Below are 57,230 nucleotides of genomic sequence, written 5' to 3' on the forward strand. Positions count from 1 at the left end.
ACCGACAACCGCTCCGCCACCCGCCGACCCGTCTTACCCGTGCCACCCACCACGAGCACCACACCATCATCGACCGGAAGATCCACAACACCCTTGGCAACCACAGCAGCCACCCCATTCGGAGAAGAAGAAGTCGAAGAAACCAGCGGACTCGGGCGATCCTGCGAACCCGGTCGGTCCGTCCTCATGTCCACCAGTCAAATCCACTCCGAGCCGGCGAACCATAGCCTCCACACTCACATCCATGCGCGAGCGTCTATGTCCCCCGGCGGGCCCCGAACCGCGAGGCCACACCTCCTCCGCCATCCACCAGAACACACCCGGCCCGCCGCCAACCACCGCCCTCGACCCCGTCTCCAGCGGCCCTGTAGCGCGCACACACCGCACCCACACACCACCCGCGGCCGCCGGGTGCGGGAAGTGCCGGAGAACGGCGGAAAACACCGTGCCGCGGCCGTGCGATTCGGTGGCGAACCATACGGGGGGCGGGAATTCACGGGTAACGCGGAGCCCAAGCGGCACCGGCGGAAACCCCGCGGGGCCGGCGGCGCCGGGCCGGCCAGATGAACCACCCGCTCTGCCGCGCCGAGGGCATCCCGCTCCTCGGTAGCGGCGGGACGGACCTGCGGGCGGGCTTCGCGGCCGCGCTGCGGGCCCGACCCCGGCCCCCGCCCCGGCCCCGGCCAGGCGTGGTGGTGGTGCTGACGGAGGGCCAGATCCGGTGGCCGTCGGCGCCGCCGCCGTGCCGCACGGTGGTGGGCCGGTTCCCCCGGCCCAGCCCGCCCCGGGCCGTCCGCGAGGTGAACCCGGAGCACAGCCGGACGCGCCGCCCGGGTGGGCGCGGGTGGTCACCATCAGGTGAGTCCCCCGCGCTCGGGGCGGCGCGTCGGGGCCGGCTCGGCAGGTCAGCCGACCATGGCCGCCAGGACGCTGCGCCAGCCCTCGCCGGGCTCCAGGGTCAGCGGGCCGGCCAGGGCCTCGGCCCGGTAGTGCCAGGGGCGGCGGAGTTCCGGGTCCGCGTCGGGGCGCAGGTCGAGCGGGCTGGCGGAGTCGAGCAGGCGCAGGAGCTCGCCGGTGAAGTCCGCCCAGGAGACGTGCCCGCTGACGGCGTTGACGATCCGGCCGGCGGCGGGGCTCTTGTCCGCGACGCAGGCGGCGAGCGCCCGGGCCAGCGCGGCGGAGTGCACCCAGGACGCGCCGTACCAGCTGGGGCGGTCGCCGGGGGCGGGGGCGGGGAGGGCGATCGGCTGCCCGGCCAGCGCGGCCTGGTAGAGGGCGCCGGTGGAGCCCCAGCGGAGCTGGTCGCGCAGGCGCTGCTGCGGGCCCCAGACGATCGGGGCGCGGACCGCCGTGGCGGGGCCCCGGCCGGTGGCGGCGGCGTCGAACAGGATGCGCTCGCAGTCCAGCTTGGCCTGCCCGTACGGGGTGACCGGTTCGCCGGTCGGGCCGCCTTCGGCGACGTCGGTGCCGGCCGGGCGGCCGTAGGCGTCGATGCTGCTGACGAAGACGAACGGGCCGCCGCGCCAGCCGTCGACCAGGGCGCGCATCGCGGCGAGGTCGACGGCGTGCTCGGTGAAGGTGCAGGCGGCGTGGATGACGGCGTCGACGCCTTCGACCGCGCGGCGCAGGCCGTCGAGGTCGCCGAGGTCGCCCTCGACCACCTCGGCGCCGTGCAGGGCGGGCAGGTGGGCGGACTCGGGCCGGACCAGGGCCCGGACGGGGCGGCCCTGCGCCATCAGCTCCTGCAGCACGGCCGCACCGACACCACCGGTGGCGCCGGTGAGCAGCACGGTGCCCGCGCGGGAGCGGGCGCCCGGGCGGGCACCGGTGCGGGCAGGCGCGGCACGACGCTCGTCCTCACGGGTGGCGAGCAGCGCGGCGAGGGCGCGCGGGGTGCGCTGCTCCAGCACGTCCAGGCCGGTGAGCGGCAGGCCGGTGCGGGTGCGCAGACGCTCGGCGAGCTGGACGGCGACGAGGGAGTGGCCGCCGAGGGCGAAGAAGTCGCCGTCGGCGGACGGGGTGGCGCCGAGCAGTTCGCCGAAGGCCGTCCGGACGGCGTCGAGCGGGCCGGTCCGCGCCGGGGTGGTCGGGGCGGCGCCGGGCAGCCGGTCGCCGTCGGGGGTGCCGTCGGGCCGGCGCGGCAGCCGGTCCACCAGGGTGACGGCGAGCGGGAGTCGGCCGGGCGCGAGGTGGCGGCGCAGCGCGGCGCGCAGTTCGGCGCCGGTCGGGGCGACGGGGCCGCGCACCACGGCGTAGGCGAGCGGCGGTCCGTCGGCGCTCTCGACGACGGCCGCCTCGACCACCCGGGGATCGGCCGTCAGCCCGGCGACGACCGGGTGCCGGTCGGCGGCCAGGCGGGTGCCGGGGAGTACGGAGAGGGGGCGGTCGGGGTCGGCGGCGACGGCGGCGAGCAGGTCCGCGAAGGCGGCGAGCAGCTGTTCGGCGGTGCCCTCGTCCAGGGCGTCCCGGTCGTGCTGGACCAGGCAACGCGGCTGCGGGCCGTCCTCGACCAGCAGGGTGAGGCCGAACTTGGCCAGGCCCAGGTCGAGTTCGACGTCCTCGGCGGTGAGGCCGGGAAGCGTGAACGGCTCGGCGGGGCGGACGAGGTCGCAGCTGACGGACAGCAGCGGGGTGCCGTCGGCGCCGCGGGCCGCCGCGCCGAGCCGCTCGACGACCAGGTCGAAGGGGATCTCGTGGTGCTGCTGGGCGTCGAGCAGGGCGGCCCGGGCCCGGGTGAGGACGTCGGTGAAGGTCGGGTCGCCGGCCAGGTCGGCGCGGACGGCGAGGGTGTTGACGCCGAGGCCGACGGTGCGGCGCAGTTCGGGCCGCAGGCGCTGGCCGCTGGCACAGCCGAGGGTGAGGTCGGCCTGGTCGGCGGCGGTGCGCAGGGTCGCGAAGGCGGCGGCCAGGACGACGGCGAACAGGGTGGCGCCGTGCCGGGCGCCGAGTCGGCGCAGGCCGTCCACGGTGGCGGGGGCGAGCGGGGCGGTGTGCAGGGCGGCCCGGCGCTCGCGCGCGCCGGAGGGGACGGGCCGCAGCAGCGCCAGCGGGCGGGCTCCGGCCAGGTGTGCGGCGCGGGCGTCGGCGGCGGCGGTGAGTTCGGCGTCGCGGGCGCGCTCCTGCCGGGCGTACTCGGCGTACGACGGCCCGGCCGGCGGGAGTTGCGGCGGCAGGCCGTCGCGGGCGGCGGCGTAGAGGGCGGCGAGGTCGGCCGCGAGGACGGGCAGCGAGCCGCCGTCGATGGCGATGTGATGGATCGTCAGCAGCAGGGTGTGGTCCTGCGGACCGTGCCGCAGCAGCAGGGCGCGCAGGACCGGCCCGGTGGCGAGGTCGAAGGGGCGGGCGGCCTCCGCGGCGAGCAGGGCGGGGGCGTTGTTCCCGGCGCCGTTCTCCCAGGTGGCGTCCACCGTGCGCAGCGGCACCGGGCCGACCGGGTCGGCCTGCTGGTACGGCTGGTCGCCCTGGCGGCCGAAGCGGGTGCGCAGGGCGGCGTGCCGCTCGGTGAGGCCGGTGAGGGCGGTGGCGAGGGCGGCGGGGTCGAGCGGTCCGCGCAGGCGGGTGGCGAGCGGGACGTTGTAGAGGGCGCCGCCCTGGCCGAGGTGGTCCATCAGCCACATCCGCTGCTGGGCGTGCGAGAGCGGGGCGGGGCCGGCCGGTCCGGCTTCCTGGTCCGCCGGGCGCCCGCCGGTGGCGGGGCGGTTGCGGCGGGCGCGGCGCAGCAGGTCGGCCTGGTCGGCGGCCTGGTGCTCGGGGGCGGTCATCGGGTGGCTCCTTGCGGGGTTTCGTCGTGTGCGGCGCGCAGGGCGCGTTCGAGCAGATCGGACTGGCCGGCGACGGTGGGGTGGCCGAGGAAGTCGGCGAGCGAGAGTTCGACACCGAGGTCTTCGCGGAGGTCGTCGACGACCCACATGGCGAGCAGCGAGTGGCCGCCCTCGGCGAGGAAGTCGGCGGCCGGGTCGGTGATCGGGCGTTCCAGGGCGCGGGTCCAGGCGTCGGCGACGGCCTGCTGGATCGGGCTGAGGGCGGCGGCGGTGCCGGGCCCGTCCGCGGCCGGGTCGCCGACGGCGGCGAGGGCGCGGCGGTCGATCTTGCCGGTGCCGGTCAGCGGCAGGGCGGCGAGCACGGTCCAGGCGGTGGGCACCAGGTGGGCGGGCAGCCGTTCGGCGAGCCGGGTGCGGAGCGTCTCGACGGCCGGGCGGCTGCCGTCGGCGAGGACGAGGCAGGCGGCCAGCGCGGCATCGGTGTGCCCGGCCCGGCGGACCACGACGGCCGCCTCGGCCACCTCGGGGAACTGCAGCAGCGCGTGCTCGACCTCGCCGGGTTCGATCCGGAAGCCGCGGACCTTCACCTGGTCGTCGGTGCGGCCGTGGAACTCCAGTGCGCCGTCGGGGCGTTGGCGGACGAGGTCGCCGCTGCGGTAGGCGCGCCCGGTGCCCGGGAGGTCGCGGAAGCGCTCGGCGGTCAGCTCCGGCCGGTTCAGGTAACCCTGGGCGAGCCGGCCGCCGGCGATCCACAGTTCGCCGACGGTGCCCGGCGGCACCGGTGCGAACTGCTCGTCGAGGACGAGGGTGCGGGCGCCGCCGAAGGCTCGGCCGATCGGGACCGGACCGGTGGTGCAGTCGGCCGAGGTGATCCGGTGCAGGGTGGTGAAGGTGGTGGCCTCGGTCGGCCCGTAGACGTTGAAGAGTTCGAGCCAGGGGAAGGCGCGCAGCACCGCCCCGGCGTACTCGGGCGACAGGGCCTCGCCGCCGACGGCCAGGGTGCGCAGCACGCCGAAGATCCGGGACTGCCGGGCGGCCAGGTGGTGGAAGAGGGCGGTGGTGATGAACACGGTGGTGACGCCGAACCGCTCGACGTCGCGAACGAGTTCCTCGGCGGTGGGCCGGTCGCTCGGGGAGATGGCGACGGCGGCGCCGCGGGCCAGCGGGGCCCAGAGTTCGAAGGTGGAGGCGTCGAAGCTGACCGTGGAGTGGAAGAGCACCCGGTCGCGGGGGCCGAGCGTGAACGCGTCGGAGGCGGTGACCAGGTCGGCGACGGCGCTGTGCGGGACGATGACGCCCTTGGGGCGGCCGGTGGAGCCCGAGGTGTAGAAGAGCAGGGCGGGCGCGGCCGGGTCGGCGGCGTCGAGTGCACCGCCTCCGCCGGCGGCGGCAGCGGAGTCGGCGTCGAAGTCGGCGTCGTGTTCGGCCAGGACCAGGGTCGAGGTCAGGGCGAGGGTCTGCTCCTCGGCCAGTCCGGCGCCGGCGAGCAGCGCCTTGTCGCCGAGGACGAGCCGGACGCCGGCGTCCCCGGTCATCTCGGCGATCCGCGGGCGCGGGTAGCCGGGGTCGAGCGGGACGACGTGGCCGCCGGCCCGCCAGATCGCCAGCTGGGCGACGACCAGGCGGGTCGAACGGGCGCAGAGCAGGCCGACGGCGCTGCCGGGGCCGACCCCGCGGGCGGTCAGTGCGGCGGCCAGTCGGGCCGAACCGTCGAGGAGTTGACGGTACGTCAGAGCAGTGTCGCCGTCGGTCACGGCGAGCGCGTCGGGGCGCTCCTGGGCGTGCCGGGCGATCAGGTCCGGGAGGGTCGCGGTGGGCATGGTGATTCCCTTCCGGGCGCCCCGGCGGCCAACGGCCGGGGCGCCCTGCGCAGGTCGTACGGGCGGGCGGTCTCAGGGCCGGTCAGGGCCGGTCAGGGCCCCTGGACCTGAGGTCCAGGTCCAGGGGCCCTTCGGGCCTAGACGGTGGCAGCGGCGGCCGGCTGCCGCTCCGCCACCAGCCGGGCGACGGCCCGCAGGTCGGGCTGGCGCAGCACCAGGGGCGCCCGCAGCCGCACCCCGTACTCCTCCTCCAGCGCCTCCAGCAGCCGTGCGGCGGCGAGCGAATTGCCGCCCGCGGCGAGGAAGTTGTCGGAGGGCCCGAGGTCGGCGCGGCCGAGCAGCTCGCGGCAGAGCCGCAGCACGGTGCGCTCGGTGGGCGTGGCGCCCTCCTCCCCCGCCGCCGGCTCGTCCGGGGCCGGTGCGAGGAGCAGCGCGGCCCGGTCGACCTTGCCGTTGGCGTCCAGCGGGAAGGTGTCGACCAGGCGGACGGCCGCCGGGACGGCCTGCTCGGGCAGCCACGGCCGGACGCCCACCAGCAGGTCCTCGGCGCCACCCGCCGCGGCCCCGGCGACGGTCTGGACGAAGGCGAGCAGCCGGACGCCGCCCGCCGGTGCCGGTGCGGCCGCGACCACGGCCCGCCGCACCCGCACGTCGCGCTCGAACGCGGCCTCGACCTCGGCGGGTTCGATCCGCACCCCGCTGACCTTGACCTGGTCGTCGAGCCGCCCCTGGAACTCCAGCACGCCGTCGGCCCGCATCACCACCCGGTCGCCGCTGCGGTAGACCCGGTCGATGCCGTCCACGCCGGCCGGCACGCCGACGAAGCGGCGGGCGGTCAGCTCGGGGTCGAGGTAGCCGGCGGCGAGCCCGCGGCCGCCGATGCGCAGCTCGCCGGCCTGACCTCGCGGCACCGGTCGGCCGTCCTCGTCGGTGACCAGGACGACCGCGCCCGCAATCGGCAGCCCGATCGGCGGTGCGCCGGCGCCGTGGTCGAGGCCGGGCGCCATGGTGTGCACCGTGGTGGTGACGGTGGCCTCGGCGGGCCCGTAGGCGTTGTGGACGGTCGCGGTGACGTCCGGGCCGGGGGCCCGGCGCAGCCGGTCTCCGCCGATGGTGAGGTGGCGCAGCGTCAGCCCCTGCGGCCAGGGCCGCGCCAGGATCGGCTCGGCGAGCGGGGTGGGCAGGATGCTGACGGTGACGCCGGCCTCGCGCCACCAGTCGGTGAGCGCGCCGGAGTCCCAGCGGACGGCCTCGGGCGCGATGGCGAGCGCGGCGCCGGAGGTGAGGGTGGCCCACAGCTCCAGGACGTGCGGGTCGAAGGACACCCCGATCAGCAGGCTGTGCCGCTGGCCGGGGCCGAGGCCGGTCAGCTCGCGGTACCACTGCAGCACCGCGCCGAGGGCGGGCTCGCCGACCGCGACGGCCTTGGGGGTGCCGGTCGAGCCGGAGGTGAGCACCGCGTAGTGGGTGCCGACGGGCACGTCCACCTGCTCGCCGGGGACGAGGGCGGCCACCGCGCCGGTGGGCAGGCCCAGCGCCAGCCGCTCGTCGGAGTGCGGCAGTCCGGCCGGGTCGCCGACCAGGCAGGCGGGCCTCAGCTGCTCGGCGACGGCCTGCAACCGGCGTTCGCCGGGGCGCGCCCCGAGCGGCAGGTGGACGGCGCCGAGCTTGGCGGTGGCGAGGGTGACGGCGACCAGGTCGACCGAGTGGCCGAGGCAGACGCCGACCAGGTCGCCGGGGCGGACCCGCTCGCGCAGCGCCTCGGCCACCGTGTCGGCGAGGCGGTCGAGTTCGGCATAGCTGTAGGTGTGCGCGCCGTCGACCAGGGCGGGCGCGTCGGGGGTGCGGTGCACCCAGGTGGCGAACAGGTCGAGGACCGCGCCGTCCTGATGCGGACGGCCGTACCCGATGCTCAGGGATTCCATCATCGTCTCCAGGTGATTGACGGTTGACTGACAGCTTGTTGACGATCCGTCAGTTCAGGCCCATGGCCCGGGCGACGATCACCTTCTGGACCTCGGAGGTCCCCTCGATGATCGTGGTCATCCGCACGTAGCGGTACAGGAACTCCAGCGGGTGGCCGCGCACCCAGCCGGTGGCGCCGTGCACCTGGAGCGAGCGGTCCACCGCGCGCACGGCGGTTTCGGAGGCCGTGAGCTTGGCGAGCGCCGCGTTCTCGGGTGCCTCGGTGCCGTCGTCGACCAGCCGGGCGCAGGCGAGGGTGAGCAGCTTGGAGCACTCCACCTCGGCCCGGGTGCTCACCAGGTGCTCCTGGACGTGCTGGTACTCGCCGATCACCCGGCCGAAGGCGCGCCGCTCGCGGGCGTACTCGGTACCGATGCGCAGCGCGTACTCGGCGATGCCGTTGCACATCGCGGCGACGACCAGGCGGCCCCGGGAGAGGCTGTCCATGGCGAGGGCGGTGGCCGCGCCGACGCCCTCCTCGCCGCCGATCACGGCGTCGGTGGAGACGGTGACCTGGTCGAGCAGCAGCTCGAACAGCGGCTCGCCGGACATGCCCTCGTAGCGCTGGCCGATCCGCAGGCCGGGCTGGTCCATCGGGAGGACGAAGGCGGTGGCGCCGGCGGTCGGCCCGGCGCCCTCGCCGAGGTCGGTGGCGGTGACGACGAGGGCCAGGCCGGCCCGCTCGGCGTTGCTGACGAAGGTCTTGCGGCCGTTCAGCACCCAGCCGTCACCGGTGCGCACGGCGGTGGTGGTGAGGCGGAACGCGTCCGAGCCGGCGTGCGGCTCGGTGAGGGCGAGGCAGCGGGTCTGCTCGCCGCGCACCAGCGGGACGAGGTGGCGCTCGATCTGCTCGGGGGTGCCGTGCCGCAGCAGCGGGCTGGGGCCGTCGGAACCGGCCAGGGCGTACGGCGCGAGCGGGCAGCCGCTGCGCCCGGCGGCGTGGTGCAGCAGCACGACGGCGGTGAACGGCATGCCGGCGCCGCCGAGTTCCTCGGGGTAGTCGCCGGCGTAGAAGCCGAGCGCGGCGGAGCGCTTGCGGACGTAGGCCCGCAGTTCGGCCGGTATCTCGTCGGCCGTTTCAGGCAGTTCGGCGGCCAGCGGGACGAGTTCGCGGCGGACGAAGCTCTCGAAGGCCTCGACGATCTCTCGGTGGCCGTCCTCCAGGACGGCGGAGGGGGCGCTCATGCGGCGTCTCCGGTGAGGGCGCGAGCCTGGTCGGCCAGGACTGCGTGGCGGAACAGGGTGCGCAGCGGCGGGCGGCTGCCCAGGTGCGGCTCCAGCCAGGCGGCGAGCTGGGCGGCGAGCAGCGAGTGGCCGCCGACCTCGAAGAAGTGGGATTCGGCGGTGAAGCGGTCGTGGCCGAGCACCTCGCGCCAGGCGGCGGCGATCAGTTCCTGGCCGGGGTCGGCGAAGGCGCTTGCGGCGGCCGGGCCCGTCTCCTGCGCGGGGGCCTCGCCGGCGAGCCGGGCGAGGGCGGCGCGGTCGGGCTTGCCGCCGAGCAGGGTGGGCATCGCCTCGACGGTCGTCCAGGTGGCGGGGACGAGCCCGCCGGGCAGGCGCTGGGCGAGGGCGGCGTGCAGGGCGGCCTGGTCGGGGCGGTCGGTGCCCTCCAGGAAACCGACCAGGCGGGGGCCGGTCTGCGGGTCGTCGTGCAGCACCACCGCGCAGAAGCGGCCGCCGAGTTCGGCCGAGGCGGCGGCCTCGATCTCCTCCAGTTCGATCCGGTGGCCGCGCAGCTTGACCTGGTTGTCGGAGCGGCCGAGGAAGCGAAGCCGGCCGCGCAGGTCGCGGTGGCCGCGGTCGCCGGTGCGGTAGACCCGGGCACCGTCGAGGGCGGGCACGGTGACGAAGCGGGCGGCGGTCGGCTCCGGCAGGCCGAGGTAGCCGTCGGCCACCATGGCTCCGCCGATGGCGAGTTCGCCGACGCAGCCGGCCGGGAGCGGTCGCAGCGTCTCGTCCAGGACGTACACGCGCGCGCCGTCCAGTTCGGCGCCGAGCGGGATCTCGGCGTCCTCGGCCACGTCAGCGGCGGTGACCTCGTACACCGTGGAGGTGACGGTGGCCTCGGTGACTCCGTAGGCGTTCACCACGGTGGTGGCCTCGGTCAGGCCGGCCAGCGCGCGGGCGGGCAGGCGCTCGCCGCCGAGGACGAGCAGCCGGGGCGACCAGCGGCCGTCGCGCAGCGCCTCGGACAGGTCCTCGCGGACGGCCAGCAGGTAGCTGGTCGGCAGGTTCGCGACGGTGACGCCGCGGGCGGCCAGCACGGCGACGAGTTCGGGCCCGGTGGGCACCTCGCGCTGCGGCACGACCAGGGCGGCGCCGGCCGCGAGCGCGGGCAGCACCTCCTCCAGCGCCACGTCGAAGGACGGGCGGGCGAACATCAGCACCCGGTCGGCGGGGGCCAGTTCGTAGCGGGCGGCGATCGCGGCGACGTACCCGGCGAGCGCGTCGCGGCCGACCAGGACGGGCTTGGGCACGCCGGTGGAGCCGGAGGTGTGGATCAGGTACGCGGCGCCGTCCAGCACGGCGGCGGGCTCGGCCTTGGGGAAGGCCGGGCCGTCCAGCAGCGCGGGGGTGACGCCCTCGGCGGGCAGCGCGAGCGCGCTCTGCCGGGTGGCCAGGACCAGGGCCGGGGCGAGCCGGTCCAGCAGCAGGCCGAGCCGGGCGGCCGGGTCCTCGGCGGACAGCGGCGCGTAGACGGCGCCGTACCGCAGGCAGGCGAGCAGGGCGACCACGTTGTCCACGCCGCGCGGCAGGACGGCGGCCACCGGCTGGCCGGGGACGACGCCGGCGGAGCGCATCCGCTCGACCAACTCGGCGACTCGGCGGTCGAGTTCGCCGTAGCTGAGTCGCTCGGCGCCGGCGATCAGGGCGAGCGCGGTGGGGTCGTGGGCGGCGGCCGGGTCGAGGCCGGCCGGGGTGACGGCGGCGGCGGGCTCAGCGGCCGGGGCGGGGTCGAGCGCGGCGATCGGGGCCTCGGGCCGGTCCAGGTAGCAGCGCAGCAGCTCCAGCAGGCGCTCGGACAGCAGGGTGGCCTCGGCCTCGCCGAAGAGGTCCGCGTCGTAGTCCCAGACCAGGGTCATCCCGGCGGCGCCGTGCTTCTCGCCGACCACCCGGCGGTCGTCGGGCAGCAGCACCAGGTCGAGGTCGAAGCGGGTGGTGCCGGTGTTGAAGCCCTCGTACAGCGAGACCTCCAGCCCGGGCGCCTGGACGTCCGGCAGCGCCGCGTCGTGCGCGCTGAACATCACGTTGAACAGCGGATTGTCGGCGCCGCCGGTGTGCAGCCCGAGCCGGCGGGTCAGTTCCTGGACCGGCAGGTCCTGGTACGGGAGCGCGCGCAGCAGGACGTCGGTCACCTCGTCGACGGCCTCGGTGCCGGGAACGGCCGGGTCCAGCCGCAGGCGCAGCGGGACGGTGTTCACGAACATGCCGACGGTGCCCTCGAAGCCCGCCGGGCGGTTGCCGACGGCGGTGCCGACCACGAGTTCGCGGTGGCCTGCGTGGCGGCGCAGCAGTTCGGCGAAGAGCGCGAGCAGGGTGCTGAACGGGGTGTGCCCGTCCTCCTTGCTGCGGGCGCGCAGCCGCTCGGCCAGGTCGGCGCCGATCGCCTGGCGCAGCTGCCCGCCACGGTGGCGGCGCACGGCGCCGGGGGTGGCCAGCCCGGGCAGGGTGACCTCGCGCGGGGCGTCGGTCAGCTCCCGCAGCCAGAAGGCGAGCGCGCGCTCGCGGGCGTCCGGGTCGACGGCCGTCCGGGCGTGCTGCTCGTACGAGGGGGCCTCGGACAGCTGGTAGGGCTCGTCCAGGACGTGGGCGCGGTAGACGGTGAACAGATCGCGCAGCAGGATCGCGAAGGAGTGGCCGTCGTGGACGAGGTGGTGCTCGACGTGGACGAGCCGGTGGTGGTCCTCGCCGAGGCGCACCAGGTGCCAGCGCAGCAGCGGCGCCTTGGTGGTGTCCAGCGGTTCCTCGGCCTCGGCGGCGAGCAGGGCCCGGAAGGCGGCCTCCGGGTCGGCCTCGGCGGTGAAGTCGCTGCGGCGCAGCAGCGGTTCGCACCGCTCGGCGACCCGCTGGCCGGGCAGGCCCTCCGGGCGGGCGACCAACTCCAGGCGCAGGCCCGGGTGGTGGCCGAGGACGGCGGCCAGCGCGACGCGCAGCGCCGGCTCGTCGAGGGTGCCCCAGAGGTCGAGCACGGCGGTGAAGTTGTACGCACGACTGCCCGGCAGCATCTGCTCGTGCAGCCAGACGATCTCCTGCGAGGAGGAGAGCGCGAACATCGGTGACTCCCTTGTGTGGTGGGCGTGTTGGCACTGCGGTGGCGGGGCGGGCGTGGATGGCCCGGCCCTGGTGCCGGGCGCGCCGGGGTGATGGCGCGCTTCGGCGGCCCGACGGTTCGGCGGTCAGGTGATCAGGTGATCAGGTGGCCGGACGGTCGGGTGGTCAGGCGGTCAGGCGGTCAGGCGGTCAGGCGGTCAGTGGATTCGGCGGTTCGGTGGTCAGGCGGTTCGGTGTCGGGGGCTCGGGGCCCGGGGGCCGGTGCGGTCCGGGGCCGGTGACGTCCGGAGCCGGTCAGGCAGGCTGCAGGTGGCGGCGCAGCGTGGCGAGCAGGTCGTCGAAGGCGGCCCGGGCGGTGGCCTCCGGGAACCGTTCGCGGTCCCAGGCGAGGCGGACCAGCAGGTCGTCGCCGTGCGCGGCGGCGACCGCGAGCGGCGCGGCGAGCGGCCGCCCCGCCAGGTGGGTCTCCCGGCCGGGCACCCCGCCGAACACCAGCGGCGGGCGCCGGTGCAGGTCCTCCAGGGTGAGCATGCCGTCCAGGGCGCCGGACCACGGGGACCCGGCCGTCCGGGCGGCCCGGACCACCTCGTCGAACGGCGTGTCGGCGTGGTCGAGGTCCTCCCACCAGGCGTCGGCGAGGTCGTCCAGAGCGGTGGCCGCGCCGGGTGCGGCGGGGTGCACCAGGGTGTTGAGGAAGCAGCCGAGCGCGGCGGGCGCTCCGGGCGGTCGGCCGCCCCACGGGTACCCGAGCGCGAGCTGCCCGTCGGTCTGGTGCAGCCGGTGCGCGGCGGCCGCGGTGGCGTCCAGCAGGGCGGGGAAGAAGGCGGTGCGGGCGGCCCCCTCGGCGGCGGGCAGCCGGTGGCTGAGCATGCCGGTGGCTTCCGTCGCTCCCCCGCCAGTCCCGGTGATGCCGCCGAGCCGGCGGCCCCAGTGGGCGTGTGCGGCGGGGCCGGCGGCGGCGCTCTCGGCGGCCAGTTGCAGGTCGATGGCCTCCCGGTAGGCCGCCAGGGCGGCCTGGTCGGGAGCGGACGCGGCGGCGGAACCGGACGCGGCGCCGTCGGCCCCGGACACGGCACCACGGGAACCGGGCGCGGCGACCTCGTCCCGCGCGTAGGCGTCGGTGAGTTCGGCCGTCAGGATGCCGAGCGACTGCTCGTCGCAGGCCGCGTGGTCCACCGCGAGGGCGAGCAGTTCCTCCTCGCCGTCCGGTTCCCGGGCCACCAGCAGGCGCAGCGTCGGCCCGTCCGCGGGCCAGTCCAGCAGCGCCTCGCGCAGGGCCGAGCGGGCGGTGCCACCGGGGGCGACGGCGACCTGCGCGGCCTCGGCCGAGGGGGCGCCGACCCGCAGGACGGGCGTACCGCGGACGGTCGTGAAGCCGCCGCACAGTGCCGGGTGCCGGACGGCCGTCGCGGTGGCGGCGCGGCCCAGCCGGGGCAGGTCGATGGTGCCGCGCGGGTAGGCGAGGAACAGCGGGACGACATCGGGGCGCCCCTGTGCCGCGAGCCTGCGGGTGATCAGGAACCGGCGTTGGGCGCCGGTCAGCGGGAGCAGTTCCACCGGGGAGTCGGCGGCGGCGGAGCGGTACCGGGCGAGGTAGGCGGCGGTGATGCTGGCGTGCACGGAACGATCTCCGGTTTCCGGTCTCGGTTCGGTTCAGGCATCAGGCGTCAGACGTCAGGCGTCAGGCGTCAGGCGTCAGGCGTCAGGCGTCGGACGTCATGCGGCGGGGCTCGCGGCGGGCTCCTCCTCGGCCGTGGCGGCGGTGTCGGTCGGGAGGTCCCGCAGCCGGCGCAGCGGCGACAGCAGCAGCGGCACCGGGACGAGCAGGAAGCCCGCCGCGCACAGCCACAGCGCGGCGCGCGGCCCGGCCGCGTCGGCGACGGCGCCGCCGGCCAGCGCGCCGAGCGGCAGCGTGCCCCAGACCAGGAAGCGCATGGTGGCGTTCATCCGGCCGAGCAGCTCCGGCGGGCAGAGGCTCTGCCGGAAGCTCACCTGGGCGACGTTGTAGGCCACCGCGCCGAACAGCACCACCGCCGAGGCGATCCCGAACAGCACCACGCCCGCGCCGCGGCCCGACAGCGGCCACAGCACCGCGAACGGCGCCGTCACCACGGTGGCGAGCCAGATCAACCGGGCCTGGCCGAACCGGGCCGCGAGCCGCCCCGCACACAGCGCCCCGGCCAGGCCGCCGACGGCGGAGGCCGAGAGCAGCAGGCCGATCGCGCCCGGTGCCAGGTGGAGCACCCGCACCCAGAACACCGTCTGCACGGCCGCCAGCACGGCGGCGAACAGGTTGGACACCGCGGTGGCGGTGGCGATCGCCCGCAGCAGCGGGTGCCCGAGCACGAAGCGGACGCCCTCGGCGACCTCGGCGCGCAGCGAGCGCCCCGGCTCCGGCTCCGGCCTGGGCTCCTCGACCCGGATCCGGACGAGCAGCAGTGCGGAGGCGAGGTAGCCGCAGGCGTCGGCCACGATGGCGAGCGGCGCGCCGAGCAGCTGGACCAGGCCGCCGCCGAGCCCCGGCCCGACGATCTGTGCCGAGGAGCGGACCGTCTCGATCGCCCCGTTGCCGCCGACCAGTTGCTCGCGCGGCAGGACGGACGGCAGGAAGGACTGGTGGGCCACGTCGAAGAAGACCGTCGCCACCCCGGTGACCAGCGCCACCAGGTAGAGCTGGGCCATGGTCAGCACGCCGAACGCGGCGGCCGGCGGGATCGAGCCGACGGCGAGGCAGCGCACCACGTCGGCGCGGATCAGGACCGGGAGCTTGCGCATCCGGTCCAGCCACGCGCCGGCCGGCAGGCCGACCAGCAGGAACGCGGCGGTCTCGGCGGCGGTCAGCAGGCCGACCTCGAAGGGCGTGGCGTCGAGCACCACCACCGCCACCAACGGCAGGGCGACCAGGGTGACCTGACTGCCGGTCTGGGCCGTCGCGGCCCCGGAGAGCAGGAGTCGGAAGTCGCGGTGGCCGAGCAGGCGGTTTCGGCTGGGACTAGGCGTCTCGTTCATCAGTGCGACTCTCGGTCACCTCTCCACTACCGGGCAACCATCGCGTCCGTTTCCGGACGAACCACGGGTCGGCCGGATCACGCCACTCCCCCGGGCAGTCCTGACGATTCCCTGACGACCGCCCGCGGACCTGCCGGGACGCCCGCACAGCCCGCTCACCAGCACCGCACCAGCGCCGCACCGGCAGCACGGCCGCGCGGGCCGCCGCGGGCGCCGCTCGTCCAATTCGCCGTCCGCTATTCGGACATCAGCATTCCGGCCACCGGACGCCATAACTCAACTTGGCTTGATCATGCAACACATTGACCATCCGTCACCTGATCGTGATATCAGGCACATCGACGACTCCCGTCGAACAATGCCCTCCGCAGCGCCGACGGCAAAACCCGGGCACCACAGCGCGGGGCGAGCCGCAGTCCGGCCCGCCGCACCGCCGCACGCCACCGCCCTGAACGGCTCGGCCGAGACGCGCCGGCCCGGTCGTCCCCGCTCAGGCCGCCTCCCGGCAGGTCACCGCCAGCACCGCCATGTCGTCGTCCCGTGGCCCGCCCGCCCACCGCTCCACGTCCGTCACCAGCGCGTCGACGACCGCCTCCGGACCGTCGAACGGGCCGAGCGGGCCGAGACCGAGCAGCGGATCGTAGAACTCCCCGGCCGCATCCCGGGCCTCGGTCACCCCGTCGGTCACCAGCAGCAGCGTGCACCCCGGTGGGAACGGCCGGCTCTCCGGCTCCGACCGCGCCCCGCCCAGCGCACCCAGCCCGAGCGGCAGCCCCGGATCGACGGCGTCCAGCCGCCGGACCGCGTCCGGGCCTCCCAGCAGGTACGGCCCCGGGTGCCCGCAGTCGAGCGTGCGCACGACGTCCTCGCCCGGCGGGAACTCGACCAGCAGCGCGGTGATGAACCCCTCCAGCCGGGCCTCCCCGGTCATCTGCGCGCGCTCCCGGACGACCGCCCGCTCCAGCCCGTCGGCCAGCGCCACGAGGTCCGGCGCGCGGTGCGCGTCCTCCCGGAAGGCGCCGAGCAGCACCGACACCACGCCCACCGCCTGCAACCCCTTGCCCCGCACGTCCGCGATCAGCACCCGCACGCCGTACGGGGTCGCCTGCAGGGCGTACGCGTCGCCGCCGATCAGGGCCTCGGTCTGCGCCGCCCGGTAGCAGGCCGCGATCGACAGCCGCCCCACCCGTGGCGGCGGCTGGGGCAGCACCGCCCGCTGGGCGGCCTCGGCCACCGACCGCACCTGCGCCAGCCGCCGCCCGTGGCGGTCGACGACCCGGTTGACCCAGACCCCGAGCAGTGCGGCGAAGACCGTGTTCACCAGCTCCAGGTAGCCGTCCTGGGTGCCGATGCTGCCGTCCCGCACGGCCAGCACCAGGATGCCGGCCATACTGGCCACGCCCACCATGAGGGTGTACCGCAGCGTCAGCAGCGCGCCGGACAGCACGGCGGCCGCCGCGAGCAGCGGATCACCCCAGTAGTTGTCCGGCTCGAACGAGTTCCACACGAGTCCGCCGACGATCAGCAACCAGGGCATGAGCCGCACGTACAGCGGCCACTGCGCGGACCTCGGGGCCATCGGAGACCTTGCTTCCCGTCTCTGCCTCCCGTCTCGCCACCTATCCGGAAGGAGTTATTCCGATCCTAGCCACCCCCGCCCGGCCCCGCGCGCGCCCGGCGGAGTCCGCCGTACGGACTGCGGACACCGCCCCGGGCGGACCGCCCGGCCGCTACGCGTCCAGGGTGAACCGCCCCGCGCCCGGGCCGGTCAGCAGGCCGGACGGCAGGTGGCGGCCGTAGGTGAGCAGCAGGAGGTGTTCGGCGCGGCCCTCGACCAGCGCCGGGCCCCCGCCGTGGGACCAGCCGGTGTCGGTGGCCCGCAGCCGGACACCGTCGAGCCGGGCGCCGAAGAAGCGCAGGCTCCGGCGGGAGACCGTGGCGAGCAGGGCGGTGACCCGGGGCTGCGGCAGGCGCGACGGCAGGCCGAGCGCGACGGTGATGTCGAGGCCGTGGACGACATCGTGGCCGAGCGCGGCGATCCGGCCGCCGACCGGCGGGCGCCAGGGGTGTTCGGCGTGGTCGGCGAGGGCGGCCGCGAGTTGGCCGTCGGTCAAGGCGGCGGCGTCGCGGCGGGCCACCCGGTCGGTCATCCGGTGGAGGGAGCCGCCGGCCCGTAGGAGGTCCGCGAGGGTACGGGCGGTGGAGTACCGGAAGCCGGTGCTCATGTGGGCGGCGACCTCCCGGACCCGCCAGCCGACGCACAGCGACGGCGCGTTCCACTGATCCGGGGTGAGCGCGGTGAACACCTCGGCGAGTTCCCGGCGTTCGGCCGCGATCTGCTCCCGGATCCAGTCGACGGCCTGGTCATGCTGCACGGTTTCCATGCCTCCAGCCTGCGGCCGGGGCCGTCCGCCCGTCCAAGACCAGGAAGTTCTGCCACCTATGATCAGGAGTTATGGAACTCCGGCAGCTCCAGTACCTCGTCACTGTGGCCCAGCACGGCAGCTTCACCCGGGCCGCCGAGCTGCTGCACCTCACCCAGCCCGGGGTCAGCGCACAGATCCGGCAGCTGGAGAAGGAGTTGGGCCACCGGCTGCTGGACCGCTCCGGGCGCGGCGTCCGGCTCACCCGGGTCGGCGAGGCGGTCCTCCCGCACGCGCAGGCGGCGCTCGCCTCCGCAGCGGCGGCGCGGCAGACGGCGCAGGACTTCGACGGGCTGCGGCGCGGGCACGTCCGGCTCGGGCTGGTCGCCGGGGCGGCACTGGCCCCGCCGACCGGGGTGGACGACCTCCCCGGGCTCGCCACCACGCTCGCCGCGTTCCGCAGCGCCCACCCGGGCATCAGCCTCTCGCTGGCCGAGAGCACCACCGGGCGGATGCTCGGCGACCTGCGCGAGGGGCGGTTGGACCTCGCCGTGCTCGGCCTGCCCACCGCCGCGAGCGGCCGCGCCGGCGACGACGGCTGGCAGACGCTGGCCGGGCTCGCCGTCCACACCGTGTTGGAGGCGCCGCTGTTCGCCGCCTTCGCCGAGCACCACCCGCTGGCCGACGGCCCGGACGGCGCCCTGCCGGTCGCCGCGCTGGCCGGGCACGCCCTGGTGAGCACCCCGCGCGGCACCGGCCTGCGGACGGCGCTGGAGCGTGCCCTGGCCGAAGCCGGGGCACGCTCCACGGTCGCGGTCGAGGCGGCCGCACCACCGCAGCTGGCCGATCTGGCCGCGCACGGACTGGGCGTGGCCGTGCTGCCGGATCCGGCACCCGTTCCCGGGCTGCGGACCCGGCCGCTCATCGACCCCGTGCCGCTGGTGCGGATCGCGCTGGCCTGGCCGGCCGGTCGCCCCACGGCGCCACCCACCGCCGCGCTGCTGGGCCACCTGCGCACGACCTACCCGGGCCCGCGGGCCGGCGCCTGACGCGGCCGGACCGGCGGCCGGACCGGGGGCCCGCCCCGGCCCCCAGTCAGGGCGTGGCGGCTTCCGGTCAGGACGTGGCGGCCGCGGCGCCGTCGCCGATGTGCAGGATCGCGTCGGCCCCGTCGAGGACCGCCCGGTCGAGCGGGAAGTAGCCCTGCTCCGGCGTGGTGTCGGTGCGCGTCCGGCCACCGGCGACCGCGCCGGGCTCGACCAGGCCCCAGGTGGCGGCCCGGCGCTGGAGCGCGCCCTCGTAGGTGTCCGGCTCGGGCGCCTGGAGCCCGATGGCCTCGCTGCGGCCCAGGCTGCCGGGGACGAAGGTGTACGGCTCGTCCAGGGAGTGCAGGATGGCGCCGGCGCCGTTCCAGGTCAGGTCCATGTCCGCCACCCGTATGGCGCTCGGGTTCCGTTGCAGGTGAACGTTGTGGGCGAAGACCACGGTTGCGCCCCGGCGGGCCTCGTCGCGCCGGATGTCGAGGAGGTTCTGGGCCATCAACACGTCCCGGGTGCCGAGCAGGCCGGACATCCGGGCGGCGCCCGGCTCCAGCCGCCGCGCCGACTGCCGGTGGTAGCGCAGCAGGCCGCGGCCGGCGGTGAGATGGGTCCTGGCCCTGAGCCACTCGGCGCGCGAGGTCGCCGCGACCAGTTCCGGGGCCCGCGCGTACAACAGGGTGAGCAGGTCGTCGGCGATCACCCGCAGCTGCTCGGCCTCGGCGGTGGCGCCGGGCGACGTCTCCGGGTCGAGGACCGCCTCGGGGCGGCTCCAGCGCTGGTCCTCGCCCGCGAGGCCGGCGAGGTCGAGGTCCACTCCGAGGTAGTCGCGGGCGTGTTCGAGGTAGCGCCGGGGGCTGGGTGCGCTGGTGTTCTCCGTCTGGGTGTCGAAGCCGTGGAAGGCCAGGCGCTCCTGCGGCGGCCGGTTCCGGTTGTACTCGCGCATCCAGGCGACCAGGCGCCGGTTGGCGTCCAGCTCTCCGAAGCCGTGGGAGAAGCCCTCGCTCATCGCCGTGTCGAGGGTCCCCACCCCCTCCTGGACGAAGTCGTTCACGGTGAGGGCCGCCACCCGGTCGGTCTCGACGGCGATCGACCGGAAGCCCCGGTCGACGAGGTGGGCGAACAGTTCATTGCGGATCAGCGCGAACGCCGGTTCCTGGTGGGTGGGTTCGCCGAGTGCCAGCAGGGCGCACGACGCGGGGACGAGGTCTCGAATGTCCTGGCTCATGACCCTCAAGCGTATCCTTGAGAGAACGGTTGAGACTTTTCCGGCTCCAGCCGCTCAACCACCCGCCGAAGCCTCAAACCGGTGAGAGTCACATGCGACCGTCCGACCTCGCCCGCGGGCACGGCATCTCCACCCAGGCCGTCCGCAACTACGAGCGGGACGGGTTCCTCCCGCCCGCCGAGCGCACGGCCAGCGGCTACCGGATCTACACCGAGGTGCACGCGGCCGCCCTCGACGCCTACCTCTCCCTCGTCGCGGCGTACGGCCACGCGACCGGCGGCCGGATCATGACCGCGCTCCACCGGGGCGGGCTGGACGACGCCCTGACGGTCATCGACCGCGGCCACGGCCGGCTGCTCCGCGACCGGGAGACCCTCGACGCGGTGCGCACGGCCGTGGACCACCTGACGACGCGATCCGACGCGGCCCGCCCTGACTCGGCCGGGCCCGACACGGCGCGGGGCCCGGCGGCGGACCCAGGCGTCCGGAGCATCGGCGAACTCGCCCACCGGCTCCTGGTCACCCCGGCGACCCTGCGCAACTGGGAGGCCGCCGGCATCCTCACCCCCGCCCGGGACCCGGCCACCGGACACCGCGTCTTCGGCGCCGACGACATCCGTGACGCCGAACTCGCCCACCTGCTACGACGTGGCGGCTACCCGCTGGAGCACATCGCCACGGTGGTCCGACAGGTCCGGACGGCCGGCGGCGCCGACTCCCTGGCCGGCGCCCTGGCCGGCTGGCAGCGCAGGCTCACCGCGCAGGGCCTGGCCATGCTCGACGCGTCCGCCCGGCTCGGGCACTACCTGAGCCTGCTCGGCCATCCCGTTCATCGTTCAACACACCTGCCATGAAGGCGAGTTGACACCTACGGCCGCCCCCCGCCCCGGTGCGCTCAGCCGACGCGGGTGAGCCGGGTGGTCCGGGGCGGGGTCGGGTCGGCGGGACCGGCGGCGCGGTCGGACTCGGGGCGGTCGGGGTTGGCGAGCAGGATGGAGCGCTGCAGCCGGCGCAGCCCGGCCGAGGGTTCCATGCCCAGCTCCCGTACCAGGGTGTTGCGCAGGCGCTGGTAGGCCTCCAGGGCCTCGCCTCGTCGGCCGGAGCGGTGCAGGGCGATCATGTACTGGCCGTGCAGGCTCTCGTGGGTGCGGTAGCGGTCGACCAGGACGGTGAGTTCGGCGAGCAGCACACGGTGGCGGCCGAGCCGTAGGTCCGCCTCGATCCGCTGGTCCAGGGCGCAGAGCCGGGTCTCCTCCAACCGCTTGGCCTCGATGGTGAGTTGGCCGCCGATCGGGACGTCGGCGAAGGCCGGTCCGCGCCACAGGCCGAGCGCCTCGCCCAACTGGCGAGCGGCGAGCGGAAAGTCACCGCCGTCCATGGCCCGGTAGCCCAGGCCGGCGAGGCGGTCGAACTCCTGGAGGTCGACCAGTCCGCCGCCGCTGTTGAGCAGGTAGCCGCCGGCCGAGGTCACCAACACGTCCTTGGCGCCGCAGGCTTCCCCGGTGTCCTGGCGGCGGCCGAGCGCCCGGTCGATCATGTCGCGCAGCTGGAGCACGTACGTCTGCACGGTGGTACGCGCGCTGCGCGGCGGGTGGCCGGACCACAGCTCATCGGCGAGGACGCCCGCCGGGACGACCTGGTCGGCCCGCAGGGCCAGCAGCGCGAGCACCTGCCGCGGCTTCGGCGCCGACGGCACCACCGACGCCCCGCACACCTGGACCCCCAAGGCCCCCAACACCCGGATCTCCATGACGTCCACCCCAATCCAGACGGATCGGCGACCCCGACGGCCACCGGCCGGCCAGTGCTACAGCTGCCGCACGGCCTAGCACCCGGTGCACATCCAAAAACAGGACGGACGGTTTGTCAATACAAAACCGAACGCACTGTTTGTTTTTGAACGGAGGATCGGCCGTCGGAGCGCGGCGACCAGCCGACGTGCGCGCCATCGCGAACGCCGGCCGTCCACGCCCGCGCCCCACCGTCCACGCCCCACCGTCGCTGTCGCCGTCGCCGTCGCGAACGGCTCAGCCGCCGTCGGCGCCGGCCGCCGCCAGCTCGGCCACCACCCGCCCACCGCGGTCCGGGCCCAGGTCGAGCGTGGCCAGCACCCCGGGCACCGCGATGCTCGGCATCAGATGCTGGTACAGCACGGCCACCCGGCGCTCCAGGTCCGCCCGGCCGGACATCTTCTGGGACTGGATCTGCACGCCCGTCCAGGCGCCCGTCACCAGCCACGCCGTCTCGGCCGGCACCACGTGCGGCAGCAGCTCGCCCCGCTCACCGGCCGCCGCCAACAAGGTCTCCGCCCGGCGGATCCACCCGGGCGCGGCGCCGCCGCCGAGGTCGCCGAACACGTCCTGGCCGAGCGAGAGGCGCGCGCCCGCACTCAGCAGCGGGTCACGCGGCATGAGATGGGCGACGACCATCCCCAGGTCGACGAACTCCTGGAGCTTGCACTGCCGTTCGGGGAGTTCGTCCTGGCCGAACTGCTCCTCCACGACGCCCTGCGCGAGCTCCCGCTTCGACGCGAAGTGGAAGTACACCGCTCCCCGGGTCACGCCCGCACGGGCGACCACCTCACCGATCGTCGCCCCCTCGTACCCGTACTCGTCGAAGACCGACGCCGCCGCCTCCAGGATCAGCCGACGCGTTCGGATCGCCCGCCCCTGTCGCACCACCGCAACCACCCCACCCGAAACGCTCGGCAAACAAAACCAAACACCCTGTATCTTACCCGGCGGTCAACCGGCGATCCCTCCTCCCCAGGTCGCATGCACCCGCCTTCGAGTCCGGGAAAACCACGTGGACGGTAGGGGCCGGGAAGGCGACCTGCACCCCTACCGAAACGGACAGAGGCGGAATCCGGCTCACCACTTCCCGCCGCATCCCCATGGAATCGCCATGCCGTGATAATGCACCTGTCACCCCACCCGCGAGGGAGTCATCGCAGGCCAGAGCACATCCACCCGCATCCAGGCCGCCCGACCGCCCACCGTTCGACACCCGGAGCGACCATGCGAACACACTCGGCCGCCAACGAACCTTCACTCAGGCTCCTTGAAAAGCAAACCGGAAGGTACGTATCTTACGAGCCCTGAGCAGCCCACCCCGCCCGTCACGGCCTCCCGGAGCGCTCCCATGACCCTGCTTGCCTACCGTGCCCCCGCCATCTCCCGTGCCACCGGCGCGAGCCACGGCGACACCCCCGGCCTCGCCGCCGGACCGGACCTGCCGACCGGCCCGATACCGCGCCTGACCAGCACCGTTGCCAAGGAGTACGTCCACCGGGCCTGCCACGCCGAGGTCTTCCTCACCGGCAGCGAGCAGCTGAACGAGACCACCTTCTCCGTCAGCGCGCAGTGGCCGCGGGCCCACACCTTCTTCAGCACCCCGGACGGCACCCGGCACGACCCGATCCAGGCCGCTGAAACGATCCGCCAAGCCGGGCTCTACCTCGCCCACACCCGGTTCGGCGTCCCGCTCGACCACAAGTTCATGATGTGGAACCTCGACTACACCACCCACCCCCGCCACCTGCTCATCGGCGCGACGCCCACCGACCTCACCATCGAGGCCAGACTCGTCCCACAGCCACGCCGCACCGGCACCACGATCGACTTCACCCTCAGCACCGTCGTACGACGCGGCCCTCACCTCGCGGCCACCGGCCACGCCCGGTTCACCACCGTGCCGGACTCGACCTACCGGCGGCTGCGCGGTGCGCGCCGCGAAGCCGACCCGACGCCGGCGCCCGCCGTTTCCAGCGAGCCGCTGCCCCCGGCCCGCGTCGGCCGGATCCGCCCCTGCGACGTCGTCCTGACTCCGGCCGAGGCGCCCGGGACCTGGCACCTCACACCCGACCTCTGGCACCCGATCCTCTTCGACCACGCCAACGACCACATCCCCGGCATGGTCCTGCTGGAGGCCGCCCGCCAGGCCACCAACGCGCTCACCTCACCGGTCACCGTCAGCCCGGCCTGCGCCGCGACCACCTACCACCGGTACGCCGAGCACCACGTCCCCACCACGATCACCGCACGCCACACCCCCGGCGAGGACCCGGACGCCCTCATCACCACCGTCACCGGGCACCAGAACGGCGAGCCGATCTTCACCACCGTCCTGACCGGCCACGCCGACCAGCGCTGACCAGCACCGGCCGGCCCTGCCCGCCGAAGCACCGACCTCCCCGACGGCCCGTCCGACCGCCCCGGTCGGACGGGCCGTCGGCACGTCGCGGACGAACACTTCCCACGGACTGGCACCGGACGAACACCTGCGCGAGGATGTCAGCCCTTGGATTCGCTGTAACGGGGAGTACACAGTGCGTGAAGTCGCTTCGCACCAGAACGAGTTGATCAGACTGACGGACCGTCCCGGCACCGACGACGCCCCCGGCCACGAGGGGCGCACCGGCGGCCGGAGCGTACGGGTGCGGGTGCTGGGCCGACACGCACCGGGCTCCCTGCTCGGCCACGACTGGCTGGACTGCGAGATCACCGTCACCGCCGACGGGGTCCGTGGGCACTTCGTCGCACTGGTGACGGGTCGTCAACTACGGCGTTGGGAAGTGGCCTTGGACCGGCTGGACCGACACGAGGCGGTGCGCTGGCTGGACGAGGAGCACGGCCCGGAGCTGCGGATCGAGCCCGGGCGGCCCGGCGGGGTCTGGGTGACCGTCTCCGACGCCGAGGAGTCCGGTGTCACCCTCCGGGTCGTCCTGTCCCCCGCGCCCGGCTGGCCGGACGAGCAGCGCGCCCTGCTCAAGCGCGTCCGGGACGCCTATCCGTCCGAGGTGGTCGAGGTGGCCCCCGGCGTCCACGCCTGGCGCGGACAGCAGGACAGCAGGACACCGACGACCGACGGCTGACGGCTGACGGCTGACGGCTGACGGCTGACGGCTGATCACGACCTTTCCGGTACAGGGTCCGGCACCCGGCCCAGCGAGCGGTCGGCAGCGGCGAGGAGGAGAAGCAGGGCGGCACCGCCGAGCATGAACCAGGCGAGGTGGTGCAGCCCGCCGATGGTCGCGCCATGGGCGAAGAAGGCGGCGTTCGCGGCCGAGGCCGCCATCGCGCCGAGGTACATGAAGGTGCGCAGCAACCCGGCCGCCGCGGCGATCGCGGCCGGATCGGCCTGGTGGTAGAGCGCGGTCTGGTTGGCGAGTCCGATCAGCCCCTGCGGGACGCCCGCCGCACGCCGACGGCGATCAGCAGCCCGGCTCCGCTACGCGCTTCCGATGCCAACAAGGCGACACAGGCGATGAGTTGCACGGCGGCCGGCCAGCAGCTTGCCCCGGACGGCCGGACGCCGGCCAGTGACGGCGGAGACGGTGAGCGCGGTCAGCGAGAGCGGCAGCATGACCAGTCCGGCGGTGGCGGTCAGGCCCCGTCCCTCCTCCAGCCACTGGGTGAAGCCGTAGCGGAAGGCGTAGGTGGCGGTGCAGCCGAGGAGTTGGCGCAGATAGGTGGCGATCAGCGGGCGGTTCCCGGCGAGCGCCCGCAGGTCGATGAACGGGTTTCGGGCCCGCGACTCCCGCACGGCGAAGGCGACGGCCGCCGCGACGGCGAGGACGGGCAGATGCCACTCAGCCGGCCGGGGCTTCATCAGGAACAGCATCAGCGCCAGCAGCATGGCCGCGAACAGGGCGATCCCGCCGTAGTCGAGCCGGTCCGGCTTGTCCGATATCTCCGGTCGGCCCGATGTCCCCGGTCGGCCCGTCAGATCCGGCTGGTCCCGTAGATCTCGTAGATCTCGTAAATCCCGCTCATCCCTCCGGCCCCGGCGGACGGCGGCCGGCAGGCGGATCGCCCCCAGGACCAGGCAGGCCAGCGAGAGCGGGACGTTGACGGCGAAGACGGCCCGCCAGCCGCCCACGCCGATCAGGACGCCGCCGAGGGTGGGGCCGATCACGGCGACCGTCTGGCTGGCGACGGCGAGGACGGTCAGTACTCCGGTGGGGCTCTCCCGCCCGGTCCGCTCGGCCTTGCTGCGCGTCAGGTGCATCGCGGCGGGATAGGCGGCCGAGGTGCCCAGCCCCAGCAGTACCCGGGCGGCCACCAGCAGCCCGAGCGACGGGGCCAGCGCGCCGAGCAGCCCGGCGAGGCCCACCACCGCCGTCCCGATGAGGTAGAGCCGGCGCGGACCGTAGCGGTCCACCAGCCGCCCGATCACCGGCTGGCCGACGGCGGTGGCCAGGTAGAGCGCGCAGACCAGCCAGGCGGTCTCGGCGGGCGGAGCGCCGAAGGCGGCGCCGACCGGCACCAGCGCCACCGCGATCATCGACGAGTTGACCGGGTTGAGGACCGAGCCGAGCACCATCGGGGCGAGCAGCCGACGGTCGAACTCCCCCGCCGGGGGCCCCTGACGGCGCCGCGAGCGGATCCGGGCGAGCGGGGCGGCCGGGCCGGTCATCGCCGGTTCAGCCGGTCGATCAGGGCCAGCGCCGCCAGGACGGTGGCGCGCTCGACCTCGGTGACGTGCTCCTGCAGGGCCCGGGCCAGCTGTATATTCCGGGCTTCCAGCGCGGCCCGGCCGCCCCCGATAATGGCGACATGATCGACAAGCGACTCCGTGTCGTCCTCGCCGAGGACTCGGTGATCCTCCGGGACGGCATGGTCGAACTCCTCACGGCACGCGGTTGCACGGTGGTCGCCACCGCCGGGACGGCACCCGAACTGGTCGCCGCCGTCGCCGAGCACCGGCCCGACGTGGCGATCGTCGACATCCGGATGCCGCCCAGCCACACCGACGAGGGCATCCGCGCCGCCGTCGAGATCCGCGCCGTCGCACCCGAGGTCGGCATCCTGGTCTTCTCCCAGCACGTCGAAACCGCCTGGGCGGCCCGGCTGCTCGCCAGCGGCGCCGCCGGGATCGGCTACCTGCTCAAGGAGCGCGTCGCCCGCACCTCGGAGTTCGTGGACGCCCTGCACCGGGTAGCCGACGGCGGCACGGCGCTCGACCCGGAGATCGTCAACGGCCTGCTGCACGGCGGCCGGCGCAGCCGGGTGGACGTGCTCACGCCGCGCGAGCGGACGGTGCTGGAGCTGATGGCGCAGGGCCACTCCAACCGCTCGATCGCCGGGCTTCTCGTGGTCTCGGAGCGGGCGGTGGAGAAGCACGTGGCCGCCGTCTTCACCAAGTTCGACCTGCCGGCCACCGAGGCCGACAACCGACGGGTCAAGGCCGTCCTCGCCTACCTCGCCGAGAACGGCGCCTGAACCGCCCTTACCGGCGGCGGTGGCGACAGTGGCGGCGGCGACAGCACTGTCAGCGCTGACGGCGGTGCCGGCGGCAGCGACCGGTTGCGGTCGGCCGTGCCGGGCGCCGCCGTTCCGTGGCCGCCCGTCACAGGCGACTCGGAAGTTCGGCGGTGACCGTCGTCGGCCCTCCTGCCGGGCTGTCCACCCACAGCACCCCGTCCACCGCCGCGAGCCGATCAGCCAGGCCAGACAGGCCGGTGCCGGTGCCGGTGCCGACGCGGGTGCCACTGCCGACGCCGGTGCCGGTGCCGGTGCCACTGCCGACGCGGGTGCCGGAACCCGCGGCCACCGCTGCGCCGCCGCGGCCGTCGTCGCTCACCGTCAGCCGTATCCGTCCGTCGGCCGCGCTCGCCGTCAGCTCCGCCGACGAAGCGCCGCTGTGCTTGGCGACGTTGGTCAGCAACTCGGCGGCGCAGAAGTAGACGGCCTGCTCGATCGCCTCGTCCGCCCGCTCCCGCAGGTCCAACCGCACCGTGACCGGTACCGGCGAGGTGGCGGTGAGCCCGGGCAGCGCCTGGGCAAGGCCGCCGTCCAACGCCACCGGGTGGATGCCCCGGGCGAGCCGCCGCACGCCCGCGATGGTGTCGTCGGTCTGCCGGCGGGCCCGCTCCACCAGGGTGCGCAGCCGCCCCACGTCCGCGGCGTCGCCCGGCCCGAGCGGCCCTGTCGGAGGCTCACCGAGGGCGTCGTCGGCCAGCGAGAGGGTGATGGCGAGCGCGACCAGTTGTGCCTGGGTGCCGTCGTGCAGATCGCGTTCGAGGCGGCGCAACCGGTCGGTGTTCCCGACCAGCAGGGTGGCTCGGGCACTCTCCAGCTCACGCACCCGCTGCTGCGAACGCACGGGGCCGAGCAGCAGCCGGGCGAGGCCCCGGTTGGCCGCGCTCACCACCCGCAGGGCCGCCGGCACGGCGGCCAGTACCGCGAGCCCGGCCGGCACCGAGAACACGTCCAGCCAGCCCACCGGCCTCGGGCCGGGTTCCAACAGCCGCACCCACAGGGCGAAGCCCGCCAGCCAGGCGCAGCTGAGCGGCAGTCCGACCGCCGCCAGGAAGCCGAACACCCCGAGCGGCAGCCGCAGGAGCAGGTAGAGCAGCGCCCGCCAGGCCACCGGATCGGTGAGCACCGCCCGGCCCCGGGCGATCACCCCGGACGGCCGGGGCAGCACCCCAGGAGCCGGCACCAGCTCGCCGAGCAGCCGCCGGACCAGCCGCCGGTGCAGCCCGCCCAGCCCGCGCGCCCCGGCCAGGGCGGCCACCACGAACGGCAGCCCGAGCACGGTGAGCGACAGCAGCGCCCCCGCGTAGAGGACGGCCACGGCGTAGACCCCGTCGAGCACGCCGAGCGGCAGCCCGAGCAACGCGAAGGCCAACTCGCCACCGCGCACGGACCGGTACCGCCGCCACTCAGCCATCGTCCACCTCCTGCGTCCGCTCGTCCTCACCCGCTGTCCCGACCGCGCGACCACACGACCACCTCGCGGACGTCGTCGCTCGGGGCCCGCCGAACCCGGCGAAGGCCTGTGCTGATCCCCGCCCCTCCCCGTCCCTCCCCGCCCCTCCCCGTCCCTCCCTGTCCTCACCTGTCCTCACCTGTCATCCCCGCTCACCGCCCACCGCCTCGACCGCGGGCCCGCGGATCGCCCGTAGCCCGGTGCCCAGGATCCCCGGTACCGTCAACGCCGCCGCACCCGCCAGCACCCAGGCGCACGCCCCACCCGGCACCACCGGCACCACCGACCCGGTCACCGCCCGGGCGAACGCCCCCGAGGCGACCGCCGCGACCGCCGCGCCCAGCAGCACGCCGACCGCCGTGGTGAGGGCCGCCTCGACCGACAGCATCCGTAGCAGCTGCCGCCCGGTAGCGCCGACCAGCCGCAGCAACGCGAACTCGCGGCGCCGGTCGGCCGTCAGGGCGACCAGGGTGTTGACGGTGGAGACGGCGGCGAAGCAGACCAGCATCCCCAGCTCCGCCTCGCGCAGCCAGACGTCCGTCGCCTTCGTGACGCTGGTCGCGGCACCGGTCGCACGGACCACGTGCTCGGCGGTGCTCGTCATGATCAACATGGTGCCCGACAATCCGACCAGCAGCGCGATCGGCACCACGGCCGAGGAGAGCCGGGCCGCGTAGCCGCGCAGGTTGGCGTCGGCGAGCCAGCCCACGCCGGGGGCCAGCGCCCGCACCGGCGCGCCGAGCACGGCGGCCACGACCCGCGCGGCGAACGGCCCGAGCAGGGCGAGCGCGATCAGCAGGACCAGCGAGCCGAGCATCGTCGCCTGCCCCGCCTTGTCCAGTTCGTCGGCCGTCCGGGTGGCGGCGAGCCGCAGCAGCAGCACCCCGCCCGTCAGCACGGCCACCCCGGCCAGCAGCCGCAGCACGCCCGTCCGCCGCCGGCCGGAGGTGTCGGCGGTCAGTGCGGCCGCCGGGCTGAGCCGGGTGATCCGCCGTGCGGCGAGAGCGGTGGCGACCAGACCGACCAGCAGCGCCACCACCAGCGCGACCAGCATCGGCACCGGTGTTCCGGGGATCCGCAGCCCGGGTGCGGCCAACCCGCGCCGTTGGAGCGCGGTGAGGAAGCCCCCGGCGGCGAGGGCGCCGGCCGCCCAGCCGGGCACGGCTGCCAGCAGGACGGTCACCACGACCTGGGCGCGCACCAGCCGCCGCACCTGACGGGGTGTCGCCGCGACCGTCCGCAACAGGGCGAGGTCGCGGTGCTGCTGGCGCAGCGTGAACCCCAGCGCGTTGACCACGACGAACAGCGCGACCAGGACGGCGATCTCGCCGAACGCCCCCGCGATCAGCAACAGGCCCGGCCCGGCCACCGCCCGGCGGGCCACCGCGGCGGGGGCCGTGACCTGGGCGGCGACCAGCGAGCCGAACAGCGTCACGGTCGCCACCGCGAGGAAGAGTGCCACCGCCAGCCCGGCGAAGGCGGCCGGTCGGCGCCGGATCTGCCCGGCGGCCAGGGAGAGGACGGGGCTCATCGCGCGCCCCCGCCCAGCCGGCTCAGCCGCTCGCCGACCTGCGCGGCGGTCGGTCGGACGAGTTCGTCCACCAGCAGCCCGTCGGCCAGCAGCAGCACGCGGTCCGCGTAGCCGGCGGCCACCGGGTCGTGGGTGACCATCACGCACGTCCGCCCGTCCAGGTCCACGCCCGCGCGCAGCAGATCGAGGATGTCGTGCCCGGTCGCCCGGTCGAGCGCGCCGGTCGGTTCGTCCGCGAACAGCACGTCCGGCCGCGCGACCAACGCCCGGGCGATCGCCACCCGCTGCTGCTGACCGCCGGACAACTGCCCGGGCCGGTGCCGCTCACGCCCGGACAGTCCGACCCGGGCGAGCGCCGCCAGCACCTGAGCCCGCTCCGGTCGCGCGCCCGCGAGCCGTCCGGGCAGTTCGACGTTCTGCGCGACGGTCATCGCGGGCATCAGGTTGAACGCCTGGAACACGAACCCCACCCGGGTGCGGCGCAGCTCCGCGAGCCGCCGCTCGGGCAACCGGGACACCTCCGTCCCACCCCACCGCACGGTGCCCCGGATGGGACGGTCCATCCCGGCGAGGCAGTGCAGCAGCGTCGTCTTGCCGGAGCCGGAGGGGCCCATCACCGCCGTGAACGTCCCCGGCGCGAAGGCCACCGACACCCCACGCAACGCCCGGACGGCAGCCCCGCCCCGCCCGTACTCCCGGTGCAGCCCGTCCCCGGCCAGCGCCGCACCCGCCACCCCGTCGTCCGCCGCCGCCACGGCGGCTGTCGTCATCCCGTTCATGCCCTCCATCCTGGGCATGCGAAGCCGCACGATCGATTGTGCTGGCCCCCCGATTCGAGGTTCGGAAAACCGAACCCCCCAGCTCGCCCTGAGTCCCGTCCCAGAACCACCTGAGCGACGGCACGGAGCCGCATGCCCCGTGAACGGCGATGTAGTGCGCGACCGGGAATGGCGCAGCGAGAGCGATCCGGGCGGTACCAGAGCGCGTGGAGGCCGGATTCCCGGTCGGTGAGCGCGTCTTCGGCGGCCAGGTCGTCGACTCGGCGAGCAGCGCCCCGCCCGCTCCCCCTCCGTCGCCGCGAAGCGTCTCCTCGCCCTCACCTGCCGGGTATGCGCGAACCGTCCGGCCGACGGGGGATCATGACCGGGTGACCATCGACCTGCTGCCCGGCCGCGGCGTCCGCCTGCCGGCGCCGCTGCCCGAGCTGCGCTTCGGCCTCACCGAGGCATCCGCCCTCCGACTGCTGTCCCCGCACGGCGAGGCCCTCCCGGACGGCACACCGGTCCCGGCTGACGCAGCAGTCCTCAGCGGCACACCGAACCCGCACGGAACAACGATCCCCGGCGGCGTGCACCCCACCTTCGTCTGCGGCTCGGCCTGGGCACTGCACTTCGCCCTCCCCGGGGTGGGCATCACCCTCTGTTCGGGCGAGGGCGAACTCCTTCGGAGCGTCTTCGTCTCCCGCCGCCCGGTGGCGGGCGAGGCCGCCTGCCCGGTCGGCCTCCACGGCGTCGACGTCTTCGGCCGGCCCGCCCACGAGGTGGTCGAGGCGCTGCGCGCCGGGGGCCTGCCCGTGCCCGACCCCACCCACGGCCGTGTCCGGTACGGCACGCTGCACCTCAGCCGGGACGCCCCCGCCCCTCGGCCCCCGGCAGGCGGGCGAAAGCCGCGCCACGAACTCCCGTTCACCTTCGGCCTCGTCTCCCTCTCCGCCCCCGAATCCGCCACCCCGCGCCCACCCCACCCCCAGGAGTCGACATGACCACCACCCCGATCAGCACCACCCCCCTGGCCATCGCCGTCCTCGGACCGGGCGGCGTCGGCGGCCTGCTCGCCGGCCTGCTCGCGCGTGCCGGGCACCGGGTGATCTGCCTGGCCGGCGAGGACACCGCCGCCGTCCTCAACCGGCACGGACTGCATGTCCGCAGCGGGCAGTTCGGCGAGTTCACCGCCCGGGTCGAGGCCGCCACCGAACTGCGCGAGCCGGTCGACGCCGTGTTCGTGACCGTGAAGGAGACCGCGCTGGCCGACGCCCTCGACCGGCTGCCGCCGCAGGTCCTCGGCGCCGCCGTCGTGGTGCCGCTGCTCAACGGGCTCGACCACGTCGCGGCGCTGCGCGAGCGCTACCCGACCGGGCAGGTCGCGGCCGGCACGATCCGGGTCGAGGCCACCCGGACCGCTCCCGGGCGGATCGAGCACACGAGCCCCTTCGTCGTGCTCGAACTCGCCGGGCCGGTGGCGGACTTGGCCGATCAGCTGCGGCGCACCGGGCTCACCGTCGAACTGCGCGAGGACGAAACGGCGATGCTCTGGAGCAAGCTCTCCTTCCTCGCCCCGTTCGCGCTGCTGACCACCCGGTACCGCAGCGAGATCGGCGTCGTCCGCACCGCGCACCGGCCCGAACTGCTCACCGTGCTCGACGAGATCGCGACCGTCTCCGGCGCGGCCGGTGCCCCGGCGGACGCGCCGGCCCTGCTCACCGTCTTCGACCGGCTGCCCGGGTCGATGAAGTCCTCGATGCTGCGCGACGTGGAGGCGGGCCGCCCGACCGAGCTGGACGCCATCGGCGGCGCCGTCCTGCGGGCCGCCGCCGCGCACGGGATCGACACCCCGGCCCTGGCCCGGCTGGTGCGCGAGCTGTCCGAACCGGCCAAGCAGTAGTGCTTGCGGCGGCGTTCACGTCACGGGTAGAACTCGTGACGTGACGTCAGCCACCCACCGCAACGCTCCCGTATGGAGCCACGTCAAGGACTTCCTGCGCGCACACGAGGCCGACCGGATCCCGCATCCGGGTGGCACGTTGCTGGCGCACCTGGCCCGGGTCGCCGCCCTGCTGGCCCAGTGGGGCACCGAATCCGCCGTCCAGGCCGCCGGGTTCTGCCACGCCGCCTACGGGACGGACGGATTCGACGGCGCCCTGCTCGGACTCGGCGATCGGGACGCCCTGGTCGAACTCATCGGCCCACGCGCCGAGTCGCTGGTCTACCTGTACGCGAGCTGCGGGCGGGCCGCCGTCTACCCGCGCCTCGGCCGGGACGAACGGCCGCTGTTCCACGACCGGTTCACCGGATCGGACCACACCCCGCCGGAGGAGGACCTGCGCGCCTTCCTCGCCCTGACCGCCGCCAACGAGCTCGACGTCCTCGCACACAACGCCGGGCTGGCCACCCGGTACGGCCCTGGCCTGTACGAACTGTTCGCCCGGACCAGGGACTTGCTGCCCGCCCCGGCCTGGGCGTACTGCGTACGGCAGATCGGACCCGACGCCACCGGAAGGTGATCCTCCGTCAACTTCCCTCCTGGCCGGTAGTAAAGGTTCACCCATGATTCACCCGGCCGGACGGAACCACCGGCGGGCGATCGGGCGTTGTTGCCGGCGGGAGGGATACAGACATGACAAAGAAACCGTACCGATTGGCCGCCGCCGCACTCGCGCTGCTCGCCACCGCCCCGTTGCTCAGCGCGTGCAAGGACGTCGACCAGGCGCTCGACTGCGGGAACCGGGCCGTCAGCATCGCCGGCGACGTCCAGGACCTTGCCGGATCGGCCATCAACGTCGGCCAGCTCACCGACCAGGAGCGTCGCAAGCACACCGCCGACGCGCTGAAGAAGGTCGGTGACGACATCAAGAAGCTCCGCGACAACAACAGCGGAGACAAGATCGACAAGGCCACCGACAAGCTGAACAAAGCCGTTACCAACGCCCAGGACAACGTCTCCAAGGGCAAGCTGCCGGACATCGGTGCGATCACCGATGCCGCCGGCGACGTGACCAAGGCCTGCGCCGGATCCTGACCCCGGTCCTGGCCCTGATCCCGAACCCGATCCTGGCCCTGATCCACCGACCGCACCACCGGCTTCCGGCTCCGCACCCGCGGGGCCGGAAGCCGCCCAGGGCGTGTCCCGGCCCGTCGCCCACCGCCCGGGCCCCGCCGGACGGTAGGAATGGCACCGGGACCGAACCGCACCACGGAGGCACCGGTGAACCACCCGATCCTCGACCAGATCCGCGAGCTCCGCGCCGAGTCGGCGCCCGGGGACGCCGCCCCCGCACTCCTCATCGCGCTCGCCGACGGCACGGCACCGCGCTCGGCCCTGGCCGAACGCGCCGCCCAGCAACGACGGATCATCACCTCCGACCGGCGCAGCCTGCTGCTGCTCGCCACCCGCTGCGCCGACCGCCCGGTGGGCGCCTGGTTCGCCACCCTCGCCGAGGGCGAGAGCGCCGCGCTGCGCACCCTGCCAGCCCTCGCCACTGCCTGCGGCCTCGACCCGGACCAGCTCGCGGACCGTCCGCCACTGCCCGGCTGCCAGGCCTACCTCGCCCGGCTCGCCCTGAACGGCGAGCCCGCCGCCACGTCCGCCGCCCTGGTCGCCAACTTCGCCGCCTGGGGCGATCGTTTCATCTGCCATGCCGCCATCCTGGCGTACTGTCAGGATGGTGCGACAAGCGACCGACACCGGGCAGTTGCTCCGCCCGGCCAGTGCCAGTCTCGGCATTCAACGTAGGTGAAGCGTGTCACCATTCTTCGGTGAGACTGCTCAACCTTCACTGCGACTGGAAGACCGACATCGCGAGTTCAACCTGAGTAGTTGTACAGTCCCGCGTGGCTGACCGGGTCAGGAGCCGACTGAGCGCCAGAACCTTCTGTCGCCATCAAGTCGCGGGCGGCTCCGAGAGGGAATTGCCCGGTGCGATCGTGATCAATGACGAGGTAGGGCCGGCTCGTCATCAGAATCCAGCGGAAGTTTGGAATTGCTCGTTGCCGGGCGGGACGTCGGCAGGTCCCGGCATCGCCGGATCGGGGAGAAGAGCAGGATCAGTGCGGCGAGTGGGACCCCCGCTGTCATGATGGCCATGGCACTGCGGAGGCTGAGTGCGGTTCCGAGTGCGCCGCCGAGCAGTGCTCCGATGGGGATCGTTCCGTAGCTGAGAAATGCGGTGCTTGCGGTGAGGCGACCGAGGAGATCCGGCGGGCAGTAACGTTGCTGGAAGCTCGCCTTGATGATGTTGCCAGCGACGACGCCCGCGGAGACGCTGAAGCCACCTGTCACAAAGAGCAGGATCCCGGCTCCGCCGACGGTCAGCGGGATGAGCAGACCGAGCACGGGAAGGCCCAGTTCGAACAGCAGTATCGCGCGGGCCGTGCCGATCCGGTGAGCAACCCGGCGTGCGGCGAATGCCCCAGCTACGCCTCCGGCACTGGTCGCCGCGATGAGTACGCCGACCGTCCCCGGGGTCAGGCCGACGCTCCGGACCAGAAAGTCCACCTGGATTGACTGGTATCCCATAAGAGCCAGGTTGGAGGCGGCCCCGAAGAGTGTGAACGTGCGAAACCAGGGGTCGACGGCGATCAGCCGCAGGCCTTCGCGGACTTCACTGATCAGTGAAGTGGGGCGATGTTCGGTTCTGGTGATGCGTGGCTCGCGGTGCCGGATGCCCGCGAGGCACAGGAGGGAGACGAGGAATGTCGCGGCGTTGGCGAACATCCCGTTCACCGCACCTGCCAACTGTGCGATCAGGCCACCGGAGCCGAGCCCGGCAATCTGCGCGGCGGATGCGCTGCCGTGCAGTTTGGCGTTGCCTTCGGGCTGGTCATCGGGTTCCAGAATGCTGGGGAGATAGGCGCTGTAGGCGGTTTGGAAGAACACCGCTGCCGTGCCTGTCAGCAGGGCGACGGCCAGCAGTAGTCCGATACTCAGCTGGCCGGACCATGCGGTGACCGGGACGCTGGCGAAGAGTACGACGGAGACCGCGGCGGCGGCCAGCATGATCGGTCTGCGTCGCAGCCGGTCCACCCAGACACCGACCGGGAGACCGATGATCAGCCAAGGGGCCCAGGCGGCGGCGCTCAGCAGGCCGACCTCGAACGTACTGACGTGCAGGATGGAGACGGCGACCAGTGGCATCGCCACCCCGGTGACGGACGCGCCGAACTTGCCGGCGGTCTCGCCGCACCACAGCAGGCGGAAGTCGCGGTGGCGACGCAGGAGGCCACCGCGTATGCCGTAGCTCATGCGGAGCCACGCTCCTTGCGGGGGAAGGACTGGAGCTGCACGACGACAGGAAGCGCGTCCGGGGCGGGCTCTGCGTCCGGAGCAGGGGTATGGCGGGCGATGACAGCCATCAGCTCCGCGTTGAGCGCCTCCAGCTGCTTCGGGGTCATCCGCAGGTCACTCCAGTCCGAGACGGTGCCGGCGCTCCGCCACCTGTCGTCCCAGTCCTCGCTGATGTAGTTCACGACCCGGCTGAAGTACTGCTGCAGCAGTTCGTGCAAATAGACCGACAGCGCGCCCCGGGTGTCGGGATCGTCGCGGAAATCGGCAGTGTTCAGCTCATTCGAGACGTCGACCCTTCTCCACCAGCGCTCGCGTTTCGTGCCCCGTCCGGTTTCCTCCACGATGAAGCCGTGCTCGGCGAGGTGGCGTAAGTGCCAACTGATGGTGCCGGTGTTCTCCCCGAGGCGTTCGGCGAGCCTGGTGGCGGTTGCAGGGCCGTCCAGACTGAGCAGTTCAAAGATGTTCATCCGCAGCGGATGGGCCAGCCCCCGCAGGCTGCGCGCATCGAGGCGCCGGGTGGGCTTGGCGGGCTGTGATGTGCGTTCGGGTTCGTCGGACATGCCAACAGCGTAAGATGCAGAGTCTCCTCTGCATAGGGGTCTCTGCAGAGAAGGCTCTGCCAGTGCGTGGCCTCGCTGTCGGCTCGGTGGGTGAGACGGGACAATCGATGTCCCGTCTCATTTGATCTTTGCCGTTTGCATGGTGCCTGAACTGGGCTGATGTAACGGGTCGTGAGACCGGATGGCCTCGCTGGTCTCACATCTCGTTGTCGCTCAGGCGGGTTTGGTGCCGGGCGTCTCAGCTTCGGTTGCCGCTGATCTGCGTTTCGAGGTGGGAGAGGTTGAGGAGTCGATAGACCGTCGACTGGGAGACCTTGAACTTCTTGGCCAGGGCGGGAACGCGGGCGCCGTCAGCGTGCTGCTGGATGAGGTCCTGAACCTGGTGGTCGGTGAGCTTGGAAGGACAGCCGCCGATGCGCCCACGGACTCGGGCGGAAGCGAGGCCGTCGTTGGTGTTCGCGGCGACGAACTGCACGTTGAGATCGGCGAGGATGGCGAGCATGCCGAAGAGGTCGCGGCCGTCGAGGCTTTCGCTGTCGATCTGCCGCTGGAGGCGGACGCCGCGGTTGCGGAGGCCGGTGCCCAGGACGACCAGGTTCTGGACGGAGTAGAAGAGTCGGTCCAGGCGCGTGATCTTGAGGGTGTCGCCGGCCCGGAGGCGGGGCAACAGCAGGTCGTGCTCGGGCCAGGCTGATTTGTGGCCGTTGGCGCGCTCGACGTAGATGTCCTTCTCGGCGGCGCCGGCCGCGAGGAGCGTGCTGATCTGGGTGACCGGGCTGGGCCGATCACGGTGCGGACATAGCCAACGGTCATCGGGCCGTCGGCGCGTTCGACCACCGGGGAGTCGAGCCGGCGGTTGTTTCGGGTCATCGGGCTCCCGCGTGGGTGTGGTGGTGGTGCTCGGCCTCGATCCAGAGGGTGAGAGGGTCGTTGGAGGCGATCTTGTCGTCCCAGTAGCCGAGGGCGGCGCGGTCGCGAACCTCCTGGACGAAGCGCCGGTAGTCACCGGTGCCGCCGGTGAACGGCAGCGCCCGCAGGGCGGGTGTCAGGAAGAGGTCAGCCAGCGCGACGACCTCGGGATAGCTGCAGGCCGCGAGGGTGACGCTCTGGCCGTGACCGGCCTAGGCCGGGCCGCGCAAGGCGGATCGGCGGCGGTCCAGGGCCTGGGTGAAGCGCCGGTTGTCCCACCACGTGCCGCAGATCCGCAGAGCGTCGTCCATCGCCCGGCCGACGTCCTGCCAGCCGTGCCGGCGGATCAGCCGGTAGTGGCGGCGCTGGGCCTGGATGCCCTGGCAGGGGGCCGGCTCGGCGGCTGCGGGGGCCTTCGGTGCGGTGTGTTCGCGGCGGGCTTCGAACCGGTGGACGCGGGTGCGGTGTCCGGGGCGTTGCGGGTGCTGCCGCCAGTGCCGGCGGACGGGACGGTGGACATCGAGGAGGCCGTCGGAGCGGGGGTCGTCGAAATGGCGGGCGCCGAGGCGGGCACGGTGGCCCTGAGCGACGGGCCGGTTGCCGTCCTGATGTCTCCGTTGTCGCTGCACGCGGCGATCGAGAAGGCGGCGAGCGCGACGCTCGCGCCAGCGGTGAACAAGCGGGTGCGGGAGGTGCGGACGGACATGCGGTCGTGCCCCTTTCTGCATGTGCCCAGGTGGTGCGTCGATCGGACGACCGAAGCCTGCTGAGCGAACCGTCCCAGCCGCCACGCCTGGCGCCAGGACAGGAATGCTGGGACGGCGAAAGAGGCTCTGACCAGCTGGTACGGGAAGAGCCTGGAACGCCGGAATGGGACGCCGGGGGTACGGCGGGGACGGATGCCGGAGGGCACGGGGGCCGCGGAGACGGAGGAGCTCGCGCGGTTGGCACGCGAACTCAAGGCCCGCTCGGGCCCGAGCTACGGAACGCCGGCCAAGCGGCTGCACCCGAGCGCGTCGACGCCGCACCGCTCCTGCAACGGCACGGCGCTGCCCCACGAGCACGTGCCGGCGGAGCACTTCGCACGGGTGCGCCGGGCGGCCCCGGAAGAGCCGGCGCTCGCTGATACACGACGGATACAAGGCCCGGACGGAGACCGGCCGGACGACCGGCGCGTGGTGTGACCAATGGCCGGGTACCAAGGTCCTACCGGGTTCTTGGTGTGAGGGGGCATCGAACATGCGTCTGCTCTTTTGGTCAACGGCCTTGGCGAGTAGCAGCGTTGCGGTCGCGCTCGCACTGTGGGCGACCCTCGGGGACGCCGCCGGGGCCGAGCTCGCGAGTGCCGTCGTCGGAGCGGTCGTCGGGCTCGCCGGGCTCGTCGCCTCGGTGTACGCGCTGCGGCGGGACGGACAGGCCGCGGGCAGCGCCGTCCGGGCCGACGGGCGCGGCGCGGTCGCCGCCGGAGGAAGCGTGACCGGTAACGCGATCGGCGCCGACAGCAGGGTCGCCGGCGCACCCCGGGCCCCGCGCTCCGTGTCCGGTCCGACGAGAGCCGTCTTCGCCCAGGGCGAGGGCGCGGTGGCCGCCGGGGGCGACGTCGCCGGCAACGCGCTGGGCCAGGGCGGCGAGGTGGCCGGCTGATGCCGGGGTCGCGCTTCCGGCGGCGCGGGAAGCAGGATCCTTCCGAACCCGAGCAGCCGACCGAGCACGTGGAGGTCCGCGGCGGCGGGGTCGGGGCCGGCGCCGATGTGGCCGGCAATGCCATCGGACCGCGCAGCTCTGTGACGAACAACTTCAACTACTACGGGACAGCGGAGCCCGACCCGCACACCGGTACCCCGGTGCCGACCGGCACGGCACCCCCGGTAACGATCGTCCAGGACGAGCGCCGTTACCAGGTGTTCGTGAGCTCGACCAGCCTTGACCTCAAACGGCACCGCGAAGCCGTCATCGACGAACTCGTCAAGGAGGGGTACATCCCCTCCGGCATGGAGCTCTTCGACGCCCGGTCGGAGGGCGCTTGGGAGGTCGTAGAGCGGGTGATCAACGACTGCGACTACCTCGTCCTCATCCTCGGGGCGCGCTACGGCGACCTCGCCGGAGGCGAAGTTGGTTTCACAGAGCGGGAGTACGACCACGCCCGCTCCCTGGGCAAGCCGATCCTGGTCTTCGTCCACGCCAACCCGGTCGAGTTGCACACCGACAGCTGGCAGCCGACACCGGAAGACATGGAGCGGCTCGAGGTCTTCCGGGAGAAGGTACGGACCGAACGCCTCTGGAAGCCGTGGCGCACGACCGCGGACCTGAGGAACGGCGTCACCCGGTCGCTGCGGCTGGCGGTCCGGCACAATCCCCAGCCCGGCTGGGTCAAGGGTAACTCGACCGCTCACACCTTCTCCGCCGAGTGGCAGAACCTGGTGGCCCCGGGAACGCAGATCGGGGTGGTTCGGATCAGCGTGGACGGGCAGGCCGGCAACGCCCTGAGCGAGAACCTCGGGAAGGCCTCGTCGATCGGGATCATGTCCACCAGCGGGAAGCGGCTGATCGAGATCCAGACGCCCTACCTGACAAAGGCACTCGCCGCCGGCGCGCGGATCCGCGTCCTGGTACCGCTCCCCGACGGGCAGTTCCTCGCCGACGTCGACGAGTCCGAGTCGCTGTGGGACCAGCGCTCGCCGATCACGGCCGAGGTGCGCGAGGTCGAGGCACGGCTGCGGGCGATCGTCCGTGAGGCCGGGGCGCGCAGTACGGCCGCCGGATCGGTCGAAATCGGCTTCTTCACCACCCACTTGCGGTCCACGATGATTCTCTGCGACCGGGCCTGGGGATGGGTCACGCTGACCCTGCCGCCGGCGAGGGCCCCGGAGACCCCGTCCCTGGAACTCCGCGGGACCCCGGACTTCGGTCTGATCGACGCCTGCTGGAAGCACTTCGATCGGACCTGGGCCATCGTCGGGGAGCGTGGCGAAGTGAGGACGATCTCGTGAGGCGGACTGCGATGGACCTGTGGGACACGGTGGCCCTCTCCCCCGCTGCGGCGAACCGGTGGCGCAACCGGCTCTCCACGGCCCAGGCCTTCATGCGGGAACGGCAGCACCTGCCGGGTGTGCTGATCGAGGTCGCGGCCCAGCACCCGCTGGTCGACCGGGCCACGCCCGGCGAGGAGTTCGCAGCCCGGCTGCGTCGCGGCCACGAGCTCTTCCAGGAGTACGCGGACACCGGTCGACCGGTGGAGATCTACGTGCCCGGCAGCCGCCACCGGCACCTCGGGGTCGAGGACGAGAGCAGCCTCAGCCGGGCGGGCGGGGACTTCCTGGGAAAGCTCGGCATCCCGTCCTCGGCCGTCCACGGCGACGACCTCAACGAGCGGTACAAGGGCGACGCCGGCGTCTACGGTTCGGCGGACGAGTGCTTTGTCGCCGCCTCGTACTTCAAGGACGGGGACTTCGGCACGCTCGTCTCCGTCTGCTCACCGGCCCAGATGATGCGCAAGACCGTGCACTACCTGCAGTTCGGGGTGTACCCGCTGAACCACACGGCGCCGACTCCGGAAGGCTTCCACGACTTCCTCTACGAGCTCCTGGTCGCGGTGCCCCAGGTCATGAGCACGGACGACACGCTCCAGGACGCGGGCTCGGACGGAGCGGAGCGTCTGCGGGCCGACCGCCGTCCTCCGCCCCGCTGACGCACGCCTCGACGGGGCCGTCGGGAATCTACTGGTCACTTCCAGGACTTCGACTCGTTGGTCTGGTATGGGGCGTTTCGATGAGCTGATCGGTCCGTTACGGACGAAACTGGAGGCGGTGACCCCGCATCTGAACGAGCGTCAGCGTCGGCTACTGTACGCGGCGGAGGCCCGTCAGCTCGGTCACGGCGGGATCGCCGCGGTCGCCGCGGCGGCCATGGTCTCCAAGAGCTGCATCCGCCGGGGACTGGCCGACCTGGAGGAGGATGCCCAGGCGGACAGCCGGGTACGGTGCCCCGGCGCGGGGCGCCCGTCCGCAGCCGAGAAGGACCCCGGGCTGCGTGGCGCACTGACGGCCCTGGTCGAGGACCATACACAGGGCGACCCGATAGGGCCGCTGACCTGGACCACGAAGTCCCTGCGCCATCTGGCGGAGGAACTCGCCGCCCAGGGACATGCGGTGGGGCGGGACACCGTCGCCGCGCTGCTGAAGGAGGCCGGGTTCAGCCTGCGCGGCAACGCCGGAGTCCTGGCCGGCAGCTCGCACCCGGACCGCGACGCCCAGTTCCGGCACCTCAACGACAAGGTGCGGGAGTTCTTGGACGCCGGGGACCCGGTGATCAGCGTGGATGCCAAGAAGAAAGAGCAGATCGGGCTGTTCGCGCAGGCAGGGCGGGAATGGGCCCCGCCCGGCGCGCCGGTGAAGGTCCTCGACCACGACTTCCCCACCCAGACGACCGGCACCGCGATCCCCTACGGCATCTACGACGTGGGCCGCAACACCGGCTTCATCGTGGTCGGAACCGACCACGACACCGCCGCGTTCGCGGTCGCCGCCCTGCGCCGCTGGTGGACCGAGGAGGGCCGCACCGCCTACCCCACCGCGCGGCGGCTGCTGGTCACCGCCGACTGCGGCGGCTCCAACAGCTCCCGCGCCAGAGCATGGAAGGCCAACCTCGCCGTGCTGGCCACCCAGACCGGCCTGAAGATCACCGTGTGCCACCTGCCGCCGGGAACATCGAAGTGGAACCGGGTCGAGCACCGCCTGTTCTCCTTCATCTCCATGAACTGGCGTGCCCGCGCTGACCAGCTTCGACGTGGCACTGAACCTGATCGCTGCCACCACCACCGCGACCGGACTGCGCGTCACCGCCCGCCTCGACAGCGACTCCTACCCCACCGGAGTCGAGATCGACGCCCAGCACGCCGCCGCGCTGACCGTGAACCCCGACCAGTTCCACGGCGAGTGGAACTACACCGTCCCACCCCAGCCCGGTGTCCCCACGGTGCCGCTGCAGCCGCCCGGACGCCGCTCCCACCCCCGCGCGGCCCACACCTTCGACGCGGCCCTGACCACCCACCCCATCCTGACCGGCCTCACCCGCCAGGCCCTCGACCATCTCGTCGCCAAGATCCGCGAGATGCTCGACGCACTCCCCCCGAAACAGCGGCCCCCCACCGCAAACTCACCGCCGAGAACATCATCTGGGCCGCCGTCCTGGACCAGCGCGGCCTGCCCTGCTCACTGACCGCCTACCTCTTCCGCATCGGCGAAAACCAGATGCGCACCCTCCTCCAGCAGATCAGACCCCTGCTCCAGCAGCACGGGCACCAAAGCGAACCTCTCCCCGTCCGTCTCATCGACCCCTGCGGACTCGCCAGATACGTCATGCACGCGACGTCAACGAAGAGTTGACACGACACGCACCACTAATTCATCGACGGCCCCCGGATGCCGAGAATGAACTCGGTCATGGAGCGGTGGGTACAGACTTGCCGCCGTGAGCTGCTGGACCGGACATTGATCTGGAACGAGCGGCACCTGCTTCACGCCCTGCGCGAGTCCGAGAAGTTCTACAACGACCACAGGCCACACCAGGGCATCGCCAACGCCCGCCCGCTCCACCCGCTCCCCGAACCGATCGCCGATCCAGAGCAGGTCGCCCGCCTCGACATACGCCGAACCGACCGACTCGGCGGCATCCTCCACGAGTACCAACCCGCGGCCTGAACAGGGCGGATGAGGTTTCCGGCAAGAGCAGCGCCAAGCCGTGCCGCCCTTGCGGGCGACACGGCTTGGGATATTCGTGTATGGCTGGCGGACCATTTCGGGAAAGTGCCCGCGCGGCGCTGATCGTGCGATCGGATTTCCGGCCGAATTACCGACGAAAAGCCGGCCACGGTCGGGCTAGGACTATTGAGTGGTCGTCCACTGCTGGTTCGTCTTGCCGGTGCCGCAGGTCCATTGCACGGCCAGGGCGCCGTCGTCGGCGGAGGCACCGGTCACGTCGAGGCACTTGCCGCTGTTGACGGACACCACCTGCACCGCACTGGAGCCCGTCACCGGCTGCAGCTGCCACTGCTGGTTGGTCTTGCCGCTGCCGCAGGTCCACTGAAGCACCTGCGCGCCGTCGTCGGCGGAGGCACCGGTGACGTCCAGGCACTTGCCGCTGTTGACGGACACCACCTGCACCGCACTGGAGCCCGTCACCGGCTGGAGCAGCCACTGCTGGTTGGTCTTGCCGCTGCCGCAGGTCCACTGGAGCACCTGCGCGCCGTCGGTGGTCGAGGCACCGGTCACGTCGAGGCACTTGCCGCTGTTGACGTTGGTGACGGTGGTGGCCGTCGGGCCGGCGAGCGGGGTGATGGCGACATTGGCGAAGTCGGCGTGCTGGAAGCCGCCCACCGCCAGGCCGATCTGGCCGACCAGGTGGCTGCTGTCCATGACCGAAGCGACCTGCGCGTGGTCGATGGAGGCGGTGATCGAGTCGCCGGTCATCGCGAGCGTGAGGTTGTGCCAGGTCCCGGCGCCGGCACCGGAGTAGTGGCCGGTGGCCAGGACGGTGTCGGTGCTGGAGCGGTCCTCGGTGAAGAGCGTCCAGGTGCCGGTGTCATCGATCTTCAGGTGGTAGGCGGAGCGGTCGTGGTCGATGTGGTCGATGCGGCCGAGCAGTTCGACGGAGCTGCCGGACTGTTCGAGGTTCACGTCCGTGCCGGCCTGGTAGTTGTTCCACTTCGGGTCGCCCAGCAGGGTGGCCGGTGTGTAGTTCATGTCCGAGTGCCAGGGCAGCGGGGCCTGGGTGATGACCTGGCGCAGGCACATCGGGGTGCCGGCGCCGGCCGGGCAGGGCGCGGTCTCGAACGCACCGGCCCAGTCGTGGAAGTACTTGGCGGTCGCGCCGCTCTGGTAGCCGCTCAGGTCGGCCTGGTAGGGCAGCGGGAAGGTCTTCGCCGCGGGTGCGGTGGCGGTGCCCTTGCCCTGGCCGGTGGTGGTGGTCACGGTGTACACGTAACCCGGCTGCAGGGTCAGCGTGTACGTGCCGGCGCGGGGGGTGACGTCCTGGGTGTGGACGAACCACTGCGCCGGGTCGGTGCTGTTCATGTTGGTGGCCCAGACGTGCACCGTACCGTTCGAAAGACCGCCGGCGACCTTGACGTTGACGGTGGTCGCGGTCGCGGCGTCGGTGGTCTCGATGACGGTGCTGTAGTCCTTGCCGGACTTCAGGGTGACGTAACTTCCGCTGTGCGGGTCGCTGTTGATGCCGGTGCCGGGCAGGTAGCCGGAGGCGCCGTCCAGGTACTTCCAGCCAGGCTTGGCGAACTGCGTGGTGTGGGCCATCACCCAGATGTCGCGGCCCACCTGGTAGTTGCCCGACCAGGGCTGGTCGGCCTGCAGCAGGCCGGCGTTCGACCACGGCACGTCCGACGGGTAGGAGGTGACCAGGTTCCACTTGAGGTCCGCGGTCACCTTGGCGTCGAGGTACTCGCGGTCGAGGTTGCGGGCCAGCGCGGACGGGTCCTGGGAACCGCTGTCGTTGTCGTCCTCGGAAACCCAGAGCGGCTTGCCCAGACCGGTCGCCGTGCTGCTCCCCGGGCAGTCGGTGTAGGCGGGGGTCGAGTGCCAGCACAGGCCGTGCACGCCGACCACGCCGACGGCCTTGGCGAACGCCGGGTCGCTCGCCAGGTCGGCGGCCACCGACCAGTTGGAGTCGTCGTTGTCCGAGGCGACCAGTTTGGTGGCGGTGTGGCCGCTGCTGTCGAGGGAGCTCCGGAGCTTCTCGAACCAGGCCTTGTCGTAGCCGTTCTCGTTCCAGCCGCCCAGGTAGCCGATGTTCAGCCCGTGGCTCTTCGCGCAGCCGAGCCAGGACTGGATGTAGGTGATGTTGTCCTGGGACCAGATGCCGCCGTTCAGCCAGCCCGGCGCGGCCCACTCCAGGCCGTAGAACGTGATGTTCGGGTTGCGGGCCTTGGCCTGCTCCATGATCCACCACTCGTAGCCGCGGTTGCAGTCGACCTCGGTGGGGGCGCGCATGTGGGAGGGCTCAGGGCCCTCGCTGGAGTTGGCGTCGCCGCCGATCTCCACCTTGAGCGTCTGCAGCGAGGCGCCGTAGCCGGGCTTGAACAGGTAGTCCAGTATCTGGCTGCGCTGCGGCTCGGGGTAGTCGACCAGCAGACGCGAGGTGGCTCCGCCGCCGCTGATCGCCCCGAGGCCGTCGAAGGACCGGCCGGTCGAGGTGCCGTCGATCGTGATGGTCTGCGCAGCCGCGAGCGCGGGCGCGGTGGCGGCGCTCGGGGCGGCCGACGCCGGGGTGGCGGTGATGGCGGTGGCGAGGCCCAGGGCCAGCGCCGCGAGCAAGGCCCCGGTTCGCGGTGCGAGGGATGGTCTACGCACGAAGGTCACTCCAGGTCGGGGGTGGGGGTCAGGTGCTGTGCGGTGACGACCGGCGGACCGGGCGGGTGACGCGAACCCGCCCGGTCCGCCGGTCGTGGTTACGGCAGCGTCCACCGCTGGTTGCTGCCGCCGTTGCAGTCCCACAGCTCCACCTGGGTGCCGTTGGTGAGGGTGGCGGCCGGGTCGTCCAGGCAGCGGCCGGACTGGGTGCCCTTCAGGGTGCCGTCGCTCTGCGGCGTCCACTGCTGGTTGGTGCCGCCGTTGCAGTCCCAGAGCTCCATCAGGGTGCCGTTGGCGGTGCCCTGACCGGTGGCGTCGAGGCACTTGCCGTCGTGGGTGAGGGTGCCGTTGGACCAGGTCCACACCTGGGAGGCGCCGCCGTTGCAGTCCCAGAGCTGCACGGCGGTGCCGTTGGCGGTGAAGTCGCCGTTGTCGTCCAGGCACTTGCCGGGCAGGGCGGAGGTGACCGCGCCGGTCTGGGTGCCGGGCGTGCCCGGGGTGAGGGCGAAGTTGTCAAACTGGTCGGTCTGGTAGCCGGTCACGCCGAGGCCGGCCTGGCCGTTGGTGAAGCTCGCGTCGGTGGCGCCGCCCACCGCGGTGCCGTCGATGGTCGCGGTCAGCGTGCTGCCCTGCAGAGTGAGGCTGACGGTGTGCCAGCTGCCGGTGCCCAGCGCCTTGGTGGTGCCGCTGGCCAGGGTGGTGAATTTCCAGCTGGTGTCGCTCTTGTCGATGGACCAGGCGCCGGTGTCGCTGACCCGCAGGTGGTAGGCGTTCAGGCCGTTGTTGTTGCGGCCCTGCTGGTTGACCCGGCCGAGCAGTTCGACGGTGCTCGCCTGCTCGAACATGGTGTCGGCGCTGACCGTGTAGTTGGACCAACTGCCGTCGCCCATGAAGGTGTACGGCGCGTCGTAGGGCTCGTTGGTCCAGCGGATCGGCGTGGTGGGGGCCATCTGGCGCAGGCAGCTGCCGGTGCGGCCTCCGCCGCAGGCGACGGTCTGGAAGGCGCCGTTCATGTCGGTGAAGTACTTGGGCGAGGTGGTGGTGGCCGGCGTCTCGAAGCCGTCCGCGTAGGGCAGCTTGAGCGGTGCGGCGGCCGGCGCGGTGGCGGTGCCCTTGCCCTGACCGGTCGTGGTGGTCACGGTGTAGACGTAACCCGGCTGGAGGGTGAGCGTGTACTTGCCGCCGCTGGGGGTGACGTCCTGCTGGTGGACGAACCAGGCAGCCGGGTCGGTGGAGTTGAGGTTGGTGGCCCAGACGTGGACCTGCCCGGTGGACAGGCCGCCGGAGACGGTGAAGTTCGCGGTCTGTGCGGTGGTGGCGTCAATCGTCTCGATGACCGTGCTGTAGTCCTTGCCGCCGGCCCGCTTCAGCGTCACGTAGCTGCCGTTGGCTCGGTTGCCGCCGAGATAGCCGCTGGCCGAGTCGATGTAGCGCCAACCGGGCTGGGCGAACTGGGTGGTGTGCGCGGTGACCCAGGTGGTCTTGCCGATCGTGTAGTTGCCGGACCAGGGCTGGTTGGCGATCGACATGCCGTCGGTGGAGAAGAACAGGTTGGGGTAGAGCGCGGCGATGACCGGCCAGTTGATGAACGAGGTCATCTTGCCGTCGAGGTAGTCGCGGTTGATCGCACGGGCGACGGAGGGGGCGCCGTCGTTGGCGTCCTCGGAGCCGTTCTCGCTAGCCCACAGCGGCTTGCCGAGCGCCTGGGCGTTGGCGGTGCTCGGGCAGGAGCTGAACGAGCCGAGGTAGCCGCACGGGTAGTGGACGCCGACGATGTCGACGGCGTTCTTGAAGGCCGGGTCGGTGGTCATGGCGTCGGCCACGTCCCAGCCGTCGTCGGCGGCGACCACCTTGGTACCGGAGTAACCGTGCGAGATGAGCGCCGACTTGAGGTTCTCGTACCAGGTCTTGTCGTAGCCGCGCTCGTTCCAGCCGCCCAGGTAGGAGACGTTCAGGTGGTGCTGGGAGGCGCAGCCCATCCAGGACATCAGGTAGTCGATGGTGTCCTGGGACCAGAAGTTGCCGCCGCTGCCGGTGTTGCCGATCCAGCCGGGGGCGCCCCAGGACAGGCCGTAGAACGTGATGTCGGGGTTGCGGGCCTTGGCCTGCTCGGCCAGCCACCACTCGTAGCCCTGGTGGCAGTCGACGCTGCCGCGGGTGTGCTCGATGCTGGGTTCGGCGCCGTCGGTGGAGTTGGTGTCACCACCGATCTCCAGCTTGAGTACCTGCAGCGAGGCGCCGTAGCCGGGCTTGAACAGGTAGTCGAGCAGCTGGCTGCGCTGCGGCTCCGGATAGTCCACCAGCAGACGGGAGTTGCCACCACCGCCCGAGATGGCCCCGACACCGTCGAAGGCCAGACCGGGCTTGATGCCACTGAGCGCCACGGCCGTGGCAGGGGCAGGAGTGGCCGCAGCCCGGACGGGGGCGGCGGCTTCGGCGGCAGCCGGCGTGCCGAGAGCGGTACAGCCGAGAAGGAGCAGGGCCGCCCCGAAGGCGGTACGGAATCCTGCGGACATGACGCTGCGACCCATGGGGGGAACTCCAGGGGTAAGGATGAGGGCGGGGGATTGGGTTCAGTCCTGCTCAATATGAGGGTCAAATAATCAAGAGTCAACAAGTTCGAACGAATTGCGACGGCAGTGCACCCACCAACCACCGCGACCAATACACCGTCATGGCCCTCCCGGAACGGCGGATGGTGACGGTCAGTCGAGGGAGGACGCCAGGTCGGCAGCACAATCAGCCGTGGGCTGATGTCTAGACAATTGCCGGGGGGGCTGGATACCTATCTCTGAACCGTCCGAACAAAAACCCTCATGCCATTTGACATGGTGCTGGTGCGTGGATGGGACAGCCGCACGGCGCGGTCGTCCAGTCCCTGACCGTCTGCTCGACGCCGAAGCGCTGTTCCTCAGCCGTTGCCCTTCCGAGGTCGGGCCAGCGCGGACGCTGTCCGAGGTCGCGCGGTCGAGCGGTGCAACGCCGATGCCGCGGGCCCCGTCCTGCCGGTCGGCTGTGGCTATTCCTGCCGGTAGGCGTGGGCGGGCGGGGCAGCTGCGGCGACCGGAGCGCGGAGCACGGATCCGTCCGGACCGGCCGGGTGGTCGAGGCCGTGGCGGGCGGTGGTGATCAGCAGGTGGCCGCCGGTCGGAGTGAGGCAGACGGAGGTGGGCTGGCGGGCGGGGAGGCGCAGGGTCGTCAGGTGGGTGCCGTCGGGGTGGTACTGGTGGACCGCGCCGAGGCCCCAGATCGCCACCCAGAGGCAGCCGTCGGTGTCGACGGTCATGCCGTCCGGGGAGCCGCCGGCCGCAGTGCGGACGAACTCCTCGTGGTCGGTCGGATTGCCCTCGGGGTCGAGGGTGTAGCGGTGGATGGTGCCGGCCGCGCTGTCGGCGACGTAGAGGAGGTCGCCCGTGCTGTTGAAGGCAGGGCCGTTGACGATCGTCATGCCGTCGAGGACGCGGTGCACGGAGCTGTCGTGGTCGGTGCGGTAGAGCGACCCGGCGCCGGCGGTGCCGTCGTAGGGCATGCTGCCGGCCCAGAAGCGGCCCTGCGGGTCGCAGACGCCGTCGTTCATCCTGGTGCGGACGGGGGACCGGTCTTCGGGGCGGGCGAGCCATTCCAGGCCGCCGTCAGGGCCGAGCAGCGCGATGCCGGTGCCGGCGGCGGCGATCCAGTGTCCGGGGCGGCCGCCGACCGGCGCGACGGCGCCGAGCGGGACGTCGAGGCGAGCGATCTCGCGCGGAGTTCGCGGCCCTGTGAGGTCGGGGACTTCGAGGAGGCGGCCGGCGAGGATGTCGACGTAGACGAGCCGTCCGTTGATCCAGCGGGCGCCTTCGGCGAGTTCGTGTTCCCCGGCGGCCCAGACTTCGACCTGGCCGGGCAGGTTGCTTGAGAAGGACATCGGACTCTCCGGGAGGGCTAGCGCAGGGTGGTGCCGGCGGGCTGGTCGAGGAGCGCGAGGTCGCGTCGGGTGGGCAGGCCCTCCCAGTCGCCGCGCGAGGTGACGGCGAAGGCGCCGGTGGTGGTGGCCCGGTGGAGGCGGCGTTCGACGTCGAGTCCGTCGAGCAGGCCGGAGAGGTAGCCCGCGACGAACGCGTCGCCGGCGCCGACGACATCGACGACGGGCACCCGGCGTGCGGGCATGCTGACGGTGCCCTGGGCGGTGCTGGCGCTCGCGCCGTCGCCGCCGCGGGTGATCACCACCTCTCCGCGCCCCTGGGCGAGCAGCGCGTCGATCGCGTCGCCCTCGGGCAGGTCCGGGTCCTCGGAGACCAGGTGCAGTTCGTCGGCGGAGGCGACCAGTACGTCGGCGAGCCGGGCCAGTGGGAGCAGGGCGTCGCGGGCCTGGGCCGGTGACCACAGGCGGGCACGGTAGTTGACGTCGAGGCAGACGGTGATGCCGAGTTCGCCGGCCCTGGCGGCCGCCGCGTGGACGGCTTCGGCCGCCTCGGGGCTCAGCGCGGGGGTGATCCCGGTGAGGTGCAGGATGCGAACACCGGGGCTCAGGGCGAGCAGGACGTCCGAGGACCGGAGGGCCGAGCCGGCCGATCCCGAGCGGTAGTAGGTGACGCTGACCAGATCAGCGATGCGGTCCTCGCGGGCCAACAGACCGGTGGGCCGGCCCTCGGTGTCGAACCGAACGTGGCTGACGTCGACCTGCTCCGCGCGCAGTGTGCGCAGGACGAGCGCGCCGAACTCGTCGTCGCCGACCCGTCCGACCCAGCCGGTGCGGTGTCCGAGCCTGGCCAGGCCGATGGCGACGTTGGCCTCGGCGCCGGCGATGGAGAGCTGCATCGGGGCGCCGAGCCTGACCGGGCCGGTGGCCCGTAGGGCGGCCATGGTCTCGCCGATGGTGACGACTTCGAGCGGTGGCGAGCTGGTCATGCCGCTATCTCCTCGGTCAGGGCGGTGCGCCAGCCGGCGGCGCGCGCACGAAGGGCGTTCAGGTCTCCGCCGCTGGCGGCGTCGCCGACCAGCGGTGAGCCGACGCCCACGGCGACCGCGCCGGCTGCGAGGTAGGTGAGCGCCAGGGCGGCGTCAACACCGCCGACGGGGATGAACGGCACGCCGGGGAAAGGGTCCCGAAGGGCCTTCAGGTAGCCGGGGTCGCCCAGGGAGGCGGGGAAGAGCTTGACGGCGAGCGCTCCGTGCTCCTTCGCGGCGATCACCTCGCTTGGCGTCAGCGCGCCGATCAGCAAGGGCAGTTCCGAAGTGGTGCGGCGCAGGTAGTCGCCGAGGCCGGGAGTGACGAGGAAGCTCGCGCCGGCGTCGGCGGCGCGGGCGGCGTCCTCGCCGGTCAGCACGGTGCCGGCGCCGAGCGTGGCGTGCGGGCCGAGTTCGCGGCGGGCCTGCTCGATCACCCACAGTGCGTCGGGGGTCGTCAGCGACACTTCGGCGGCGGTGATGCCCTCTTCGGCGAGGACGAGCACGGTGCGCAGCGCCGCGTCGCGGTTGGTGCCGCGCACGATGGCCAGGGTCCGGTACGGCAGTTCGGTCAGGTGCATGGGGGAGGCCCTTGTCGGTCAGTCGGTGCGGGTGCTGGTCGCGGTGATGTCGAGGTGCCAGCGCAGTACCCCGCCGGGCGGCACCTGTGCGGCGTCTCCCGGCCCGGCCTCGGCGAGGTCGAAGACGGAGCCGAGCATCGGCTCGACCCCGATGCTGCGATAGGGGGCCGACGTGGGGAAGCCGCGCAGGTTGCGCCAGAGGGCGACGGAGACCGGGACGTCGGCGTCGGCGTGCAGGGAGAAGGTGAGCGTGTCGGGGCCGTCGGTGACCGTCACGCTCGCGCAGTCGGTGAGGATCGCGCCGACCGCGGTGCCGTCGTCGGGGCCGAGCCGGTCCAGCCGCAGGCCGCGCGGCGCCGGCCACGGTCCGGTGAGGTGGTGGGCGCCGTCCGGCCAGGGCTGGGCCAGCAGCTCGGCCGCCTCGGGGAAGAGCCGGGTCGGCGTGGCGTCGGGTGCGGCCAGCCGGGCGTCCGGGGTGACGTCGAGCAGGGCGTGGGCTGCCCACAGGAATCGGTAGCCCGGGTCGGCGTGCAGCTCGTAGTCGATGCGCAGCACCACCGGTCCGCTGTCGATGCGTCGGCTCAGGACGAAGTCGGGGCAGTCCAGGGTGTCTGCGTCGCCGTCGCGTTGCCAGGGCCGGGACCAGGCGTCGCCGTGGTCGGGGGTGCCGCGCACGGTCGGGATGCACTCCTCCAGGCCGCCGGCGTCGATGAAGGCGTCCCCAGGGCGGACGGTGGCGCGGGCCGGGTCGGGGCGGTGCCAGAGCCAGTCGCGTTCGCCGGCTCGCAGCGAGGTCCACCGGCCGCCGTGGGCCAGGTCGGTGCGGATGGTGATGGGCAGGTCGGTCACCATTCCGCGAAGGACCCGTCAGTGTGGTGCCAGACGGGGTTACGCCAGCGGTGTCCGGTCTCGGCGGCGCGGCGCACGGCGGCCTCGTCGATCTCGATGCCCAGGCCGGGGCCGGTGGGCCGGGCGGCGTGGCCGTCGGTGAAGCGGAACGGCTCGGGGTCCAGCAGGTAGTCCAGCAGGTCGTTGCCGCGGTTGTAGTGGATCCCGAGGCTCTGTTCCTGGATGAGGAAGTTCGGTATGGAGAAAGCGAGTTGGAGGCTGGCGGCGAGGGCGATCGGGCCGAGCGGGCAGTGCGGGGCCATCGCGACGTCGTGGACCTCGGCCAGGGCCGCGATGCGCCGGACCTCGGAGATGCCGCCGGCGTGCGACGGGTCGGGCTGGGCGACGGCGATGCCGGTGGCGAGCACGTCGCGGAAGTCCGAGCGGGAGTAGAGCCGTTCGCCCGCGGCCAGTGGAACGGACGTCGAGTCCACCAGGCGGCGCAGGTCGCGGGAGTGTTCGGGGAGGACGGGCTCCTCGACGAACAGCGGGTGCAGGGGTTCCAGCAGGGGCAGCACCCGCCGGGACATGGCGGTGGACATCCGGCCGTGGAAGTCGATCGCCACGTCGCGCTCGTCGCCGAGGACCTCGCGCACGGCAGCGACGCGGTCGATGACGGCCCGGGTCTGGGCGGGGGTGTCGATGGGGCGCAGCTGCGCTGAGCCGTTCATCTTGACGGCGGTGAAGCCGGCGTCGATCTGGGCCTGGGCGAGTTCGGCGACATGGGCCGGGCTGTCGCCGCCGATCCAGGCGTACACTCGCACCCGGTCGCGGACGTGGCCGCCGAGCAGTTGGTGGACGGGGACGCCGTGGGTCTTGCCGGCGATGTCCCACAGGGCCTGGTCGATGCCGGCGACCGCGCTGGAGAGCACCGGGCCGCCGCGGTAGAAGCCGCCCTTGGTGAGGATCTGCCAGTGGTGCTCGATGCGCAGCGGGTCCTGTCCGACGAGGTAGTCGGCGAGTTCGTGGACGGCGGCCTGGACGGTCTCGGCGCGGCCCTCCACGACGGGTTCGCCCCAGCCGGTGATCCCCTCGTCGGTGGCGATGCGCAGGAACAGCCAGCGCGGAGCGACGAGGAATGTCTCCAGTGATGTGATCTTCATCCGGTCTCTCCCCGTTCGGCGTCGACGGTCAGCTGGTGGAGGTCGGCGGCTGCCTGGGCGAGCAGTTCCTCGACGGCGCGGGCGGCCGCTTCGCCGTCCCGGGCGCGGACGGCGTCCAGGACGGCCCGGTGGGCGGGGACGGCGTCGGCGCTGTGGTCGGCGCCGTGCACGATGTGGTCGCGCACCCGCAGGCCGGCCTCGATCACGACCTCCATGCGGGTGAGGAGTTCGTTGTGGGCGGCGGCCAGCAGCGCGCGGTGGAAGGCGAGATCGGCCTCGACCGCGGCGTGGGCGTCGCTGCCAGCGGCGGCCATCAGGTCGAGGGCGTCCTCCAGCGCGGCGAGGTCGGCCTCGTCGCGGCGTTCGGCGGCCAGCCGGGCCCCGGCCGGTTCGACGATGCCGCGGACCTCGCCGAGGTTGTCGAGGAAGGCCTCGTCGGGGATGCCCCGGCCCTGCCAGCGCAGTAGGTCGCTGTCCAGCAGGTTCCAGTCGGAGCGCGGTCGCACGAAGGTGCCGCGCTTCTGGCGGGAGTCGATCAGTCCCTTGGACGCCAGGACCCGTAGCGCCTCACGCACGACGGTCTTGCTGACTCCGAGTTCCTGCTCGATCCGGTCGGGGTGGAGCGAGTCGCCCGGGGCGTACGTGCCGCGGACGATCTGCTCGCCGATGACCTCGACGGCTTGCCTGTGCAGGCCTCGTACCGGGTTGTTCACCGCGGTCCCCCTTCCGTTGTTCTGCGCGGGCCGGTGGCCCGCGCGCCGATCAGGTGAGTGTTCACGACGATGCCTTGACGACGGACCAGCCGCCGTCCACCACCAGGTTCGCACCGGTGACGTAGGAGGCGTCCGAGGAGGCGAGGAAGGCCACGGCCGCCGCCACCTCCTCGGGCCGGCCGAAGCGCTTGGTGACCGTCTCGGCAACGCTGTCGGCCCGCCCGGCCTCGTCCACCCGGTCCCAGGCCGCGGTCATGATCGGCCCGGGCACGATGGTGTTGACCCGCACCTGCGGGCCGTACTCGACGGCGAGTTGACGGCCCATCGCGCACAGGGCGCCCTTGGCGGCGGCGTACGCGGGGTGCCCCGGCAGGCCGACCAGCGCGTGCACCGAGGAGGTGAGCACCACCGAGCCCTCGCTGTCCCGCAGGGTCCCGGCGAAGGCGCGGATCGCCAGCCAGGTCGCCTTGAGGGTGACCGCGAGCTGGGTGTCCCACTCGACTTCGGTCAGCTCGTGGGCGGGTTTGACCACCACGGCGTAGGCGTTGCTGTGCAGCACGTCCAGCCGTCCGTAGCGGCTGCGCACGTGCGCGGCCAGCTCGTCCCACACCGCGGCGCGGGTCACGTCGCCGTGCCGGTACTCGGCCTGGCCGCCCTCGGCGGTGATGGCCTCGACCACGGCCCGGCCGGCCGGGTCGGCGATGTCGACGGCGATGACGGCCGCGCCCTCGGCGGCCAGCCGCCGCGCGGTGGCGGCGCCGATGCCGCTGGCGGCACCGGTGATCAGGGCGACACGGCCCTGGAATCTTCGACAGGTCTGCTCAGTCACGGCGCCACCGTAGCGCTTCTGATTAATTATGCAAATATCTTGACAGTCCTGGTCGCCCGGTCCCAGGATTCGAGCCCAGGACGACAGGCAAGCAGGCAGCGCGAGGCGGAAGCCGCCGCAGCTCCCGGACCACACACCCGTAAGGCCAGTCGGCTTCCTGAACACCCCCACCCTGGTAGGAGCTCGAAATGATCACTACGCGCACCCGTGGTGCGGCCGCCGTCCTGGGCGCGGCTGTCGTCCTTGGTCTGACGGCCTGTTCGACCGGTCAGACCTCGTCGAGCGGCGCCGGCCCGGCCTCGGCCGCTCCGGTCACCGGGAAAGTCTCCCTCACCTACCTGCAGAAGCAGGGCGACCAGCAGTACTTCATCGACGAGGCCAACGGTGCCAAGGCCAAGGCCGCCGAACTCGGCATCGACCTGAAGGTGGTCAACCTGGGCAACGACGCGAACAAGACGGTCAGCGAGGTCCAGTCCGCGATCGCGCAGAAGACCAACGGCCTGATCGTCGTGGTTCCCGACCCCGCGGTGGGTCCGCAGGTGGTGCAGACCGCGCGGGACGCCAAGGTGGCCCTGCTCACCTCCGACGACCAGGTCTGCACCAACAGCCCCACCCCGGCCAACTGCGACAAGGCCAACCTGGTCCCGCGGATCGGCTTCTCCGGCCAGCAGATGGGCGCCGAGGTCGGCAAGCGCGCCGCCGAGGACTTCAAGAAGGCCGGCTGGAACGCCGCCGACACCCGCGTCATCTCCGCCTCGAAGCAGGACGTCACCGTCTGCGGCGACCGTGTGAAGGCCGCCAAGGACGCCTTCAACAGCGGCGCCGGCGCGAGCGTGCAGAACATCGACGTGGCCACCGACAACACCCCGACCGGTGCGCAGGACAAGGTCGCGGCGACCATCACCGCCAACCCGGGCGTCAAGCACTGGGTGGTCTGGGGCTGCAACGACGAGAACGTGCAGGGCGGCGTGACGGCCCTGCAGAACGCGGGCGTCGGCCCCGACAACATCATCGGCGTCGGCCTCGGCGCCTACCTCGCTTGCAAGGACTGGGGCCCGGGCGCACCGTCGGGCATGAAGGCCTCGCTGTTCATCAACGGCAGCGACATCGGCGCCCTCGCCGTGCAGACCATGTACGACAACCTCAAGAACGGCAAGCCGATGCCCGCCGAGGCGTTCGCCCCGACCACGATGGTCGACGCCTCCACCTGGCAGTCCGCCGGCGCGAAGTGCAGCTGAGCCGGATGAACACACCCAGCACCGCAACGGCTGGGCCCGGGCTGGCGGCCGAATCGATCACCAAGCGGTTCGGCCCCGTCCAGGCTCTGCGAGACGTCACCCTGCACTTCCCCCCCGGTCAGGTGACCGCCCTCATGGGCGAGAACGGCGCCGGAAAGTCCACCCTTCTGCGCATCCTCACCGGTGACCACCAGCCCACCGAGGGCCGGATCAGGCTGGACGGCCAGGTCCTCGACCTCGACTCGCCGACCGACGCGAGGCGCGCCGGCATCCGGATCATCCCGCAGGAACCGGAGATCATCCCGCACGTCTCCGTCGCCGAGAACGTCTACGCCGGCTCCCTACCGCGACGCACGGGCCGACGGCTCGACCGGGCCGAACTGCGCCGCCGGATCACCTCCGACCTCGAACGCCTCGGCTTCGACAAGGTCCTCGGCCCCGACCTCCTCGGCTCCGAACTCACCGCGGCCCAACGGCAGTTGGTCGAGATCATGCGGGCCCTGACCGGCGACACCGCGCCACGGGCCATCGCCTTCGATGAGCCCACCTCCTCGCTCTCCGACCACGAGGTCGACGCCCTGTTCGCCCTCATCGGCCGGCTGCGCGACGCGGGCATCGCCGTCATCTACGTCTCCCACCGCATGAAGGAGATCTTCCGGCTCGCCGACCGGATCGCCGTCCTGCGCGACGGCACCGTCGCAGGCACCGTCGACGCCAGGACCACCAGCGAGGGCGAACTCGTGCGCCTCATGGTCGGCCGTGACCTGTCCAGCCTCTTCGCGCGCCAGCACGTGGCCGGTGACCGCGTGGTGCTGGAGGTCGACGGCCTCAGCACCAATGACGTGCACGACATCAGCCTCCAGGTCCGCGCCGGCGAGGTGGTCGCCCTGGCCGGCCTCATCGGCGCCGGCCGCTCCGAACTCGCCCTCGCCCTGGCCGGCGACCTCCCCCTACGATCCGGAACCGTCCGAATCGACGGCGACCGCATCCGCCTGCGCGGCCCGGCCGACGCGATCCGCGCCGGGATCGGCCTCGCTCCGGAGGAGCGCAAGGCCCAGGCCCTGTTCCTCCAGCGCACCATCCGCGACAACACCTCGCTCGTCAGCCTCGGCAGGCTGCGCCGCTGGCGGTTCGTCAACCGGACGCAGGAGAAGGCCCTCGCCCAGGAGTACGCGGACCGCCTGCGGGTGCGCGCCCCCTCCATCGAGGCGGAGGTCCGCACCCTGTCCGGCGGCAACCAGCAGAAGGTCGTCCTGGCCCGCTGGCTCGCCCGCAAGCCCGCCCTGCTGATCCTGGACGAACCGACCCGCGGCGTGGACATCGGCGCGAAGGCCGAGATCTACCGGATCATCGCCGACCTCG

45 protein-coding genes and 3 pseudogenes (1 of these 48 running past the window's edge) are annotated in these 57,230 nt (G+C 73.2%); 20 read left to right on the plus strand and 28 right to left on the minus strand.

The genetic code is table 11. The annotated features are described in order from the left end of the window. Positions 1–572: 572 nt before the first annotated feature. Positions 573–862, plus strand: a pseudogene (locus tag ACIOJE_RS21445) (hypothetical protein); the annotation flags it as partial. A 43-nt stretch (positions 863–905) separates the two neighbouring features. Here the strand turns inward: ACIOJE_RS21445 and ACIOJE_RS21450 are convergent. The 9 genes from ACIOJE_RS21450 to ACIOJE_RS21490 form a co-directional block, all read right to left on the minus strand. After that, complete coding sequence (locus ACIOJE_RS21450) at positions 906–3,761, minus strand: condensation domain-containing protein (RefSeq protein ID WP_400777909.1); 2,856 nt, start codon at positions 3,759–3,761, stop codon at positions 906–908. After that, complete coding sequence (locus ACIOJE_RS21455) at positions 3,758–5,581, minus strand: non-ribosomal peptide synthetase (RefSeq protein WP_400777910.1); 1,824 nt, start codon at positions 5,579–5,581, stop codon at positions 3,758–3,760. Before ACIOJE_RS21455 ends, ACIOJE_RS21450 begins: the two co-directional genes overlap by 4 nt. 137 nt (positions 5,582–5,718) lie before the next feature. Continuing rightward, positions 5,719–7,509 (minus strand): AMP-binding protein, encoded by a 1,791-nt coding sequence (locus tag ACIOJE_RS21460; protein WP_280678906.1) that lies wholly within the window; start codon positions 7,507–7,509, stop codon positions 5,719–5,721. A 46-nt stretch (positions 7,510–7,555) separates the two neighbouring features. Next, positions 7,556–8,731 carry an acyl-CoA dehydrogenase family protein gene (locus ACIOJE_RS21465; RefSeq protein WP_400671087.1) on the minus strand — a complete coding sequence of 392 codons (1,176 nt, stop codon included), beginning with the start codon at positions 8,729–8,731 and terminating at the stop codon, positions 7,556–7,558. Next, on the minus strand, positions 8,728–11,820 hold the full coding sequence (locus ACIOJE_RS21470; protein WP_400777912.1) for an amino acid adenylation domain-containing protein: 3,093 nt from the start codon (positions 11,818–11,820) through the stop codon (positions 8,728–8,730). The genes ACIOJE_RS21465 and ACIOJE_RS21470 overlap by 4 nt, the downstream gene beginning before the upstream one ends. 292 nt (positions 11,821–12,112) lie before the next feature. Then, complete coding sequence (locus tag ACIOJE_RS21475; RefSeq protein ID WP_400777913.1) at positions 12,113–13,438, minus strand: non-ribosomal peptide synthetase; 1,326 nt, start codon at positions 13,436–13,438, stop codon at positions 12,113–12,115. A 96-nt stretch (positions 13,439–13,534) separates the two neighbouring features. Continuing rightward, positions 13,535–14,827, minus strand: a complete 1,293-nt coding sequence (locus ACIOJE_RS21480; protein ID WP_280678914.1) for an MFS transporter — start codon at positions 14,825–14,827, stop codon at positions 13,535–13,537. 490 nt (positions 14,828–15,317) lie between these two features. Then, complete coding sequence (locus ACIOJE_RS21485; RefSeq protein ID WP_400777914.1) at positions 15,318–16,406, minus strand: PP2C family protein-serine/threonine phosphatase; 1,089 nt, start codon at positions 16,404–16,406, stop codon at positions 15,318–15,320. Between the two features lie 151 nt (positions 16,407–16,557). Next, positions 16,558–17,211 carry a maleylpyruvate isomerase family mycothiol-dependent enzyme gene (locus tag ACIOJE_RS21490; protein ID WP_400777915.1) on the minus strand — a complete coding sequence of 218 codons (654 nt, stop codon included), beginning with the start codon at positions 17,209–17,211 and terminating at the stop codon, positions 16,558–16,560. A 71-nt stretch (positions 17,212–17,282) separates the two neighbouring features. Here ACIOJE_RS21490 and ACIOJE_RS21495 point away from each other — a divergent pair, with 71 nt between their 5' ends. Beyond that, on the plus strand, positions 17,283–18,239 hold the full coding sequence (locus tag ACIOJE_RS21495; RefSeq protein WP_400777917.1) for a LysR family transcriptional regulator: 957 nt from the start codon (positions 17,283–17,285) through the stop codon (positions 18,237–18,239). 67 nt (positions 18,240–18,306) lie between these two features. Here ACIOJE_RS21495 and ACIOJE_RS21500 read toward each other — a convergent pair whose 3' ends face one another. Beyond that, complete coding sequence (locus ACIOJE_RS21500) at positions 18,307–19,455, minus strand: erythromycin esterase family protein (RefSeq protein WP_400777919.1); 1,149 nt, start codon at positions 19,453–19,455, stop codon at positions 18,307–18,309. A 92-nt stretch (positions 19,456–19,547) separates the two neighbouring features. On the opposite strand from ACIOJE_RS21500, the gene ACIOJE_RS21505 reads away from it, so the two are divergent. Next, positions 19,548–20,309: a TioE family transcriptional regulator gene (locus tag ACIOJE_RS21505; RefSeq protein WP_400777921.1), complete on the plus strand. Its 762-nt coding sequence runs from the start codon at positions 19,548–19,550 to the stop codon at positions 20,307–20,309. Positions 20,310–20,350: 41 nt separating this feature from the next. Here the strand turns inward: ACIOJE_RS21505 and ACIOJE_RS21510 are convergent, their stop codons facing one another. Then, complete coding sequence (locus ACIOJE_RS21510; RefSeq protein WP_400777923.1) at positions 20,351–21,205, minus strand: BTAD domain-containing putative transcriptional regulator; 855 nt, start codon at positions 21,203–21,205, stop codon at positions 20,351–20,353. A 277-nt stretch (positions 21,206–21,482) separates the two neighbouring features. Next, positions 21,483–22,136, minus strand: a complete 654-nt coding sequence (locus ACIOJE_RS21515) for a ScbR family autoregulator-binding transcription factor (protein WP_400777924.1) — start codon at positions 22,134–22,136, stop codon at positions 21,483–21,485. Positions 22,137–22,596: 460 nt separating this feature from the next. Here ACIOJE_RS21515 and ACIOJE_RS21520 point away from each other — a divergent pair, with 460 nt between their 5' ends. Together ACIOJE_RS21520 and ACIOJE_RS21525 are read left to right on the plus strand one after the other, a co-directional pair. Beyond that, positions 22,597–23,607: a ScbA/BarX family gamma-butyrolactone biosynthesis protein gene (locus tag ACIOJE_RS21520; RefSeq protein WP_400777925.1), complete on the plus strand. Its 1,011-nt coding sequence runs from the start codon at positions 22,597–22,599 to the stop codon at positions 23,605–23,607. A gap of 175 nt (positions 23,608–23,782) precedes the next feature. Continuing rightward, complete coding sequence (locus tag ACIOJE_RS21525; RefSeq protein WP_400777927.1) at positions 23,783–24,328, plus strand: DUF5959 family protein; 546 nt, start codon at positions 23,783–23,785, stop codon at positions 24,326–24,328. 35 nt (positions 24,329–24,363) lie between these two features. On the opposite strand, the pseudogene ACIOJE_RS21530 reads toward ACIOJE_RS21525, so the two are convergent. Further along, a pseudogene (locus ACIOJE_RS21530) lies at positions 24,364–25,779 on the minus strand (MFS transporter). 233 nt (positions 25,780–26,012) lie between these two features. On the opposite strand from ACIOJE_RS21530, the gene ACIOJE_RS21535 reads away from it, so the two are divergent. Continuing rightward, positions 26,013–26,678 (plus strand): response regulator, encoded by a 666-nt coding sequence (locus ACIOJE_RS21535; RefSeq protein ID WP_400777929.1) that lies wholly within the window; start codon positions 26,013–26,015, stop codon positions 26,676–26,678. A gap of 127 nt (positions 26,679–26,805) precedes the next feature. Here ACIOJE_RS21535 and ACIOJE_RS21540 read toward each other — a convergent pair whose 3' ends face one another. The 3 genes from ACIOJE_RS21540 to ACIOJE_RS21550 all read right to left on the minus strand — a co-directional run bounded on the left by ACIOJE_RS21540 (position 26,806) and on the right by ACIOJE_RS21550 (position 30,471). Further along, positions 26,806–28,131: a sensor histidine kinase gene (locus tag ACIOJE_RS21540; RefSeq protein ID WP_400777931.1), complete on the minus strand. Its 1,326-nt coding sequence runs from the start codon at positions 28,129–28,131 to the stop codon at positions 26,806–26,808. 181 nt (positions 28,132–28,312) lie between these two features. Further along, positions 28,313–29,701, minus strand: coding sequence for an FtsX-like permease family protein (locus tag ACIOJE_RS21545; RefSeq protein WP_400777932.1), 1,389 nt, complete (start codon positions 29,699–29,701; stop codon positions 28,313–28,315). Then, the gene (locus tag ACIOJE_RS21550) at positions 29,698–30,471 is read right to left on the minus strand and encodes an ABC transporter ATP-binding protein (RefSeq protein WP_400777933.1); all 774 of its coding nucleotides are present in this window, start codon (positions 30,469–30,471) and stop codon (positions 29,698–29,700) included. Before ACIOJE_RS21550 ends, ACIOJE_RS21545 begins: the two co-directional genes overlap by 4 nt. A gap of 377 nt (positions 30,472–30,848) precedes the next feature. Here ACIOJE_RS21550 and ACIOJE_RS21555 point away from each other — a divergent pair, with 377 nt between their 5' ends. The 5 genes from ACIOJE_RS21555 (at position 30,849) to ACIOJE_RS21575 (ending at position 34,210) form a co-directional block, all read left to right on the plus strand. After that, entirely contained in the window at positions 30,849–31,463 is a 615-nt protein-coding gene (locus tag ACIOJE_RS21555; protein WP_400777935.1) for a hypothetical protein, read from the plus strand. Continuing rightward, complete coding sequence (locus ACIOJE_RS21560) at positions 31,460–32,362, plus strand: ketopantoate reductase family protein (RefSeq protein ID WP_400777937.1); 903 nt, start codon at positions 31,460–31,462, stop codon at positions 32,360–32,362. The genes ACIOJE_RS21555 and ACIOJE_RS21560 overlap by 4 nt, the downstream gene beginning before the upstream one ends. A gap of 40 nt (positions 32,363–32,402) precedes the next feature. Beyond that, on the plus strand, positions 32,403–32,981 hold the full coding sequence (locus tag ACIOJE_RS21565) for a DUF6817 domain-containing protein (RefSeq protein WP_400777939.1): 579 nt from the start codon (positions 32,403–32,405) through the stop codon (positions 32,979–32,981). Between the two features lie 113 nt (positions 32,982–33,094). After that, entirely contained in the window at positions 33,095–33,496 is a 402-nt protein-coding gene (locus tag ACIOJE_RS21570; protein WP_280678948.1) for a hypothetical protein, read from the plus strand. A 186-nt stretch (positions 33,497–33,682) separates the two neighbouring features. After that, entirely contained in the window at positions 33,683–34,210 is a 528-nt protein-coding gene (locus ACIOJE_RS21575; RefSeq protein WP_400777941.1) for a hypothetical protein, read from the plus strand. Between the two features lie 195 nt (positions 34,211–34,405). Here ACIOJE_RS21575 and ACIOJE_RS21580 read toward each other — a convergent pair whose 3' ends face one another. From ACIOJE_RS21580 to ACIOJE_RS21590, 3 genes are all read right to left on the minus strand, one after another. Beyond that, positions 34,406–35,719, minus strand: a complete 1,314-nt coding sequence (locus ACIOJE_RS21580; RefSeq protein ID WP_280678952.1) for an MFS transporter — start codon at positions 35,717–35,719, stop codon at positions 34,406–34,408. Next, positions 35,716–36,321, minus strand: a complete 606-nt coding sequence (locus tag ACIOJE_RS21585) for a helix-turn-helix domain-containing protein (protein ID WP_280678954.1) — start codon at positions 36,319–36,321, stop codon at positions 35,716–35,718. Before ACIOJE_RS21585 ends, ACIOJE_RS21580 begins: the two co-directional genes overlap by 4 nt. Before the next feature lie 238 nt (positions 36,322–36,559). Beyond that, the gene (locus tag ACIOJE_RS21590) at positions 36,560–37,327 is read right to left on the minus strand and encodes a recombinase family protein (protein ID WP_400777943.1); all 768 of its coding nucleotides are present in this window, start codon (positions 37,325–37,327) and stop codon (positions 36,560–36,562) included. Between the two features lie 106 nt (positions 37,328–37,433). Between ACIOJE_RS21590 and ACIOJE_RS21595 the strand changes: the two genes are divergently transcribed. From ACIOJE_RS21595 to ACIOJE_RS21625, 7 genes and pseudogenes are all read left to right on the plus strand, one after another. Then, complete coding sequence (locus tag ACIOJE_RS21595) at positions 37,434–38,000, plus strand: hypothetical protein (protein ID WP_400777945.1); 567 nt, start codon at positions 37,434–37,436, stop codon at positions 37,998–38,000. 174 nt (positions 38,001–38,174) lie between these two features. Further along, positions 38,175–38,414 (plus strand): hypothetical protein, encoded by a 240-nt coding sequence (locus tag ACIOJE_RS21600; protein WP_400777947.1) that lies wholly within the window; start codon positions 38,175–38,177, stop codon positions 38,412–38,414. A gap of 82 nt (positions 38,415–38,496) precedes the next feature. After that, positions 38,497–38,874, plus strand: coding sequence for a hypothetical protein (locus ACIOJE_RS21605; RefSeq protein ID WP_280678958.1), 378 nt, complete (start codon positions 38,497–38,499; stop codon positions 38,872–38,874). Beyond that, positions 38,874–40,220 (plus strand): DUF4062 domain-containing protein, encoded by a 1,347-nt coding sequence (locus ACIOJE_RS21610; RefSeq protein WP_280678961.1) that lies wholly within the window; start codon positions 38,874–38,876, stop codon positions 40,218–40,220. Before ACIOJE_RS21605 ends, ACIOJE_RS21610 begins: the two co-directional genes overlap by 1 nt. Continuing rightward, on the plus strand, positions 40,217–40,918 hold the full coding sequence (locus ACIOJE_RS21615) for a hypothetical protein (protein WP_280678963.1): 702 nt from the start codon (positions 40,217–40,219) through the stop codon (positions 40,916–40,918). Before ACIOJE_RS21610 ends, ACIOJE_RS21615 begins: the two co-directional genes overlap by 4 nt. Positions 40,919–40,985: 67 nt before the next feature. After that, positions 40,986–42,189 (plus strand): annotated as a pseudogene (locus tag ACIOJE_RS21620) (ISAzo13 family transposase); the annotation flags it as partial. Between the two features lie 461 nt (positions 42,190–42,650). Next, positions 42,651–42,929, plus strand: a complete 279-nt coding sequence (locus ACIOJE_RS21625; protein WP_400777949.1) for an integrase core domain-containing protein — start codon at positions 42,651–42,653, stop codon at positions 42,927–42,929. A gap of 183 nt (positions 42,930–43,112) precedes the next feature. On the opposite strand, the gene ACIOJE_RS21630 is transcribed toward ACIOJE_RS21625, so the two are convergent. From ACIOJE_RS21630 to ACIOJE_RS21670, 9 genes are all read right to left on the minus strand, one after another. After that, a complete protein-coding gene (locus ACIOJE_RS21630; protein WP_400777951.1) occupies positions 43,113–45,590 on the minus strand; it encodes an RICIN domain-containing protein in 2,478 nt (825 codons plus the stop codon). Positions 45,591–45,688: 98 nt separating this feature from the next. Continuing rightward, positions 45,689–48,121: a ricin-type beta-trefoil lectin domain protein gene (locus tag ACIOJE_RS21635; protein ID WP_400777952.1), complete on the minus strand. Its 2,433-nt coding sequence runs from the start codon at positions 48,119–48,121 to the stop codon at positions 45,689–45,691. Positions 48,122–48,609: 488 nt separating this feature from the next. Further along, positions 48,610–49,494, minus strand: a complete 885-nt coding sequence (locus ACIOJE_RS21640) for an SMP-30/gluconolactonase/LRE family protein (RefSeq protein WP_400777954.1) — start codon at positions 49,492–49,494, stop codon at positions 48,610–48,612. A 17-nt stretch (positions 49,495–49,511) separates the two neighbouring features. Further along, entirely contained in the window at positions 49,512–50,477 is a 966-nt protein-coding gene (locus ACIOJE_RS21645; protein WP_400777956.1) for a sugar kinase, read from the minus strand. Beyond that, positions 50,474–51,097, minus strand: a complete 624-nt coding sequence (locus ACIOJE_RS21650; RefSeq protein ID WP_400777957.1) for a bifunctional 4-hydroxy-2-oxoglutarate aldolase/2-dehydro-3-deoxy-phosphogluconate aldolase — start codon at positions 51,095–51,097, stop codon at positions 50,474–50,476. Before ACIOJE_RS21650 ends, ACIOJE_RS21645 begins: the two co-directional genes overlap by 4 nt. 18 nt (positions 51,098–51,115) lie before the next feature. After that, positions 51,116–51,949, minus strand: coding sequence for a hypothetical protein (locus ACIOJE_RS21655; RefSeq protein ID WP_400777959.1), 834 nt, complete (start codon positions 51,947–51,949; stop codon positions 51,116–51,118). Then, positions 51,943–53,088: a galactonate dehydratase gene (gene dgoD, locus ACIOJE_RS21660; RefSeq protein WP_400671527.1), complete on the minus strand. Its 1,146-nt coding sequence runs from the start codon at positions 53,086–53,088 to the stop codon at positions 51,943–51,945. Before dgoD ends, ACIOJE_RS21655 begins: the two co-directional genes overlap by 7 nt. Next, entirely contained in the window at positions 53,085–53,801 is a 717-nt protein-coding gene (locus tag ACIOJE_RS21665) for a FadR/GntR family transcriptional regulator (RefSeq protein WP_400777960.1), read from the minus strand. The genes dgoD and ACIOJE_RS21665 overlap by 4 nt, the downstream gene beginning before the upstream one ends. Before the next feature lie 61 nt (positions 53,802–53,862). Further along, positions 53,863–54,630, minus strand: a complete 768-nt coding sequence (locus ACIOJE_RS21670; RefSeq protein ID WP_400777962.1) for an SDR family NAD(P)-dependent oxidoreductase — start codon at positions 54,628–54,630, stop codon at positions 53,863–53,865. A gap of 188 nt (positions 54,631–54,818) precedes the next feature. On the opposite strand from ACIOJE_RS21670, the gene ACIOJE_RS21675 reads away from it, so the two are divergent. Beyond that, the gene (locus ACIOJE_RS21675) at positions 54,819–55,868 is read left to right on the plus strand and encodes a substrate-binding domain-containing protein (RefSeq protein ID WP_400777964.1); all 1,050 of its coding nucleotides are present in this window, start codon (positions 54,819–54,821) and stop codon (positions 55,866–55,868) included. Between the two features lie 5 nt (positions 55,869–55,873). Then, positions 55,874–57,230: the 5' portion of a sugar ABC transporter ATP-binding protein gene (locus tag ACIOJE_RS21680; RefSeq protein ID WP_400777966.1), read on the plus strand. Its footprint extends 239 nt past the window's final position; the window shows 1,357 of its 1,596 coding nt (coding positions 1–1,357); it begins with the start codon at positions 55,874–55,876; its stop codon lies off the right edge, out of view.

This window comes from Kitasatospora sp. NPDC087861, from assembly GCF_044742585.1.
In the GTDB taxonomy this organism is placed as follows: domain Bacteria; phylum Actinomycetota; class Actinomycetes; order Streptomycetales; family Streptomycetaceae; genus Kitasatospora.

Bases quoted from the DNA above. Each gene is read 5' to 3' on its own strand.
- ACIOJE_RS21510 (WP_400777923.1), bottom strand. From the start codon at position 21,205: ATGGAGATCCGGGTGTTGGGGGCCTTGGGGGTCCAGGTGTGCGGGGCG.
- ACIOJE_RS21505 (WP_400777921.1), top strand. From the start codon at position 19,548: ATGCGACCGTCCGACCTCGCCCGCGGGCACGGCATCTCCACCCAGGCC.
- ACIOJE_RS21645 (WP_400777956.1), bottom strand. From the start codon at position 50,477: ATGACCAGCTCGCCACCGCTCGAAGTCGTCACCATCGGCGAGACCATG.
- ACIOJE_RS21550 (WP_400777933.1), bottom strand. From the start codon at position 30,471: ATGACGACAGCCGCCGTGGCGGCGGCGGACGACGGGGTGGCGGGTGCG.
- ACIOJE_RS21560 (WP_400777937.1), top strand. From the start codon at position 31,460: ATGACCACCACCCCGATCAGCACCACCCCCCTGGCCATCGCCGTCCTC.
- ACIOJE_RS21500 (WP_400777919.1), bottom strand. From the start codon at position 19,455: ATGAGCCAGGACATTCGAGACCTCGTCCCCGCGTCGTGCGCCCTGCTG.
- ACIOJE_RS21455 (WP_400777910.1), bottom strand. From the start codon at position 5,581: ATGCCCACCGCGACCCTCCCGGACCTGATCGCCCGGCACGCCCAGGAG.
- ACIOJE_RS21485 (WP_400777914.1), bottom strand. From the start codon at position 16,406: ATGGCCCCGAGGTCCGCGCAGTGGCCGCTGTACGTGCGGCTCATGCCC.
- ACIOJE_RS21520 (WP_400777925.1), top strand. From the start codon at position 22,597: ATGACCCTGCTTGCCTACCGTGCCCCCGCCATCTCCCGTGCCACCGGC.
- ACIOJE_RS21490 (WP_400777915.1), bottom strand. From the start codon at position 17,211: ATGGAAACCGTGCAGCATGACCAGGCCGTCGACTGGATCCGGGAGCAG.
- ACIOJE_RS21460 (WP_280678906.1), bottom strand. From the start codon at position 7,509: ATGATGGAATCCCTGAGCATCGGGTACGGCCGTCCGCATCAGGACGGC.
- ACIOJE_RS21610 (WP_280678961.1), top strand. From the start codon at position 38,874: ATGCCGGGGTCGCGCTTCCGGCGGCGCGGGAAGCAGGATCCTTCCGAA.
- ACIOJE_RS21540 (WP_400777931.1), bottom strand. From the start codon at position 28,131: ATGGCTGAGTGGCGGCGGTACCGGTCCGTGCGCGGTGGCGAGTTGGCC.
- ACIOJE_RS21655 (WP_400777959.1), bottom strand. From the start codon at position 51,949: ATGGTGACCGACCTGCCCATCACCATCCGCACCGACCTGGCCCACGGC.
- ACIOJE_RS21450 (WP_400777909.1), bottom strand. From the start codon at position 3,761: ATGACCGCCCCCGAGCACCAGGCCGCCGACCAGGCCGACCTGCTGCGC.
- ACIOJE_RS21635 (WP_400777952.1), bottom strand. From the start codon at position 48,121: ATGGGTCGCAGCGTCATGTCCGCAGGATTCCGTACCGCCTTCGGGGCG.
- ACIOJE_RS21650 (WP_400777957.1), bottom strand. From the start codon at position 51,097: ATGCACCTGACCGAACTGCCGTACCGGACCCTGGCCATCGTGCGCGGC.
- ACIOJE_RS21640 (WP_400777954.1), bottom strand. From the start codon at position 49,494: ATGTCCTTCTCAAGCAACCTGCCCGGCCAGGTCGAAGTCTGGGCCGCC.
- ACIOJE_RS21625 (WP_400777949.1), top strand. From the start codon at position 42,651: ATGCCGAGAATGAACTCGGTCATGGAGCGGTGGGTACAGACTTGCCGC.
- ACIOJE_RS21495 (WP_400777917.1), top strand. From the start codon at position 17,283: ATGGAACTCCGGCAGCTCCAGTACCTCGTCACTGTGGCCCAGCACGGC.
- dgoD (WP_400671527.1), bottom strand. From the start codon at position 53,088: ATGAAGATCACATCACTGGAGACATTCCTCGTCGCTCCGCGCTGGCTG.
- ACIOJE_RS21480 (WP_280678914.1), bottom strand. From the start codon at position 14,827: ATGAACGAGACGCCTAGTCCCAGCCGAAACCGCCTGCTCGGCCACCGC.
- ACIOJE_RS21470 (WP_400777912.1), bottom strand. From the start codon at position 11,820: ATGTTCGCGCTCTCCTCCTCGCAGGAGATCGTCTGGCTGCACGAGCAG.
- ACIOJE_RS21570 (WP_280678948.1), top strand. From the start codon at position 33,095: ATGACAAAGAAACCGTACCGATTGGCCGCCGCCGCACTCGCGCTGCTC.
- ACIOJE_RS21675 (WP_400777964.1), top strand. From the start codon at position 54,819: ATGATCACTACGCGCACCCGTGGTGCGGCCGCCGTCCTGGGCGCGGCT.
- ACIOJE_RS21465 (WP_400671087.1), bottom strand. From the start codon at position 8,731: ATGAGCGCCCCCTCCGCCGTCCTGGAGGACGGCCACCGAGAGATCGTC.
- ACIOJE_RS21580 (WP_280678952.1), bottom strand. From the start codon at position 35,719: ATGAGCTACGGCATACGCGGTGGCCTCCTGCGTCGCCACCGCGACTTC.
- ACIOJE_RS21545 (WP_400777932.1), bottom strand. From the start codon at position 29,701: ATGAGCCCCGTCCTCTCCCTGGCCGCCGGGCAGATCCGGCGCCGACCG.
- ACIOJE_RS21585 (WP_280678954.1), bottom strand. From the start codon at position 36,321: ATGTCCGACGAACCCGAACGCACATCACAGCCCGCCAAGCCCACCCGG.
- ACIOJE_RS21535 (WP_400777929.1), top strand. From the start codon at position 26,013: ATGATCGACAAGCGACTCCGTGTCGTCCTCGCCGAGGACTCGGTGATC.